49 protein-coding genes (1 of these 49 only partly in view) are annotated in these 56,949 nt (G+C 70.8%); 18 read left to right on the forward strand and 31 right to left on the reverse strand.

The features are described from left to right. From G412_RS0121655 to G412_RS0121685, 7 genes are all read right to left on the reverse strand, one after another. Positions 1 to 248, reverse strand: the 5' end (the start) of a protein-coding gene (locus G412_RS0121655; RefSeq protein ID WP_028813909.1) for a M14 family metallopeptidase. Its footprint begins 2,722 nt before the window's first position; 248 of the gene's 2,970 nt are visible here — the first part of the coding sequence; its start codon is at positions 246 to 248; its stop codon lies off the left edge, out of view. Between the two features lie 172 nt (positions 249 to 420). Beyond that, on the reverse strand, positions 421 to 1,410 hold the full coding sequence (gene whiA / locus G412_RS0121660; RefSeq protein WP_028813910.1) for a DNA-binding protein WhiA: 990 nt from the start codon (positions 1,408 to 1,410) through the stop codon (positions 421 to 423). Then, a complete protein-coding gene (locus G412_RS0121665; RefSeq protein ID WP_028813911.1) occupies positions 1,401 to 2,435 on the reverse strand; it encodes a gluconeogenesis factor YvcK family protein in 1,035 nt (344 codons plus the stop codon). The genes whiA and G412_RS0121665 overlap by 10 nt, the downstream gene beginning before the upstream one ends. Continuing rightward, a complete protein-coding gene (gene rapZ / locus G412_RS0121670; protein WP_028813912.1) occupies positions 2,432 to 3,403 on the reverse strand; it encodes an RNase adapter RapZ in 972 nt (323 codons plus the stop codon). Before rapZ ends, G412_RS0121665 begins: the two co-directional genes overlap by 4 nt. Then, positions 3,400 to 5,439: an excinuclease ABC subunit UvrC gene (gene uvrC / locus G412_RS0121675; RefSeq protein ID WP_051338532.1), complete on the reverse strand. Its 2,040-nt coding sequence runs from the start codon at positions 5,437 to 5,439 to the stop codon at positions 3,400 to 3,402. The genes rapZ and uvrC overlap by 4 nt, the downstream gene beginning before the upstream one ends. A 138-nt stretch (positions 5,440 to 5,577) precedes the next feature. Then, positions 5,578 to 6,423: a hypothetical protein gene (locus G412_RS0121680; protein WP_028813914.1), complete on the reverse strand. Its 846-nt coding sequence runs from the start codon at positions 6,421 to 6,423 to the stop codon at positions 5,578 to 5,580. A 5-nt stretch (positions 6,424 to 6,428) separates the two neighbouring features. After that, on the reverse strand, positions 6,429 to 7,025 hold the full coding sequence (locus tag G412_RS0121685) for a papain-like cysteine protease family protein (protein WP_028813915.1): 597 nt from the start codon (positions 7,023 to 7,025) through the stop codon (positions 6,429 to 6,431). Between the two features lie 225 nt (positions 7,026 to 7,250). On the opposite strand from G412_RS0121685, the gene G412_RS0121690 reads away from it, so the two are divergent. Next, the gene (locus tag G412_RS0121690; protein WP_244283169.1) at positions 7,251 to 8,243 is read left to right on the forward strand and encodes a hypothetical protein; all 993 of its coding nucleotides are present in this window, start codon (positions 7,251 to 7,253) and stop codon (positions 8,241 to 8,243) included. Between the two features lie 23 nt (positions 8,244 to 8,266). On the opposite strand, the gene G412_RS35500 is transcribed toward G412_RS0121690, so the two are convergent. Beyond that, positions 8,267 to 8,716, reverse strand: a complete 450-nt coding sequence (locus G412_RS35500) for a Rieske (2Fe-2S) protein (RefSeq protein WP_051338533.1) — start codon at positions 8,714 to 8,716, stop codon at positions 8,267 to 8,269. Positions 8,717 to 8,834: 118 nt separating this feature from the next. On the opposite strand from G412_RS35500, the gene G412_RS0121700 reads away from it, so the two are divergent. Further along, entirely contained in the window at positions 8,835 to 9,746 is a 912-nt protein-coding gene (locus G412_RS0121700) for a carbohydrate kinase family protein (RefSeq protein ID WP_028813917.1), read from the forward strand. Between the two features lie 121 nt (positions 9,747 to 9,867). Here the strand turns inward: G412_RS0121700 and uvrA are convergent, their stop codons facing one another. Further along, positions 9,868 to 12,873: an excinuclease ABC subunit UvrA gene (uvrA, locus tag G412_RS0121705; protein WP_028813918.1), complete on the reverse strand. Its 3,006-nt coding sequence runs from the start codon at positions 12,871 to 12,873 to the stop codon at positions 9,868 to 9,870. A gap of 187 nt (positions 12,874 to 13,060) precedes the next feature. Here uvrA and G412_RS0121710 point away from each other — a divergent pair, with 187 nt between their 5' ends. The 3 genes from G412_RS0121710 (at position 13,061) to G412_RS0121720 (ending at position 15,811) form a co-directional block, all read left to right on the forward strand. Continuing rightward, on the forward strand, positions 13,061 to 13,747 hold the full coding sequence (locus G412_RS0121710; protein ID WP_028813919.1) for a maleylpyruvate isomerase family mycothiol-dependent enzyme: 687 nt from the start codon (positions 13,061 to 13,063) through the stop codon (positions 13,745 to 13,747). Between the two features lie 9 nt (positions 13,748 to 13,756). Beyond that, positions 13,757 to 14,413 (forward strand): MBL fold metallo-hydrolase, encoded by a 657-nt coding sequence (locus tag G412_RS0121715; RefSeq protein WP_028813920.1) that lies wholly within the window; start codon positions 13,757 to 13,759, stop codon positions 14,411 to 14,413. Positions 14,414 to 14,533: 120 nt separating this feature from the next. Further along, a complete protein-coding gene (locus G412_RS0121720; protein ID WP_028813921.1) occupies positions 14,534 to 15,811 on the forward strand; it encodes an MFS transporter in 1,278 nt (425 codons plus the stop codon). Between the two features lie 77 nt (positions 15,812 to 15,888). Here the strand turns inward: G412_RS0121720 and G412_RS0121725 are convergent, their stop codons facing one another. The 5 genes from G412_RS0121725 to G412_RS35505 form a co-directional block, all read right to left on the reverse strand. Further along, complete coding sequence (locus tag G412_RS0121725; RefSeq protein WP_028813922.1) at positions 15,889 to 16,899, reverse strand: TerC family protein; 1,011 nt, start codon at positions 16,897 to 16,899, stop codon at positions 15,889 to 15,891. A 226-nt stretch (positions 16,900 to 17,125) separates the two neighbouring features. Further along, complete coding sequence (locus G412_RS0121730; protein ID WP_028813923.1) at positions 17,126 to 19,117, reverse strand: TerD family protein; 1,992 nt, start codon at positions 19,115 to 19,117, stop codon at positions 17,126 to 17,128. A gap of 100 nt (positions 19,118 to 19,217) precedes the next feature. Next, a complete protein-coding gene (locus G412_RS0121735; protein WP_028813924.1) occupies positions 19,218 to 19,784 on the reverse strand; it encodes a TerD family protein in 567 nt (188 codons plus the stop codon). A 197-nt stretch (positions 19,785 to 19,981) separates the two neighbouring features. After that, positions 19,982 to 22,111 carry an excinuclease ABC subunit UvrB gene (gene uvrB, locus G412_RS0121740; RefSeq protein ID WP_028813925.1) on the reverse strand — a complete coding sequence of 710 codons (2,130 nt, stop codon included), beginning with the start codon at positions 22,109 to 22,111 and terminating at the stop codon, positions 19,982 to 19,984. 50 nt (positions 22,112 to 22,161) lie between these two features. Next, a complete protein-coding gene (locus G412_RS35505; RefSeq protein WP_051338534.1) occupies positions 22,162 to 22,962 on the reverse strand; it encodes an MHYT domain-containing protein in 801 nt (266 codons plus the stop codon). A gap of 255 nt (positions 22,963 to 23,217) precedes the next feature. On the opposite strand from G412_RS35505, the gene G412_RS0121750 reads away from it, so the two are divergent. The 4 genes from G412_RS0121750 (at position 23,218) to G412_RS35510 (ending at position 26,497) form a co-directional block, all read left to right on the forward strand. Beyond that, positions 23,218 to 24,093, forward strand: coding sequence for a glycerophosphodiester phosphodiesterase (locus G412_RS0121750; protein ID WP_028813926.1), 876 nt, complete (start codon positions 23,218 to 23,220; stop codon positions 24,091 to 24,093). A gap of 53 nt (positions 24,094 to 24,146) precedes the next feature. Beyond that, a complete protein-coding gene (locus tag G412_RS0121755) occupies positions 24,147 to 24,701 on the forward strand; it encodes a methylated-DNA--[protein]-cysteine S-methyltransferase (protein ID WP_028813927.1) in 555 nt (184 codons plus the stop codon). A gap of 75 nt (positions 24,702 to 24,776) precedes the next feature. Next, on the forward strand, positions 24,777 to 25,133 hold the full coding sequence (locus G412_RS0121760; protein ID WP_028813928.1) for a hypothetical protein: 357 nt from the start codon (positions 24,777 to 24,779) through the stop codon (positions 25,131 to 25,133). A 68-nt stretch (positions 25,134 to 25,201) separates the two neighbouring features. Then, positions 25,202 to 26,497: an MFS transporter gene (locus G412_RS35510; RefSeq protein ID WP_051338541.1), complete on the forward strand. Its 1,296-nt coding sequence runs from the start codon at positions 25,202 to 25,204 to the stop codon at positions 26,495 to 26,497. Here G412_RS35510 and G412_RS0121770 read toward each other — a convergent pair. Together G412_RS0121770 and G412_RS0121775 are read right to left on the reverse strand one after the other, a co-directional pair. Continuing rightward, positions 26,487 to 26,849, reverse strand: coding sequence for a cupin domain-containing protein (locus tag G412_RS0121770; RefSeq protein WP_028813929.1), 363 nt, complete (start codon positions 26,847 to 26,849; stop codon positions 26,487 to 26,489). The two genes, G412_RS35510 and G412_RS0121770, sit on opposite strands and share 11 nt — an antisense overlap. Before the next feature lie 125 nt (positions 26,850 to 26,974). After that, a complete protein-coding gene (locus G412_RS0121775) occupies positions 26,975 to 27,400 on the reverse strand; it encodes a VOC family protein (RefSeq protein WP_028813930.1) in 426 nt (141 codons plus the stop codon). A gap of 89 nt (positions 27,401 to 27,489) precedes the next feature. Between G412_RS0121775 and G412_RS0121780 the strand changes: the two genes are divergently transcribed. Further along, the gene (locus G412_RS0121780) at positions 27,490 to 28,407 is read left to right on the forward strand and encodes a pseudouridine-5'-phosphate glycosidase (RefSeq protein ID WP_028813931.1); all 918 of its coding nucleotides are present in this window, start codon (positions 27,490 to 27,492) and stop codon (positions 28,405 to 28,407) included. Further along, complete coding sequence (locus G412_RS0121785; protein WP_078607248.1) at positions 28,404 to 29,381, forward strand: carbohydrate kinase family protein; 978 nt, start codon at positions 28,404 to 28,406, stop codon at positions 29,379 to 29,381. The genes G412_RS0121780 and G412_RS0121785 overlap by 4 nt, the downstream gene beginning before the upstream one ends. A 25-nt stretch (positions 29,382 to 29,406) precedes the next feature. On the opposite strand, the gene G412_RS0121790 is transcribed toward G412_RS0121785, so the two are convergent. From G412_RS0121790 to G412_RS0121800, 3 genes are all read right to left on the reverse strand, one after another. After that, positions 29,407 to 30,063: a nucleoside/nucleotide kinase family protein gene (locus tag G412_RS0121790; protein WP_028813933.1), complete on the reverse strand. Its 657-nt coding sequence runs from the start codon at positions 30,061 to 30,063 to the stop codon at positions 29,407 to 29,409. A 7-nt stretch (positions 30,064 to 30,070) separates the two neighbouring features. Beyond that, entirely contained in the window at positions 30,071 to 30,286 is a 216-nt protein-coding gene (locus G412_RS35515) for a hypothetical protein (RefSeq protein WP_037649510.1), read from the reverse strand. 79 nt (positions 30,287 to 30,365) lie between these two features. Beyond that, positions 30,366 to 30,803, reverse strand: a complete 438-nt coding sequence (locus G412_RS0121800) for a cupin domain-containing protein (protein ID WP_037649539.1) — start codon at positions 30,801 to 30,803, stop codon at positions 30,366 to 30,368. Positions 30,804 to 31,130: 327 nt separating this feature from the next. On the opposite strand from G412_RS0121800, the gene G412_RS0121805 reads away from it, so the two are divergent. Beyond that, positions 31,131 to 31,787, forward strand: coding sequence for a DUF2293 domain-containing protein (locus G412_RS0121805; RefSeq protein ID WP_028813935.1), 657 nt, complete (start codon positions 31,131 to 31,133; stop codon positions 31,785 to 31,787). A 42-nt stretch (positions 31,788 to 31,829) separates the two neighbouring features. Here G412_RS0121805 and G412_RS0121810 read toward each other — a convergent pair whose 3' ends face one another. Together G412_RS0121810 and G412_RS0121815 are read right to left on the reverse strand one after the other, a co-directional pair. Beyond that, positions 31,830 to 33,170: an amidohydrolase gene (locus G412_RS0121810; RefSeq protein ID WP_028813936.1), complete on the reverse strand. Its 1,341-nt coding sequence runs from the start codon at positions 33,168 to 33,170 to the stop codon at positions 31,830 to 31,832. Between the two features lie 9 nt (positions 33,171 to 33,179). Continuing rightward, the gene (locus tag G412_RS0121815; protein WP_051338535.1) at positions 33,180 to 34,394 is read right to left on the reverse strand and encodes a cytochrome P450 family protein; all 1,215 of its coding nucleotides are present in this window, start codon (positions 34,392 to 34,394) and stop codon (positions 33,180 to 33,182) included. A 290-nt stretch (positions 34,395 to 34,684) separates the two neighbouring features. On the opposite strand from G412_RS0121815, the gene G412_RS0121820 reads away from it, so the two are divergent. Continuing rightward, on the forward strand, positions 34,685 to 36,790 hold the full coding sequence (locus G412_RS0121820) for a TerD family protein (RefSeq protein WP_028813938.1): 2,106 nt from the start codon (positions 34,685 to 34,687) through the stop codon (positions 36,788 to 36,790). 129 nt (positions 36,791 to 36,919) lie between these two features. Here the strand turns inward: G412_RS0121820 and G412_RS35520 are convergent, their stop codons facing one another. Further along, entirely contained in the window at positions 36,920 to 38,113 is a 1,194-nt protein-coding gene (locus tag G412_RS35520; protein ID WP_051338536.1) for an SWIM zinc finger family protein, read from the reverse strand. After that, on the reverse strand, positions 38,110 to 40,998 hold the full coding sequence (locus tag G412_RS0121830; RefSeq protein WP_028813939.1) for a DEAD/DEAH box helicase: 2,889 nt from the start codon (positions 40,996 to 40,998) through the stop codon (positions 38,110 to 38,112). Before G412_RS0121830 ends, G412_RS35520 begins: the two co-directional genes overlap by 4 nt. A gap of 253 nt (positions 40,999 to 41,251) precedes the next feature. On the opposite strand from G412_RS0121830, the gene G412_RS35525 reads away from it, so the two are divergent. Beyond that, a complete protein-coding gene (locus G412_RS35525; RefSeq protein WP_037649515.1) occupies positions 41,252 to 41,476 on the forward strand; it encodes a hypothetical protein in 225 nt (74 codons plus the stop codon). A gap of 258 nt (positions 41,477 to 41,734) precedes the next feature. Beyond that, positions 41,735 to 41,992, forward strand: coding sequence for a DUF6343 family protein (locus tag G412_RS0121840; protein WP_028813940.1), 258 nt, complete (start codon positions 41,735 to 41,737; stop codon positions 41,990 to 41,992). Positions 41,993 to 42,007: 15 nt separating this feature from the next. On the opposite strand, the gene G412_RS0121845 is transcribed toward G412_RS0121840, so the two are convergent. The 4 genes from G412_RS0121845 to rpsA form a co-directional block, all read right to left on the reverse strand. Next, the gene (locus G412_RS0121845) at positions 42,008 to 42,376 is read right to left on the reverse strand and encodes a tetratricopeptide repeat protein (RefSeq protein WP_028813941.1); all 369 of its coding nucleotides are present in this window, start codon (positions 42,374 to 42,376) and stop codon (positions 42,008 to 42,010) included. A 181-nt stretch (positions 42,377 to 42,557) separates the two neighbouring features. Further along, positions 42,558 to 43,166 carry a dephospho-CoA kinase gene (gene coaE, locus G412_RS0121850; RefSeq protein WP_028813942.1) on the reverse strand — a complete coding sequence of 203 codons (609 nt, stop codon included), beginning with the start codon at positions 43,164 to 43,166 and terminating at the stop codon, positions 42,558 to 42,560. 33 nt (positions 43,167 to 43,199) lie between these two features. After that, positions 43,200 to 44,081, reverse strand: a complete 882-nt coding sequence (locus G412_RS0121855; protein ID WP_425274500.1) for a PAC2 family protein — start codon at positions 44,079 to 44,081, stop codon at positions 43,200 to 43,202. Positions 44,082 to 44,303: 222 nt separating this feature from the next. After that, positions 44,304 to 45,818 (reverse strand): 30S ribosomal protein S1, encoded by a 1,515-nt coding sequence (gene rpsA, locus G412_RS0121860; RefSeq protein ID WP_028813944.1) that lies wholly within the window; start codon positions 45,816 to 45,818, stop codon positions 44,304 to 44,306. A 361-nt stretch (positions 45,819 to 46,179) separates the two neighbouring features. Here rpsA and G412_RS0121865 point away from each other — a divergent pair, with 361 nt between their 5' ends. Both G412_RS0121865 and G412_RS0121870 read left to right on the forward strand, forming a co-directional pair. After that, positions 46,180 to 47,046, forward strand: coding sequence for a class I SAM-dependent methyltransferase (locus tag G412_RS0121865; protein WP_244283175.1), 867 nt, complete (start codon positions 46,180 to 46,182; stop codon positions 47,044 to 47,046). Between the two features lie 4 nt (positions 47,047 to 47,050). Continuing rightward, complete coding sequence (locus G412_RS0121870; protein ID WP_028813946.1) at positions 47,051 to 49,735, forward strand: ATP-dependent RNA helicase; 2,685 nt, start codon at positions 47,051 to 47,053, stop codon at positions 49,733 to 49,735. Between the two features lie 84 nt (positions 49,736 to 49,819). Here G412_RS0121870 and pgfA read toward each other — a convergent pair whose 3' ends face one another. The 3 genes from pgfA to G412_RS0121885 form a co-directional block, all read right to left on the reverse strand. Beyond that, the gene (pgfA, locus tag G412_RS0121875) at positions 49,820 to 50,815 is read right to left on the reverse strand and encodes a cell envelope lipid trafficking protein PgfA (protein WP_028813947.1); all 996 of its coding nucleotides are present in this window, start codon (positions 50,813 to 50,815) and stop codon (positions 49,820 to 49,822) included. 13 nt (positions 50,816 to 50,828) lie between these two features. Further along, positions 50,829 to 50,966 carry an SPW_0924 family protein gene (locus G412_RS39255; protein ID WP_106964148.1) on the reverse strand — a complete coding sequence of 46 codons (138 nt, stop codon included), beginning with the start codon at positions 50,964 to 50,966 and terminating at the stop codon, positions 50,829 to 50,831. Positions 50,967 to 51,124: 158 nt separating this feature from the next. Then, on the reverse strand, positions 51,125 to 52,960 hold the full coding sequence (locus G412_RS0121885) for a lytic transglycosylase domain-containing protein (RefSeq protein WP_028813948.1): 1,836 nt from the start codon (positions 52,958 to 52,960) through the stop codon (positions 51,125 to 51,127). Positions 52,961 to 53,148: 188 nt separating this feature from the next. On the opposite strand from G412_RS0121885, the gene G412_RS0121890 reads away from it, so the two are divergent. After that, positions 53,149 to 54,045 carry a DUF4184 family protein gene (locus G412_RS0121890; RefSeq protein ID WP_028813949.1) on the forward strand — a complete coding sequence of 299 codons (897 nt, stop codon included), beginning with the start codon at positions 53,149 to 53,151 and terminating at the stop codon, positions 54,043 to 54,045. A 90-nt stretch (positions 54,046 to 54,135) separates the two neighbouring features. Here G412_RS0121890 and polA read toward each other — a convergent pair whose 3' ends face one another. Beyond that, complete coding sequence (gene polA / locus G412_RS0121895) at positions 54,136 to 56,796, reverse strand: DNA polymerase I (protein WP_051338542.1); 2,661 nt, start codon at positions 56,794 to 56,796, stop codon at positions 54,136 to 54,138. Positions 56,797 to 56,949: the final 153 nt, after the last annotated feature.

Here is a 56,949-nt window from a genome sequence, read left to right on the forward strand (position 1 = left end):
TCGACGCGCGCCGTGCCCTTCTCCGGTGCGCGTTCGCCCATCTCGTGGGCGTCCTGGCCGGCGGCCAGGAGCAGGGGTATCTGCTCCTTGGTGACGTCGGCGTTGAACACCTTGACGGCGTCGGCGCCCGCGTCGGCCCCGGCCGCGCCGGTGGCGCCCGTCCCGTCGGCCTGCGCGACCGGTGCCACCGTCACACCGCCGATGAGCAATGCGCCCGCTGCGAGGGTCGATCTCGCTCTGCGTCTCATGAGCCCCCCTTGCTGTTGCCTGCCACGTCAGTAGACAGACGACAGGCTCATGACAGTTCATGATCATGTCAATAGTGCCTGCGGGGTACGCGAAACCGCCGCCGTGCCCCAGGGGACACCGGCGGCGGCGAGCCGTACGCAGACGTGCGGAGAGCTGCTGAAGGGTGCCGGATCAGCCGACCAGGCCGTCGGCCATCTCCTCGGTGATCGTGGACTCCGTACCGGGGATACCCAGGTCCTGAGCCCGCTTGTCCGCCATGGCCAGCAGACGGCGGATGCGGCCCGCAACGGCGTCCTTCGTGAGCGGCGGGTCGGCCAGCGCGCCCAGCTCCTCCAGGGATGCCTGCTTGTGGTCCATGCGCAGCCGTCCGGCGGCGGCGAGGTGCTCGGGCACCTCTTCGCCGAGGATCTCCAGTGCACGGCCCACCCGGGCACCCGCCGCGACGGCCGCGCGCGCCGAGCGGCGCAGGTTGGCGTCGTCGAAGTTGGCCAGCCGGTTGGCGGTGGCGCGGACCTCGCGGCGCATCCGCCGCTCCTCCCAGGCCAGCACCGACTCGTGCGCGCCGAGACGGGTCAGCAGGGCCCCGATCGCGTCCCCGTCCCGTACGACGACACGGTCCACGCCGCGCACCTCGCGCGCCTTGGCACCGATGGAGAGCCTGCGGGCGGCGCCGACGAGGGCGAGGGCGGCCTCGGGTCCGGGGCAGGTGACTTCCAGCGAGGACGAGCGGCCCGGCTCGGTGAGCGAGCCGTGCGCGAGGAACGCGCCGCGCCAGGCGGCCTCGGCGTCACACGTGGCGCCGGAGACGACCTGCGGGGGCAGCCCGCGGATGGGGCGGCCGCGGCCGTCGACCAGCCCGGTCTGGCGCGCCAGCTGGTCGCCGCCCGCCACCACCCGTACGAGGTAACGGGAGCCACGTCGCAGACCGCTCGGGGCCATCACCACCAGCTCGGAGTGGTGCCCGAAGATCTCCAGGATGTCCTTCTTGAGCCTGCGCGCCGCGAAGCTCACGTCCAGCTCCGCCTCGATCACAATCCGGCCGCTCACCAGGTGCAGCCCGCCCGCGAACCGAAGAATCGCCGAGACCTCCGCCTTCCTGCAGCAGGTCCGGGTGACGGGGAGCCGGGAGATTTCGTCCTTCACCGCTGCCGTCATCGCCATGGGCCGATCCTTCCATGCATCCGAAAAATACGGTCGTACGCGGCGGCCAACAGCTCCGGGTCGTGCTTCGGGGAGCCGTCGGGCGCGGCGACCGGCGCCAGCTCGACCGCGGCCCCGAGCCGCTTGGCGGCATCGGCGAGGGACTCGCGATCGGGCACGGCAGCCTCGTCGGCCAACACCACGTCCAGGGCGAGTTTAGGGGCGTGTCGTCCCAAAACCTCCAAATGACGCTGCGGAGAGAAGCCATCGGTTTCTCCGGGTTGCGGTGCGAGGTTGAGCGACAGGACCCGGCGGGCCTTCGTCTGTGTGAGCGCGTCGAGCAGCTCGGGCACCAGGAGGTGCGGAATCACCGACGAGAACCACGAGCCGGGACCGAGCACCACCCAGTCCGCGTCGAGCACGGCGGCGACGGCCTCGGGGACGGCCGGCGGGCCCTGCGGGACGAGGTGTACGGACTGCACCTCGCCGGGGGTGAGCGCCACGGTCGCCTGGCCGCGCACCGTGTCCACGTCGTCCGGGCGCAGGGGATCGTGCCCCCGTACGAGCGCCTGGAGCTCCAGCGGCACGGCGGACATGGGCAGCACCCGGCCGTGCGCGCCGAGGAGCCTGCCGACCAGGTCCAGGGCCTGGACGTGGTCGCCGAGCTGCTCCCACAGGGCGACGATCAGCAGATTGCCGACGGCGTGGTCGTGCAGGTCGCCGCGGCTGGAGAAGCGGTGCTGGATGACGCGCGACCAGGTCTGGCCCCAGTCGTCGTCCCCGCACAGCGCGGCGAGAGCCTTGCGCAGGTCACCCGGCGGCAGTACGCCCAGTTCGTCGCGCAGCCGCCCGCTGGAGCCGCCGTCGTCGGCGACGGTGACCACCGCGGTCAGGTCGCCGGTGATGCGGCGCAGCGCCGTGAGCGATGCCGAGAGGCCCATCCCGCCGCCGAGCGCGACGACCTTGGGCTGGGCGCCGCGCTTGCGCTGCGGCCGCGCGGCGTCATTGCCACGCAGCCGCCGCAGACGGAAGTTGCGTCCGGTCACTCGCGCCCCATGTCCCGGTGGACGAGGACGGTCTCGACGCCTTCGGAGGAGAGGCGGGCCGCCAGCTTCTCCGACATGGCGACGCTGCGGTGCTTGCCGCCCGTACAGCCGACGGCGATGGTGACGTAGCGCTTGCCCTCGCGGCGGTAGCCGGCGGCGATGAGCTGGAGCAGCTCGGTGTACTGGTCGAGGAACTCCTTGGCGCCCGGCTGGTTGAAGACGTAACCGGAGACCTCTTCGTTGAGGCCGGTGAAGGGGCGCAGCTCCGGGACCCAGTGGGGGTTCGGCAGGAAGCGGCAGTCGACGACGAGGTCGGCATCCACCGGAAGGCCGTACTTGTAGCCGAACGACATGACCGTGGCACGCAGCTGCGGCTCGTCGTCGCCCGCGAACTGGGCGTCCATCTTGGCGCGCAGCTCGTGGACGTTGAGGCTGGAGGTGTCGATGACCAGGTCGGCGTCGCCGCGCAGCTCGCGCAGCAGGTCGCGCTCGGCCGCGATGCCGTCCGTGATCCGGCCGTCGCCCTGGAGCGGGTGGGGGCGGCGTACGGATTCGAAACGGCGTACCAGGGCGTCGTCCGAGGACTCCAGGAAGACGATCCGCCGGGTGACCTCCTTGGCGTCCAGGTCGGCCAGGGACTCGCGGAGGTTGTCGAAGAAGCGCCGGCCCCGGACGTCGACGACGACGGCGATCCGGGCGACGTTGCCCTGCGAGCGGGCGCCGAGCTCCACCATGGTGGGGATCAGGGCGGGCGGCAGGTTGTCGACGACGAACCAGCCGAGGTCTTCGAGGCACTTCGCGGCGGTGCTGCGGCCCGCTCCCGACATGCCCGAGATGATCACCAGCTCGGGGATGGCCGGCTCGGCCGCCTCACCGTTGTGGCCGTTGTGACCGTTCTGACCGGTTTCACCGGTTTCCCCGGTCGTGCCCGTACTCACGTGTGCTCCGTCTCCGTCGTGCTCAGTCATTCCTGCTGCCCCCGTTCCGGCGGGGAGACCGCGGGTGCTCCCGCGATTTCCTCGTCGTCTTCAATGATCTCTCCTGTCGCCGTGTTCACGGCGGGTGCGGCAGGCGCCGCCTGTGCGAGGAACCCGGCGACGGTCTCGGCCGTCTTGCGGCCTATCCCCGGCACCTCGCAGATCTGGTCGATTGTGGCGGACCGGAGCTTCTTCACCGAACCGAAGTGCTTGATCAGGGCGTGCTTGCGGGTCTCGCCGAGGCCGGGGACCTCGTCGAGCGGGCCTGCCCGGAACCGCTTGGCGCGCTTGGTGCGCTGGTAGCGGATGGCGAAGTCGTGAGCCGTGTCACGGACCCGCTGGAGGAGGTAGAGCCCCTCGCTGCTGCGGGGCAGGACGACCGGGTCGTCCTCGCCGGGCACCCAGACCTCTTCGAGGCGCTTGGCGAGCCCGCAGACGGCCACGTCGTCGATGCCGAGCTCGTCGAGGGCACGCTGGGCGGCGGCCACCTGGGGCTGCCCGCCGTCGACGACGACGAGCTGCGGCGGGTACGCGAAACGCTTGGGCCTGCCGTCGTCCTCCACGTTCGGCTCCGGCTCGGCGGGTACCTCCGTGGCCCCGTTCTCCTGGATCCACTCCCCCGTCTTCTCCTTCTCCTGGAGATAGCGCCTGAAGCGGCGGGTGAGCACCTCGTGCATGGAGCGGACGTCGTCCTGGCCCTCGAAGGTCTTGATCTGGAAGCGGCGGTACTCGCTCTTGCGCGGCAGGCCGTCCTCGAAGACGACCATGGAGGCCACCACGTCGTCGCCCTGGAGGTGGGAGACGTCGAAGCACTCGATGCGCAGCGGGGCGGAGTCCAGGCCGAGCGCTTGCGCGATCTCCTCCAGGGCGCGGGAGCGGGTGGTCAGGTCGGACGCGCGCCTGGTCTTGTGCAGGACGAGGGCCTGCTGGGCGTTGCGCTGGACCGTCGCCATGAGGTCCTTCTTGTCGCCACGCTGCGGGATGCGCAGCGACACGTTCGAGCCGCGCCGCTCCGCGAGCCACTGGGACACCGCCGGGGAGTCCTCGGGCATGGCCGGGACGAGGACCTCCTTGGGCACGGCGTCGCCCTGCTCCTCGCCGTACAACTGCTGGAGCGCGTGCTCGACGAGGCCGGCGGTGTCGACGGCCTCGACCTTGTCGGTGACCCAGCCGCGCTGGCCGCGGACCCGTCCGCCGCGTACGTGGAAGATCTGTACGGCCGCTTCCAGCTCGTCCTCGGCGACGGCGATCAGGTCGGCGTCGGTGGCGTCGTTGAACACCACCGCGTTCTTCTCCAGGGCGCGGCGCAGCGCCCCTATGTCATCGCGCAGCCGGGCGGCCTTCTCGTACTCCATGTCCTCGGCGGCCTCGTGCATCTGCTGCTCGATGCGCTTGAGGTACTGGCCGGTGCGGCCGGCCATGAAGTCGCAGAACTCCTCTGCCAGTTCGCGGTGCTCCTCGGGGGTGACGCGGCCCACGCAGGGCGCCGAGCACTTGCCGATGTAGCCGAGGAGGCAGGGGCGGCCGGTCCGGGCGGCGTTCTTGAAGACACCGGCCGAGCAGGTGCGTACAGGGAAGACGCGGAGCATGAGGTCGACGGTCTCGCGGATCGCCCAGGCGTGTCCGTACGGACCGAAGTAGCGCACGCCCTTCTTCTTGGGGCCGCGCATGACCTGGACCCTGGGGAACTCCTCGTTGAGGGTCACGGCGAGGGACGGATAGCTCTTGTCGTCGCGGTACTTGACGTTGAAGCGGGGGTCGAACTCCTTGATCCAGGAGTACTCCAGCTGGAGCGCCTCCACCTCGGTGGAGACGACCGTCCACTCGACGGACGCGGCCGTGGTGACCATGGTGCGGGTGCGCGGGTGGAGATTGGCCAGGTCCTGGAAGTACGAGGACAGGCGCGGGCGCAGGCTTTTCGCCTTCCCGACGTAGATCACCCGGCGGTGCTCGTCGCGGAATTTGTAGACCCCCGGCGAGTCGGGGATCTGTCCCGGCTTGGGGCGGTAGCTGGAGGGGTCGGCCATGTCAGACACCCTACTTGCGGACAGTGACAACGCGGTGCGGGAGCGGGTCTCCTCAATCGCCGGAGGGGCTCATACGGAGCCCGTCCGGCGATCGGGGAGCGGGGTCCGGGGCAGGGCCCCCGCAGGATGGCCCGGCCCTTACCCGTCCTGGGCCGTGCGGCGGCGCAGGAAGATCACCGTGGAGGCGAGAACCAGGACGGCGAGTCCGGCCACGCCCGCAGCCGGCGACGGCCCGGAGGCGGCTGGGCCGGCGGAGGCGGCTGCGCCCGCGGAGCCGGCTGCGACCGGTGCCGCCGCGGGCGCCGCCCCGTAACCGCCCGCCTTGCCCTTCTTCGCGTACGCCGAGCCGGGGAGCTTGTCGCCGTACGCCTTGCGGACGCGTTCCTGGTAGGCGGCGAGCGTGGTGCCGGCGGCGCCCACCGCCCGTAGCGCGTCCTCGTCCAGGGGCAGCACGCGCGCGCGCCGCTGCACGAACCAGGCGTCGAGCTGCGGCTCGCGGAAAACGGTGCCTCCCGGAAGCGTCCGGGCGCCCTTCGCGGCGTAACGCGCCTCGTCGTCACCGGTGGCGATGTTCACCACCTGCCAGGAACGGCTCCTGCCGTTCGCGGGAACCATCCACAGGGACGCCTTCCGGCCGTCCGAGGAGACGGCCGTTCCCGCGAGGTACTCCAGTTTCGCCACCGGGGCGCCCTCGCGGCCCGCGACGAAGTCGGGCGAGAGCGTGTAGACGGGCACTGTGGCGCCGCTGATACGGGGGTCGGCCGCCGCCGTGGTGACGGCGTCCTCGCGGGCGAAGAAGCGGGCCAGGGTGGAGCGGGTGGCGGGTGCGGCGGCCGCCCGGTGCGCGGCGGCCCGGTGCTCGGCGGAGGGGGCGGCGGGAGCGGGGGGCACCGGGTTCCCGGCGGCGCCGGCCGACGGGGCGAGGCCCAGGAGGAACGTCGCGGCTGTCGCGGCGACGGCGGCCCGCGTGACGTGTCGGGTCATCGCGCTCACGCCCCTATCCGGTAGAGCGAGTGGGTCCAGGAGAAGGAGTTGTTGTTGACGTACCAGTTGTGGGACGCCCAGTTGTAGCGGTCGCTGGTGGCCCACGGGTCGCCCCAGTAGACCCAGCTGTTGGCGGTGTCGTAGCCGTAGATGACGTGCATGTGACCGCCGCCGCTCTGCCACTGGATGCGGGTTTCGACGGGCCGGTCGGCGTTGACCTCGGTCTGTACGGTCGGGTAGCGGAGCCAGCCGCTGACGTACGAGCCGGGGTTGATGCCCGCCCAGTCGAGGCCGTTCTGGACGTTGCCGAGGGTGGCCTGGTTGTTGGGGCACTCGGTGCCCTGCTGGCGGCCGAAAGCGGCGTTGCAGAACTGATTCTGGGTGTAGTTCCTGCCGAACCAGGCGGCGATGGTGTTGCCGCCGGCGGCCCAGCACCAGTTGGTCTTCTGCTGGGCCTGCATGGTGATGTTCAGACGCTTGGCGGCCAGTGCCGCTCGTGCGTCGTCGGTGGCGGCCGCGGCGGTGGCCGGGGTGGCGGGGATGCTGAGCAGGACGGCGGCGGTCACGACGGCCGGGGAGAGCCGTCTCCTTCGGTTGCGCATCGCGTTCCTCCCGAGGCGGGGGGTGAGTGGAGGAGCGCGTCCGGACGCTGTTGAGGAGCATCAGGGAGTTGTCGGGGGCAGGTCAACACGCTTCAATGCGGGTGACACAGCGCTGTGAACGGTGTGGCCCGTGAGTGAACGTTCTCCATCCGCCCACCTGGCCACCGGCCCCGCCGGCGCACCGTCGCACCCGCCCCGTCGTGAACGTTCACTGGAGGATTCCCGATGCCGCAGATCACAGAGAAGGGGGCAGGAGGCCGCGCAGCGGGGCGGCGGGCGCGCGGAGGTCCGGACGACACCGCGGCAGCCGGTCTGGAGCAGGCCCTGCACACCGGCCCCTTCCACCTGGCGCTGCGTGCCGCGCTCGCCGCGCGCGGGCTGCCGTTGCAGCGTGTGCAGCACCATCTGGCCGGCCGCGGGATCAAGGTCGGTGTCACGAGCCTCAGTTACTGGCAGCAGGGCGCACGGCGCCCGCAGCGCGCCGAGTCACTGCGCGCCGTACGCGCCCTGGAGGAGTTGCTGCGGCTGCCCGGCGATTCACTGATCCGGCTGCTCGGCGCCGGGGCCGTGCCCAGTGACATCGAGCGCCCCGCCACGCGCTCGTACCGCGCCCTCGTCGAGGCCTCCGACGCCCTGGAGGGGCTGCTCGCCGAGCTGGAGTTCCCGGCCGACGGCGGGCTGCACACCGTGGGCCACCACGAGCGCGTACGGATAGGAGCGGGGCGGGAGCTGGTCGGCCGCGACTCGCAGCACGTCGTACGGGCCCACCGCGACGGCATCGACCGCTACCTGGCCATCCACCACGGCGACCCCGGCTGCGACCCCGCTCGGGTGGTGGTGCGGGCGCGGGAGAACTGCCGGACGGGGCGGGTGCGGTGGGACGCGGACTCGGGGGTCGTCGTGGCCGAGCTGCTCTTCGACACGCGTTTGCGGGCCGGTGAGACGTACCTCTTCGGTTACGCCGTGGACGACGGCACCGCAGGCCCCAGCAGCGAGTACGTGCGCGGCTTCAGCTTCACCGGTGGCCAGTACGTGCTCCAGGTGCGCTTCGACGAGCAGGCGCTGCCCGTACGGTGCCGGCGCTTCGCGCAGACCTCGGCGGGCGCGGCGCGCGGCGCCCGCAGGGACCTCACGCTGAGCGGGCGGCACGGGACCGTGCACCTGGTGGAGCAGGGGGTGCGGGCCGGGATTCTCGGGATCGACTGGGACTGGGAGTGAAGTGATGGTCCTTGCGGAGTGGGTCAGGCGTCCGGGTCGCTCGTGGCCGCGCCCGCGGCACCCGTGATGAGCTTGCCGCCCTCGACCCTGACCGGTATCGCGGGCAGCGGCACGGTCGCCGGGCCCTGGAGCGCCTCCCCCGTCGTCACGTCGAAGCGGCTGCCGTGGCAGGGGCAGTTGCCCTCGCCCTTCTCGATCTTGTCCAGGACACAGCCGGCGTGCGTGCACTGCGCGCTGAACGCCTTGTACTTCCCCTCGGCCTGGCAGCTCACGAGGATCCGCTGCTCGCGGTAGAGCTTGGCGCCGCCGACCGGAACCTCGTCCGCCGCGCCGAGGTCCACGGGCGTGGACGGCAGCGGCTTGGCGTGGCCGAGCTTCGACTCGGTGGAGCACGCCGCCACGCCCAGTCCCGCCGCGCCGGCGAGGACGGCGCCCTTCAGCACGGTGCGGCGGGGGGCTGACTGGCCGGACATGCGTTCTCCACTGGTCAGGGGGTGTGACATACGTATGACAGACCCGACGATACCGGCGGACATCGGAGGCTCTTGCGCGGGCTGTCCCGGCGGGCGGCGATGGGTTACGTTCGGGCCCGTGATCGTCGTCGCCGGAGAGTCCCTGATCGACCTGGTGCCGCAGGGGACGGGCGCGCTGGCGCCCCTGTCGCCGCGGCTCGGCGGCGGGCCGTACAACACCGCTGTGGCCCTGGGGCGGCTGGGCGCCCGTACATCCTTCTGCTCCCGCGTCTCGACCGACGGCTTCGGCGAAGCTCTCGTCGACGGGCTGCGGGCGGCCGGGGTGGGGACCTCGCTGGTGCAGCGCGGTCCCGAGCCGACGACGCTGGCGGTGGCGGCGCTGGGCGCCGACGGATCGGCCGGTTACGGCTTCTACGCGCAGGGCAGCGCGGACCGCCTCTTCGAGCTCCCGGCGGCGCCGCTCCCTTCCGGTGTACGGGCACTGGCGCTCGGCACCTGTTCGCTGGTCCTGGAACCGGGAGCGAGCGCGTACGAGGCGCTGCTGCGGCGGGAAGCGGGGCGCGGGCTGTTCACCCTGCTCGACCCGAACATCAGGGCCGGTCTGATCCCGGACCCGGACGCCTACCGCGCCCGCTTCAGGAGCTGGCTGCCGTACGTCTCCCTGCTGAAGCTGTCGCAGGAGGACGCGGCGTGGCTGGGCGGGTCGGTGCGGGAGTGGCTCGCGGCGGGACCCGCGGCGGTGGTGCTGACGCGGGGCGCGGAGGGGATGACGGTACGGACGCGGGGCGGGGCGGTGGTGGACGCCGCGGCGGTACGGGTCGAGGTGGCCGACACGATCGGTGCGGGCGACACGGTGAACGCGGCCCTGCTGCACCGGCTTTCCGCGCACGGAGCGCTGTCGGCACCGGCGGTGGCGGCGCTCGGCACGGGAGCCTGGACGGACATCCTCGCCTTCGCGTCCCGCGCGGCGGCGATCACATGCTCCCGCCCGGGCGCGGACCCGCCGTACGCGACGGAACTGGCGCCGTAACGCGGACGTGTCCGGCGGACACCTTTCCCGCGCCCGCCCCTGCCTGCCGCCTGCCGCCCGCCCCTGCCGCGCGAACGGCCCCTCACCCGGGCGGGCAAGGGGCCGCACTGGAACGCGGACGTCAGGCCTTGCGGGAGCGTGCCGCCTTCGCCGGAGCGGTCGCGCCGGGAGCCTTCTTCGCGGTGGCCGCCCTGGCCGTCGCGGTCTTCCGCGCAGGCGCCGACTTCGCCGCCGCCACCGCCTTCTTCACCGGCGCCTTCTTCTTCACCGGAGTCGCATCGCTCACCCGGTCGCCCAGGATGTCCCTGAGGAACTTGCCCGTGTGGCTCGTCGGCACGGCGGCCACCTGCTCCGGCGTGCCCTCGGCGACCACCAGGCCACCGCCGTTGCCGCCCTCGGGACCCATGTCGATCACCCAGTCGGCCGTCTTGATGACGTCCATGTTGTGTTCGATGACGATCACCGAGTTGCCCTTGTCGACCAGCCCGGACAGCACCTTGATGAGCTTCGAGATGTCCTCGAAGTGCAGACCCGTGGTCGGCTCGTCCAGGACGTACACCGTGCGTCCCGTGGAACGCTTCTGGAGCTCGGAAGCGAGCTTCACGCGCTGCGCCTCACCACCCGACAGCGTCGGCGCGGACTGGCCGAGGCGGACGTACCCGAGCCCCACCTCGGTGAGGGTCCTGAGGTGACGGGAGATCGTCGGGACGGCCTCGAAGAAGTCCAGGGCCTCCTCGATCGGCATGTCCAGCACCTCGGCGATGGACTTGCCCTTGTAGTGGACCTCCAGGGTCTCCCGGTTGTAGCGCGCACCGTGGCAGACCTCGCACGGGACGTACACGTCCGGCAGGAAGTTCATCTCGATCTTGATGGTGCCGTCGCCCGAGCAGTTCTCGCAGCGGCCGCCCTTGACGTTGAAGGAGAAGCGGCCCGGCAGATAGCCGCGCACCTTCGCCTCCATCGTCTCCGCGAACAGCTTGCGCACGTTGTCGAAGACACCGGTGTACGTCGCCGGGTTGGACCGGGGCGTGCGGCCGATCGGCGACTGGTCGACGTGGACGACCTTGTCGACGAGGTCGTCGCCCTCCACGCGCGTGTGGCGCCCCGGCACCGTACGGGCGCCGTTCAGTTCGCGCGCCAGGTGCGTGTAGAGGATGTCGTTGACCAGCGTCGACTTCCCGGAACCGGAGACGCCGGTGACGGCCGTCAGCACGCCGAGCGGGAACGACACGTCGACGTCGCGCAGGTTGTTCTCACGGGCGCCGTGGACGGTGAGCTGCCGCGCCGGGTCCGCGGGGCGGCGGATGTCCGGCATGGCGATGGCCCGCTTGCCCGCGAGGTACTGACCGGTGACGGACGCCTTGTTGTCCAGCAGCTCCTTCAGGGAGCCGCTGTGGACGACCTTGCCGCCGTGCTCGCCCGCGCCCGGGCCGATGTCGACGATCCAGTCGGCCACCTTGATGGTGTCCTCGTCGTGCTCGACGACGATCAGCGTGTTGCCCATGTCGCGCAGGCGCACCAGCGTCTCGATGAGGCGGTGGTTGTCGCGCTGGTGCAGGCCGATGGACGGCTCGTCCAGGACGTACAGCACACCGACCAGACCGGAGCCGATCTGGGTGGCGAGCCGGATGCGCTGCGCCTCGCCGCCGGACAGCGTGCCGGCCGCGCGGTTGAGCGACAGGTAGTCGAGGCCCACGTCGACCAGGAACCTCAGCCGCTCGTTGACCTCCTTGAGCACGCGCTCGGCGATCTTCTTGTCACGGGCGTTCAGCGTCAGCCGGCCCAGGAACTCCGCGCAGTCGCTGATCGACATGGCGGCGACCTCGGCGATGGACTTCTCCATGACCGTGACCGCGAGGACCAGGGGCTTCAGGCGCGTGCCGTTGCAGGTGGGGCAGTGCACCTCGCGCATGTAGCCCTCGAAGCGTTCCCTGCTGGAGTCGCTCTCGGCCTCGGAGTGCCGTCGCTTGACGAACGGCACCGCGCCCTCGAAGGACGTGGTGTACGCGCGCTCGCGGCCGTACCTGTTGCGGTAGCGGACCTCGATCTGGGTCTTGTGGCCGTGCAGCAGGGCCTTCTTGGCGCGCTGCGGCAGCCCCGCCCACGGGATGTCCGTACGGAAGCCGAGGGCGTCGGCGAGCGCGCCGACGAGGCGCGCGAAGTAGTCCTTGGTGTGCCCGTGGGACCAGGGGTTGATCGCGCCCTCGTCGAGGGACTTGTCCTCGTCCGGGACGATCAGGTCGGGGTCGACCTCCATGCGCGTGCCGATGCCGGTGCAGTCCGGGCAGGCGCCGAAGGGCGAGTTGAAGGAGAAGGACCGGGGCTCCAGCTCCTCGAACGACAGGTCGTCGTACGTGCAGTAGAGGTGCTCGGAGTACATCCGCTCACGGTCCGGGTCGTCCGCGGGGAGGTCGACGAAGTCGAGGATGACCATGCCGCCGGCCAGCCCGAGGGCGGTCTCCACCGAGTCGGTGAGCCGGCGCTTGGCGCTGTCCTTCACCGTCAGGCGGTCGATGACCACCTCGATGGTGTGCTTCTCCTGCTTCTTGAGCTTGGGCGGCTCGCTCAGCTGGATCGTCTCGCCGTCCACCCGGGCGCGGCTGTAGCCCTTGGTCTGGAGGTCGGCGAAGAGGTCGACGAACTCGCCCTTGCGCTCGCGGACCAACGGCGACAGAACCTGGAAGCGGCTGCCCTCGGGCAGTTCGAGCACCTTGTCGACGATGGCCTGCGGCGACTGGCGGGCGATCGGCCGGCCGCACTCGGGACAGTGCGGCTTGCCGATACGGGCGAACAGCAGGCGGAGGTAGTCGTAGACCTCGGTGATGGTGCCGACCGTCGAGCGCGGGTTGCGCGAGGTCGACTTCTGGTCGATGGACACCGCGGGCGACAGGCCCTCGATGAAGTCCACATCGGGCTTGTCCATCTGGCCCAGGAACTGGCGGGCGTAGGAGGAGAGCGACTCGACGTACCGGCGCTGCCCCTCGGCGAAGATCGTGTCGAACGCGAGGGACGACTTGCCCGACCCCGAGAGCCCGGTGAACACGATGAGGGAGTCACGCGGGAGGTCGAGCGAGACGTTCTTGAGGTTGTGCTCGCGAGCGCCACGAACGATGAGACGGTCGGCCACGCCGGTCCGCACCTTTCTTGAGAGAGGCAGAGAGGACTGAGCCCCCCGGTTCTCAGACTATGGGGGTAACCACAGCGATGTTGTAAGGATTCCTGATGCCTCCGACGAGCGTATAGCACGCGCATTCGAATTATGGCCTCACCCAGTCGGCTTCACCCGATCGTGTGGCCGGACTATCGTCGGAGTCATGAATGATCACGTGCGCGACCTGGCCTCTGTACGCGAAGCGACCGACCGGCTCCTCGCCGCGACCGGCAAGCTGGACAACGCCGACGTGACGCAACCGTCACGGCTGCCCGGCTGGACGCGCGGTCATGTCCTGGCCCACCTGGCCCGTAACGCGGACGCTCTCGTGAACGTCCTGTCCGGCCGGCCCATGTACGCCAGCGCCGAGGTGCGCGAAGCCGACATCGCGCGCGACGCCCCGCGCCCCCTCGCCGTACACCTGGAGGACGTGCGCGACAGCGCGGCCCGCTTCGACGAGACGGCCGCCGCCCCCGCCGACTGGTCCCGTACGGTCGCCCTGCGGGGCGGCGTCACGGACTCGGCCTCGCGCATCCCCTTCCGCCGCCTCGTCGAGGTCGAGCTGCACCACGTGGACCTGGGCATCGGTTACGAGCTGGAGGACCTGCCGGAGGAGTTCACGGGACGCGAGATCGCGTTCCTCGCGGACCGCTTCGCGGGGAACGCCGACGTACCCGCGATCGTACTGACGGCCGCCGACGGACGGCAGTGGCGTACGGGAAGCACCGGAGGCGATCCCGTGACCGTCACCGGCAGCGCTCCCGACCTGCTGGGCTGGCTCGCGGGCCGGCGCGACGGGGCCGCTCTCGACACCGCCGGCGCCCCGCTGCCCGCGCTGCCGCCGCTATAGGCTGACTCCATGACGTACAGCGGAGCGGTGAAGGTCGGCGGCCGGGCGAACGTGCACGAGCTCACGGACCTGATGATCTCCAAGGTCGCGGTCGGGTCCATGAACAACAACGCGTATCTGCTGCGCTGTCGCGACACCGGGGAACAGCTTCTGATCGACGCGGCCGCCGAGCCGCAGACTCTCCTGCGGCTGATCGGTGACGACGGCATCGCGTCCGTCGTCACCACCCACCGCCACGGCGACCACTGGCAGGCCCTCGCCGAGGTCGTGGCAGCGACCGGGGCGCGCACGTACGCGGGCCGGTACGACGCGGAGGGCATCCCCGTCCCGACCGACGTGCTGCTGGACGACGGCGACACCGTCCGCGTCGGACGCGTCGAGCTCACCGCCCGCCACCTCGTCGGCCACACTCCGGGCTCCATCGTCCTGGTCTACGACGACCCGCACGGGCACCCGCACGTCTTCACCGGGGACTGCCTCTTCCCCGGAGGCGTGGGCAACACGTGGCAGGACCCGCAGGCCTTCGCGAGCCTCATCAATGACGTCGAGGAGAAGCTCTTCGGCCGGCTCCCCGACGAGACGTGGGTCTACCCCGGACACGGCAACGACACCACCCTCGGCAACGAGCGCCCGCACCTGGCCGAGTGGCGCGAGCGCGGCTGGTAGAGGGGTCTGCCCCCTGAGAGTGATGTGCCGCTCTAGCCGGTACGACTACTTCGATGCAGCCCGTAACCGCGCTTCACGCTGGGTAGTTGTGGGCGCATGCGCGAAGAACGACCTCCCTCCATGACCCGCCTCGCCACCGCGTCGCTCGCCGGAACAGCCATCGAGTTCTACGACTTCTTTGTCTACGGAACGGCCGCCGCGCTCGTTCTCGGACCGCTCTTCTTCCCGACCTTTTCGCCACTCGCGGGAACGCTCGCAGCGTTCGGCACCTTCGCAGTCGGTTTCATTTCACGACCGCTCGGATCTGTCGTCTTCGGGCACATCGGCGACCGTTACGGACGCCGTCCTGTCCTGTTCGCCTCACTGTCGCTCACGGGAATCGCGACCGTCGCCGTCGGTTGCGTACCGACGTACGGGTCGATCGGAGTCGCGGCGCCCGTACTCCTTCTGGTGCTGCGCTTTCTGCAGGGTCTGGGGCTCGGCGGCGAGTGGGGCGGTGCGGTGCTGCTGACCGCCGAACACGCCCCCGCGAACCGCCGCGGACTGTGGGCGAGTTTCCCCCAGATCGGTCCCTCCGTCGGTTTCCTCCTGGCCAACGGCGTCATGCTGGCCCTCTCCGCCTCGCTGACCGACGCGCAGTTCGCCGCGTGGGGATGGCGCGTGCCGTTCTGGGCGGCCGGCCTGCTGGCCGCGGCCGGACTCCTGCTGCGTACGTCCCTGTCCGAGACCCCGCAGTTCAAGGAGCTCGCCGAGAGCGGCGAGCGCGCGAGCGTCCCGCTCACCGAGGTCGTACGCGACCACTGGCGGCTCGTCCTGCTCACGGCCGGCGCGCTCGCCGTCGGATACGCCGTGTTCTACGCCGTGACGACGTGGTCCCTGTCGTACGCGACCGAGCACCTGGGCGTCAGCCGCACAGTGATGCTCACCTGCATCATGGCCGCCGTGGCGATCAAGGGCGCGGCCACTCCGTTCGCCGCGATGCTCAGTGACCGTTACGGGCGCAAGCCGCTGTGTCTGGCGGGCTGCGCGGCGGCGGCGCTGTGGATGTTCCCCATGGTCGCGCTGCTGCATACCGCCGAGCCGCTGCTGATGTTCCTGGGCTTCCTCGGTGCGCAACTGGCGTTCATCACCATGTTCGCGGTAGTTGCCGCGTACCTGCCGGAACTGTACGAGCCCAGGGTGCGCTGCACGGGCGCGGCCGTCGGCTACAACCTCGCGGGCGTGCTCGGCGGCGCGCTGACCCCCCTCGTCGCGACGGCGGTGGCGCACGGTGAAGGGCCGCCGTGGGGTGTCGCCCTCTATCTCACCGCCATCGCACTGCTCAGCCTGGGCTGCTTCGCACTGCTGCCGGAGACCAGGCCGGTGGCCGACCCGGTGGCGGAACCCGCCGCTGCCTGACGCCGGGCCCGCACCACGAGAACCGGCCGGTGCGAGCGGTGTTGCCCGCTCGCACCGGCGGTGAGTCCGCTACGCGGTCACGAGCCGACGCTCTCCTTGTCGTCGTCGGCCTTGGCAGCCTCTGCCGCCTCGGCCTCCGCGCGCTGCTCCGTCTTCTTGTTGGCGATGAGGCTCGTGATCGTGGTGACGATCAGGACGCCGCAGATGACCGTCAGCGAGAAGGGGATGGAGATCTCGGGGACGTGCACCCCGGACTCGTGCAGGGCGTGCAGCACCAGCTTGACGCCGATGAAGCCCAGGATGACCGACAGGCCGTAACTCAGGTGGACCAGCTTCTTGAGCAGTCCGCCGATGAGGAAGTACAGCTGCCGCAGACCCATGAGGGCGAAGGCGTTGGCGGTGAAGACGATGTACGGGTCCTGGGTGAGGCCGAAGATCGCCGGGATCGAGTCCAGCGCGAACAGCACATCGGTGGTGCCGATGGCGAGCATGACGACCATCAGGGGCGTCATGATGCGCTTGCCGTTGTTCCGGATGAAGAGCTTCGTGCCGTGGTACTTGTCGGCGACGCCGAAGCGGTTCTCGATCGACTTGAGGAGACGGTTCTCCTCGTACGCCTCTTCCTCCTCCTCGGCCCGCGCCTCCTGGATGAGCTTCCAGGCGGTGTAGATCAGGAACGCGCCGAAGATGTAGAAGACCCACGAGAAGTTGGCGATGACCGCGGCGCCGGCCGCGATGAAGATCGCCCGCAGCACCAGCGCTATCAGCACACCGATGAGCAGCACACGCTGCTGGAGGTGGGACGGCACCGAGAACTTCGCCATGATCAGGACGAAGACAAAGAGATTGTCCACGCTGAGCGATTTCTCGGTGATGAAGCCGGCGAAGAACTCACCGGATGCCTGCGCGGTGCCGAATATCAGCAGTCCCAGGCCGAAGAGCACGGCCAGGACGATCCAGACGACCGTCCAGATTCCGGCTTCCTTGATCGACACGTCATGCGGCTTGCGGCCGATGAGGAAGTCGACTGCGATCAGGGCGATGAGACCGAAAATGGTCACAGCCCACAGGGTCATAGATACGTCCACTGCGCCTCCGGCAGATAGCTACGGCATCTCACTCAGCGTCGTCGCTGCCGGAGGTCTCTTCCACCCGAGCGCGTTCCGCGCGACTCGGGCCGACGCCCCGGGACCGATGGCGGTCCGTATTGACGGGTACGTCGCAGCCGGGAGTACTCCCCTCCGCTCCACGCAGAGTACAGGAAGAACCAAGAAAAGGTAAAGGAATGGGTAAAGAGTCTCTCAAAAGCGCTGGTCAGCGGGGTAGTGACCGCCTCGCCGTCGCCACCTGAGCGAGCACCTGCCGTACCACCTGACTCCCCGGCGGCGGCAGCAACGGCTCGTACGTCCACGTATGACCGACCCACGGGTCGATCAGGTGGTCGTCGGGCACCGGTGTGACGCGCAGCAGCGCCCGCCACAGCGGGTCGAGCACCGGACCGTAGGCGCTCGCGTCCTCGCGGTCCGCGACCATCATCAGGTGCACGCCGACCGCCGGGCCCTCGTCGGCCAGGTAGCGGAGCTGGGTGACGGCGCGGTCGTCGAAACCGTGCGGGAAGTCGTTGACGATCAAGAGCTGCTCGGCCGTGTCCAGGTCGGGCGGCAGCGAGTCCGTCACCCCGCCGCGGACGGCCATCTGCACCAGCTCCACCCGCTGCGTGAGCTTGGCCAGCACCGCCGCCACGCCCTGGGCACCGGCGGCGGGCGGCGCGTCGAGCACGCCGGCCTCGGTCAGCGGGGCGAGTGCGGGCGCGCCGGTGCCCGCCGGGTCGATGACATGGACGGTGAACTCGCCCGCGGGGTAAACGGCCAGAAGGCGTGCGGCGTGCGCCGCGGCGGTCTCCATGGCCGCCCTGCGGAGCTGGTCGGACTCCATCAGCAACGCGGTCTCGGAACCGGAGCGGCCGCTGTCGATCCACAGACCGCGCTCCAGCGGCAGGCGCACCAGCATGGGGATGCGCAGGTCCGGGCGTTCGGGCAGGTGCAGGTCACCGACGCGCAGGGCCATCGGGATCTCCATGGGCACCCGGTAGCCGTGCCAGACCGGGTTGTCCCAGGAGGCGAAGGCGGGCGGCAGGGCGGGCTCCACGACGTCGGTCTCGGCGGCGAGCTGGGCCAGGTCGCGCTCCAGTACGTCGCGGGCCTGGCCGACGAGCTTGTCGTGCTTGGCACGGGCCGTCGCGCGGGCGGTGTCGCCCGCGGTGCCGATCCGGCTGCGGGGGTCGGAGAGTGCCTTGTCGAGCTCCTGGTCCATCCGGGACTCGGCGAAGTCGACCGCGCTGCGGTACGCCGCGACCGTACGGGCCAGGTCTTCGAACATGCCCCACACCTGGTTGTACAGCCGCTCCTCCATGGACCAGCCGGAAGCGTCACCGGCGACGGGCTGCGGGTACTGGCCCGGCGGGGTGGGTGGGGCGGCGGGCGGCGGTGGCGGCGGCGCGGTGTTCCGGCGGCGCGGGTGCGCGTAGTCGATGGGGCCGCCCTGAGTGGACTGTGGGCCCTGAGTGGTCTGTGGGGCACCGCTTTGCGGGCCGCCCGCCGCCGTGGGCACGGGTGGCACGGGCGCGGGGGCGGCCGCGGGGGGCGGCGTGGCGTCGGGCGGTGTCTCGCGTCCGCCGTTCGTCGCGTGGGACGTCGTACGCCGCACCCGGTCGTCGCCCGGGCCGCGGGGCGGTGGCGGCGCGACGGAACGGGCCATGCCGCTGCTGACGGCGTCCTGGATGGCGGCGGCCAGTTCGCGGGCCTGCGCAAGCCCCTGGTCGCCGAGCATCTCGGCGAGACCGCCCGCGTAACCCTGACCGACGGCGCGTACCTTCCACTTGCCCTGCCTGCGGTAGAGCTCCAGGGCGACGACGGCGGACTCGGTGTCCAGGCCGGTCACGGTGTAGTTGACGACCTCGGAGCCGTCGAGTCCGGTGACGGAGACGAAGGGGGCCGCGACGGCGCCGAAGCGGGCGGGGCCGCCCACGCCCAGGGGGAGGGCGAGCAGGACGTTGACGCGGTGCACGGTCTCGGGCAGCGCCTCGAGATCCACGGCAAGCCGGTGGTCGGCCGCGGCCTGCTTGGACACTTCGAGGCCGGGGAGGTTCGGCGAGCCGGGGTGGGCGACCCACTCCGTGCCGCGTACCGTTCCCTGTTCGTCGCCGAGGGTGGCACCGGCCACGACCGGCTTGCCGGCCGACACCCGGATCTCCAAACGGGCCTGGGGCAAGGGGTGGTTCTGCCCCCGGACCAGCTCGGCCGTCATCGCCTGTCTCCCCCGTGTGTATGTGGTGCAGCTCCCGGCGGCCGCGATGCCTCCGGGAGCTGCGCGTACTTTTCGGCAGTCGCCTGTTGGCAGTCGCCTGTTACAGGTGCGGCAGGATCGACGGCATCAGGTCCTGGAAGGTACGGCCGTTGGCAGGGGTGCCGATGGCCGTCATCTGCCAGCCGGCGCCGGCGCGGTGCACCTTGGCCATGATCTGGGCGGTGTACTGGCCGCCGCCGTCGAGCGTGTAGCGGGCCATCTCCTCGCCGTTGGTCTCGTCGACGATGCGGCAGAACGCGTTCTGCACTTCCTGGAAGGTCTGGCCGGTGAAGGAGTTCACCGTGAAGACGATCTGGTCGATGTGCACCGGCACGCGCTGGAGGTCGACGAGGATCGCCTCGTCGTCCCCGCCCTGGCCGGCGCCGCCGACCAGGTTGTCACCGGTGTGCTTGACGGAGCCGTCGTCGCTGACGAGGTGACGGAAGAAGACGACGTCGACCGGCTGCTTGTCCGCGAACAGGACCGCCGAGGCGTCGAGGTCGACCTCCCGGGTGCGCGAGCCGAACAGACCGCGCCGCGGCGCCGCCTGCCAGCCGAGCCCCATCCGGACGGCCGTCAGCGTGCCGCCGCCCTTCTTCTCCAGGCTGATGGCCTGACCCTTGGTCAGATTGACGCCAGGTCCCCCGGGCGCGCTGCCCTTGGATACATCCACCACGCGCTGTCCCCTCTCCTTGCATACCCCGCGGCCCGCCCGTGTGCGTGCGGCTGCCCAGAACCCTACGCAGTCGCGTCCGGGCCGCCACAGTCGCGTCGGACTTTGTGTCGGTCTTGCAACACACCAGGTTCCGGGCGGCTGCCGCCCCGTCAGGCCTGCCCCGCCTCCCTCATCTGCCTCAGTTCCTTCTTCAGCTCCCCCACCTCGTCGCGCAGCCGCGCGGCCACCTCGAACTGCAGCTCCGCGGCCGCGCCACGCATCTGCTCCGTCATCTCCTCGATGAGCGCGGCCAGTTCGGCGGCGGGGCGGTCGGTGAGCACATCGCCCTTCTTGCCCGCCCTTGCCCCCTTGGCCGCCTTCCCGCCGAGTACGGGCACCGGGGCCTTGGCGCCCTTGCCCTCCTTCGCCTGCCGGAAGCCGGTGCCGAGGAGCTGTTCGGTGTCGACCTGCTCGCGCGCGATCGAGGCGACGATGTCGTTGATCTTCTTGCGCAGCGGCTGCGGATCGACTCCGTGCGCCGTGTTGTACGCGATCTGCTTCTCCCGGCGACGGTTCGTCTCGTCGATGGCCTTCTCCATCGCCGGGGTGATCTTGTCGGCGTACATGTGGACCTGACCGGAGACATTGCGCGCCGCGCGGCCGATGGTCTGGATCAAGGACGTGCCCGACCGCAGGAAGCCCTGCTTGTCGGCGTCGAGGATCGCCACGAGCGACACCTCGGGCAGGTCGAGGCCCTCGCGCAGCAGGTTGATGCCGACCAGGACGTCGTACTCGCCGGAGCGCAGCTCACGCAGCAGCTCGACGCGGCGCAGCGTGTCGACGTCGCTGTGCAGATAGCGGACCTGGATGCCCAGTTCGAGGAAGTACTCGGTGAGGTCCTCGGACATCTTCTTGGTGAGGGTGGTGACCAGGACGCGCTCGTCCCGCTCGGTGCGCTTCCTGATCTCGTGCACCAGGTCGTCGATCTGGCCCTCGGTGGGCTTGACGACGACCTCGGGGTCGATGAGGCCGGTGGGGCGGATGATCTGCTCCACGAAGCCGTCGGAGCGCGAGAGTTCGTACGCGCCGGGGGTGGCGGAGAGATAGACCGCCTGGCCGATGCGCTGCTGGAACTCCTCCCACTTCAGGGGGCGGTTGTCGAGGGCGGACGGCAGCCGGAAGCCGTGGTCGACGAGGGTCCGCTTGCGGGACGCGTCGCCCTCGTACATCGCGCCGATCTGCGGGACGGTGACGTGCGACTCGTCGATGACCAGCAGGAAGTCCTCGGGGAAGTAGTCGAGGAGGGTGTGCGGCGCGGTGCCGGGGGCGCGGTCGTCCATGTGCATCGAGTAGTTCTCGATGCCGGAGCAGCTTCCGATCTGGCGCATCATCTCGAGGTCGTAGGTGGTGCGCATGCGCAGACGCTGGGCCTCCAGCATCTTGCCCTGCTTCTCCATCTCGGCGAGCCGGTCCTCCAGCTCCTTCTCGATGCCCCTGATCGCCTTCTCCATGCGCTCGGGTCCGGCGACGTAGTGGCTGGCGGGGAAGACGTAGAGCTGCTGGTCCTCGCTGATGATCTCGCCGGTGAGCGGGTGGAGGGTGGAGAGCGCCTCGATCTCGTCGCCGAACATCTCGATACGGACGGCCAGCTCCTCGTAGACCGGGAAGATCTCGATGGTGTCGCCGCGGACCCGGAAGGTGCCGCGCGCGAAGGCCACGTCGTTGCGCGTGTACTGGATGTCGACGAAGCGGCGCAGCAACTGGTCGCGGTCGATCTCCTCGCCGACCTTCAGCGGCACCATGCGGTCCACGTACTCCTGCGGCGTACCGAGGCCGTAGATGCAGGAGACGGAGGCGACCACGACGACGTCGCGGCGGGTGAGCAGCGAGTTCGTCGCGGAGTGGCGCAGCCGCTCGACCTCCTCGTTGATCGAGGAGTCCTTTTCGATGTACGTGTCCGACTGCGGGACGTACGCCTCGGGCTGGTAGTAGTCGTAGTACGAGACGAAGTACTCGACGGCGTTGTTCGGCAGGAGCTCGCGGAACTCGTTCGCAAGCTGGGCCGCCAGGGTCTTGTTCGGCGCCATGACGAGCGTGGGCCGCTGGAGCTTCTCGATCATCCAGGCGGTGGTCGCCGACTTGCCGGTGCCGGTCGCGCCGAGCAGGACGACATCCTTCTCACCTGCGCGAATACGCCGCTCCAGCTCGGCGATGGCCGCCGGCTGGTCACCGCTGGGCTGGTAGGAACTGACGACCTCGAAGGGCGCCACCGTACGTTCGATGCTTGAAACGGGCCGCATGCATCAACCGTACGACCCGGCACTGACACTCATGTGGTGATCGCGCCGGGTCACCGGCGCCGGGAGGTTCTCGGGGCCGGGCGCGGGACACTGGGTCCGCCGTGGCGCTGCCGGTCGGACCGGCCCCTGACCAGCAGCGGATCGAACAGCACGACCACGCCCGCCAGGAACAGAAAGACCGCCGGGCCGATCAGCATCGGCATCAGGGCGGAAGTGGACGTCCCGCCGCCGGCGGCGGTCCCGGCGCCGTGGAGATGGACGCTGAGCGCCGCCATGCCGGTGTAGTGCATGCCGCTCACCGCGACGCCCATGACCAGGCTCGCGCCCAGAGTGGGCCAGAATCCGCGGATCGACACGGCCGCCCAGAGCGCGACGGTCGCGGCGACCACCGCGATCACCACGGAGAGGGCGACGGTGAACGTGTCGTACTGGAGCTGGCCTCGCAGTCGCATTCCGGCCATACCGAGGTAGTGCATGGTGGCGATCCCCAGACCGGTTATCGTGCCGCCCGTGACGAGGGCCATCGGGGTCACTCGCTGGTGTCCCACGATGAAGACGCCGATGCCGACCATGACGACGGCGACTCCGAGGCTGGCGTACGTCAGGGTCACGTCGTAGCCGACCGGGGTCTCTTTCACCGCGAAACCCATCATGGCGATGAAGTGCATGGTCCAGATTCCCGAGCCGATGGCGGTCGCGCCGAGGGCCAGCCAGCCGGTCTTCCAGGCATGCGCGTTCATGAGTGACCTCGCGGTGCAGCGCAGTCCGAGCGCGCCGCCGAGACAGGCCATGACGTACGCCGCGACCGGGGTGACGAGGCCGTAGCTGAATCCGTCGACAGTGCCCTGCATGCGTTTTTGCGCCCTTCAGCTTCCGTCGCCGGGTGGGGAGGGCCCCACTGGTGGTATGGAGGCCTGTTTTTGGCGAGCGTAGGCGGAGCCCGGTGATCAGTACACGCTTTCCCGGCAATTCAGCGCACGGGGCAATTGACACGTGACGCGGCCGGGTCGGTTTCGTTCACTTCGTGGCCATCCTTCGCCTGTCCATCGTTGACTATTCGCTGTCACTCTCGGACCGTCCGTGATCACACCATGCGAGGAGTCCTTGTGTACGCACGCACCGCCACGGCCGCCGCGCTCCTGGGCGCCGCCGCACTGCTGCTGCCCGCCCCGGCCACCCAGGCCGCCGGTCCCGCCGGCGCCCACGACGAGCCCGCCGTCATCGCCCACCGGGGCGCGTCCGCATACGCGCCCGAGAACACGCTGGCGGCGATCGACCTGGCCGACCGGATGGGCTTCGACTGGGTGGAGAACGACGTACAGCGCACCAAGGACGGCGAACTGGTCGTCGTCCACGACGACAGCCTCGCCAGGACCACGAACGTCGAGCAGCTCTTCCCCGGCCGCGCACCGTGGAAGATCAAGGACTTCACCGCGGCGGAGATCGCCACGCTGGACGCGGGCAGCTGGTTCGGACCGGAGTTCACCGGCGCGCGCGTGCCGACCCTGAGGCAGTACGTGAACCGGGTCGAGCGCAACCACCAGAAGCTGCTCCTGGAGATCAAGAAGCCCGAGCTCTACCCGGGCATCGAAAAGGACACCCTGCGCGTACTGCGCCAGGAGGGCTGGCTGAACCGCCACCACGTCAAGCACAGGCTCGTCATCCAGAGCTTCGGTGCCGACAGCGTGAAGGCCGTGCACGAGCAGCGGCCCGACCTCACGACCGGCTTCCTCGGGATGCCGGCGGTCGCCGACCTGCCCACATACGCGCGATTCACGGACCAGATCAATCCGACGCACACCTCGCTCACGGCCGACTACGTCGCTGCGGTCCACAAGCTGAAGGGCGCGCACGGCAAGCAGCTCCAGGTCAGCACCTGGACGGTGAACACCGCGGCGGCCGCGACGCGGGTGAACGACTTCGGCGTGGACGGGATCATCACCAACAACCCCGACATCGTCCGGGACGCCGTCGGCGGGTAGCGCCGGGGCTGTTGCCCGGACCGTTGTCAGTGGCCGGTCGTACCGTGGTGCGCATGGACAGCGACGGGCAGTTCGTGGAGTGGACGGTCACCGGCAGCGGCGACAGCGGCATCGGGCTGCTGCTTCTCGCCGCCACCGACACGGGCCTGGTGTGCGTGGCCTTCCACGCCGTTCCCGCGGTACGGGACAAGACGCTCGCCCGGCTGCGGACGCGGCTGGGCACCGAGGTGACCGAGGCGCCCGGCTCCGTACGGCTGGCCGAGCCCATACGGCAGTTCGCGGCGTACTTCGCCGGCGACCTGCGCGCCTTCGCTCTGCCGCTGGACTGGTCGCTCAGCGCCGGGTTCAACCGGCAGGTCCTGCGTGAGCTGGCGACCGGCGTTCCGTACGGCGCGGTCGTCGGGTACGGCGATCTGGCGGAGCGGGTCGGACAGCCCGGCGCGGCGCAGGCGGTCGGGGCGGCGATGGGGTCGAATCCACTGCCCCTGGTGGTGCCCTGCCACCGGGTGGTGGAAAGCGACGGCGGACTCGGCGGGTTCGGCGGCGGTCTGGAGACCAAGCGGGCGCTGCTGGCGCTCGAAGGGGTGCTGCCGCGGCCGCTGTTCTGAGCCCGGCCCGTGCCTGACGGACGCGGGTGTGCCCTCTCGGTTTCGTACGTGCGTAAGGACTGGCACACTGCGGCGGTGACTACCACCTCTGCTGCGCGCGAGCTCGGACCCGGCTCCTTCGCCGACCGTCTGCCGATCGGTGAGAGCCTGCCGATACCCGACGACTCCCTCGTGACCTTGGGAATCTTCCCGCTGGAGGGAGAGACGCTGGTCAAGCCGCTCCAGTCGCCCGTCCTGACCGTGCCGCCGCGCGACCGCTCGGCCGAAACCGGGCCGATGCTCCAGCGCGGGCAGAGCGCGGTCATGTCCACCGGCGGCATGACCGCACCAGTCCACAGCAGCAAGCGGAGTGAGGGCGGCGAGCGGCGTCGGACGAACCGCCGAATCGCCGCAGCGCTCGCCGCCGACGGGGGAAAGGCGTACGCGCTGTGACTACGACCGACGAGCCGGCCGGCAATCCGGCCGGCAATCCGGCCGGCAAGGCATCCGCGGCAGCGGCCGTGCCCGGACCCGACGCGCTGCGCGCCCTCCAGCGGCGTACCTCCGTCGTGCTCGTCGTGAGCCAGATCCTCGGCGGGCTCGGTGTGGCCATCGGCATCGCCCTCGCACCCGTTCTGGCGGTCCAAGTCAGCGGTACCGAGGCGGTGTCGGGACTGGCGCCGACCGCCTCCGTCGCCGGCACGGCCCTGCTGTCCATCCCGCTGGCTTCCCTGATGACCTCGCGCGGCCGGCGTCCGGGACTCGTCCTCGCCTACCTGATCGGCGCTCTCGGCGCGGCACTCGTGGTCGCCGCCGCCGTCATCGGGAACTTCCCGCTGCTCCTGCTCGGCATGGCCGGATTCGGTGCCGCGTCCTCGGCCAACCTGCAGGCGCGTTTCGCCGCGGCCGATCTGGCCGAACCGGACCGGCGCGCCCGGGCGATCTCGACGGTCGTCTGGGCCACGACGATCGGCGCGGTCCTCGGTCCCAACATGGCGGCCCCGGCGGGCCGCGCCTTCAGCGGTACCTCCATACCCGTGACGGCGGGCCCGTTCCTGTGGGCCGCCGGGATCTTCCTCGTCACCGGCCTGGTCGTCGCCGTACTGCTGCGCCCGGACCCGCTCCTCACCGCGCGGGCCCTGGCCCCGGCGGAATCGCAGTCCGCGCAGGGCCGCTCACTGCGCGCCGGAGTCGCGGCGGTCGCCGCCTCGCCGCGGGCCGGGCTCGCCCTGGTGACCGTGGCCGTCAGCCACACCGTCATGGTCTCGATCATGGTGATGACCCCCGTGGACCTGGGCCATCACGGAGCCGATCTGGAACTGGTCGGTCTCGTCATCAGCGGTCACATCGCCGGCATGTACGCGTTCTCGCCGGTCATGGGCTGGCTGTCCGACCGGGTCGGCCGGCTCGCGGTCATCGGCCTCGCGGCCGGGCTGCTCGGCCTCGCCGCCCTGCTGGCCGGTACGGCGGGTCCCAGCCACGCCCAGACCGCCGCCGGCCTGTTCGTACTAGGCCTCGGCTGGTCCGCGGGCCTGGTCTCGGGCTCCGCGCTGCTCACCGACTCGGTGCCGCAGCCCGCCCGCGCCGCCGTCCAGGGCCTGTCGGACCTGACCATGAACTCGGCGGCGGGCATCGGTGGCGCTGCCGCCGGCCTGATCGTCGCGCAGGCCGGCTATGGCTGGCTCAACGCGATCGGCGCCTGCCTGCTGCTGCCGATGGCCGCGCTCGTCCTGATGGCCACACGGGACCGCCCCGCCGAGCCGGCGGGAGAACCTGCCGAGCCCGCGGGAGAAACCGAACCGGCCGCTAAAGGCTGATGTGGTAGGCCTTGCGCAGCGTCTCGTGCACGGTCCAGGTCGTACGGTCGCCCTCGCGCAGCACACACGCGTCACCGGGACCGATCTCCAGGGTGTCGCCGCCCTCCACCTCGACCGTGGCACGCCCGCTGACCACCACGAAGAGTTCGTTGGCCTCGGTGTCGGTGACCACACCGGGCGTGATCTCCCAGATCCCGCGCACCTGCTTGCCGTCGGGGGACTCCCACAGCACCTTGCCCGTCACCACCGGTTCGCCGGACACGATCTGGTCCGGGTCGAGCGGCTCCGGTTCCAGGTCCGCGTCCGGGATGTGCACGGAGAACGAGGCGGGGACTTGATCGATAGTCGTCATGGCGCGTCACCTTAGCGGGAGGTGCCCGAAGAGCCTCACCGAGGCCCGTTGTCAGTGGTGACCGTTACTTTGGGATCGCAGGTGGCTGCTACGGGTGCGGGGCGGGACAAGGCGTCTGGTTCAGGTCACTCGTCGTAGTGGCGGGCCTCGATGACGTTCCCGTCGGGATCGCGGAAGTAGAAGGAGCGAGGGGCGGCACCGCGGGCTCCGAAACTGTTGTGGGAGTACGGCGAGACGGCGACACCGCTGTCCTCCAGGCGCCCGTGCAGGGCTTCGAAGGCCTGTTTGTCCATGGCGAGGCAGACATGGTTGACCGGCTGACCGGCCGTGCCCTCGGCGCCCAGGATGGCGTTCATGGACCCGGCCATGGTGAGCGGGACGAGGTCGAGCAGGGACCCGGCACAGACACGCACGGAGGGGAAGGACGCTTTGCCCTCCGCGTACTCGGCGGCTCGTACGCCCGTCAGGCCGACGGTCTTCTCGTAGAACTCCAGTGAGGAGAGGGGGTCGTTGACCCACAGTACGACGTGATCGAGCTGTGTTTCTGTCATCCCCACAGGCTGCGGCGTGATCGCCGCCGGGTGCAAGGGGCGCGCCGTGTGACGTTTGAGGGCCCGGCCGACGCGCCAGGAATGGGGGCATGCCTGACACCGCACTGTTGATGTCCGAAGAGGTACGGGAGGCGCTGGAGCGGCGCGGCCCCGTCGTGGCCCTCGAGTCGACGATCATCGCGCACGGTCTGCCGCGTCCACGCAATCTGCGGGTCGCGGAGGAGCTGGAGGAGGAGGTACGTACGGTCGGAGCCGTTCCCGCCACGGTCGCCGTCCTCGACGGCAGAGCACATATCGGGCTGGACAAGGCGCAGTTGGAGCGGGTCGCCAACGACGACTCGGTGCGCAAGCTGGGGCACCGCGATCTCGCGCCGGCGCTGGCGGCAGGCGCGAGCGGGGCGACGACCGTGTCGGCGACGGCGTTCCTGGCCGCCCGTGCCGGTCTGCGGGTCTTCGCCACGGGCGGGCTCGGCGGCGTACACCGGGAGTGGACCGAGACGCAGGACGAGTCGGCGGACCTGGCGCTGCTGGCCCAGACGCGGATCACGGTGGTGTGCGCGGGGGTCAAGTCGATCCTCGACGTACCGGCGACCTTGCAGCGGCTGGAGACACTCGGCGTCGGGGTCCTCGGGTACGGCACGGGGCACTTTCCGGGGTTCTACCTGAGCAGTTCGGGAGAACCGGTGGACTGGACGGTGCGGACGCCGGGTGAAGTGGCGGCCGTGATGCGTGCCCAGGACGCGCTGGGCGGGCCGGAAGCGGCGCTGGTCGTCGCCAACCCCGTGCCGGAGGCCGAGCAGCTCGACCCGGCGCTGCACGACCGGGTGCTGGCCGAAGCGCTGGAGGAGTGCGGGCAGCGCGGGATCACGGGCCAAGGCGTCACGCCGTTCCTGCTGGACTACCTGGCCCGCAAGACGGACGGGGCTTCGCTGGAGGCCAACTTGGCGGCGGTGCGCGGCAACGTACGACTGGCGGCGCGGATCTCGGCCGCGTGGGCCCAGGCATGAGCGAGGACCCGAGAGGAGGGGTGGGAGAGTTCGCTGGACGCGACGGAGGAGGCGCGCATGCGGGTGGAAACGGCGGCTCGGGCGGCGCGCTGCTGGTGGTCGGCGATGTGGTCACCGATGTCGTGGCCCGCCATCGCACGCCGCTGGTGCGGGCGACCGACACGGCGGCGGAGATCCGGACGCTGCCGGGCGGAGCCGGCGCCAACGTGGCCTGCTGGGCGGCGTACACGGGACTGGCGGACGTACGGCTTCTGGCGCGGGCCGGTACGGATGCGGGCGCCTGGCACGAGGAGCGGCTGCGGAGTGCGGGTGTGCGTCCGCAGGTGGTGCTCGACGAGGAGGCGGCGACCGCCACCGTGATTTCCCTGGTCGACGCCGCCGCCGAGCGCACGTTCCTCACCGACAGCGGCGCCGCCCTGCGCCTCTCCCCCGCCGACTGGTCCGCGTCCCTCCTGGACGGAGTCGCCCACCTCCATCTCTCCGGCTACCTCTTCTTCGCCGATACGAGCCGGGAAACGGCCCGCCTGGCGCTGCGGGCCGCGCGGGAGCGGGCGGTGACGGTGAGCGTGGATCCGGCGTCGGCGGGGTTCATCACCGCGCTGGGGGTGGACCGTTTCCTGGAGGCCGTGTCCGGGGCGGATGTGCTGCTGCCCAATGAGGACGAGGCCCGGCTGCTCACCGGGCTGCCGGAGCCGGCGGACGCGGCGGCCAAGCTGAGCCGCCACTTTCCGCTCGTCGCCACCACCCTGGGCGCGGGAGGAGCGCTGCTCGCCGCCGCCGGCAGCGTGCACGGCCGGATTCCGGCTGTTCCGGCGAAGCCGGTGGACACGACGGGTGCGGGCGACGCGTTCGCGGGTGCGTTCCTCGCGGCGCGCCTTGCCGGTGCGGATGATGCGCGGGCCGCCGCGGTGGGATGCGGGGCGGGGGCGCGTGCGGTGACCGTGATGGGCGGGCGGCCGCCGCCACGGCGGTAACGGTGGGGTGGAAGCGGGCCGGAACCTAGCTGTGGTGACCGGGCGGACCCTTCCACGCCGGATGCCGTGGATCATCGGCCCGTACGAGCACATCGGCGGCCTCCCCCGGCTCCGCCTCCCGCTCGTAACGGGCCAGGGCAGGCAGCGTCCACTTCGCCCCCGCCTCCGTCCTGCGCTCCAACGCCCCTGCTGACAAGCGCACATGCACCGTCAGGTCGAACGGGAACCAGTGCCGCAGGAGCATCGGGCCGTGCAGCAACAGCACACCGCCGGGCGGCAGCTGGACGTACGGACTGCGCGTCGCCCGGTCGGTGGCCGGATCCCACAGGTCGGGCAGCACGCGTCCGGTACCACCGGGCTCCAGTGGGCCGAAGACCTCGCGCCACAGGGCACCGATGTCGAACCAGCCGTCGTAGTACGAGTCGGCGTCCTCCTTGCCGAACTCGTAGCGCAGCGACGCGGGCCGCAGGAACCCCTCCGCAGCGACGACCAGGACCGTTCGGCCACGTAGCCTCAGCGCTTCGGCGAGCCGCTCCGCGACCTCACCGGTACGGGCGGCAGGTGCGCCGTCGACAGCGACTTTGAGCCACGGCGACGACGGTTGCCCGTCGGCCTCCGGGCCGCCGAGATGGTCCGCGAGGGCGGCGGTGAGCCGTTCCCAGGTGATCGCTTCGAACCGCACGGTCACCTCATGAGGGCGAGCCGGACGAGCCGGGTTCCGATCGCCCGGCGAGCGCCGCACCGCGCTCCGCGATCAGGTCCTGGCAGGCGTGCAGCCCGGGCCTCGGCGTGACACCGGAGGAGCGGACGGCGAAGACGGCCTGGACCGACCGCCCCTCGACGACGAGTTCGTCGACTTTTTCGCGTACGGCGGCGGGCAGCGCGGCCCAGAGATCCGAAGTCATGAGACCGACCCTAGCCGCACCCGGAGGCACAGCCCGCGACGAACCTCGTCACCCCGCGCTGCCGACCGCGTCGCGCTCCTTACTCCCCCGCCTCACAGGCGGGCGCATCGGCGTCCACTGAGAGCGGGCTGCCGGCTGGCAGCATGTAGGTCACGTACAGCACGACCGGCTCGCTCCCGAGGTTGCGCCCTATGTGCCGGTGCTTGGCTCCGGACGGTTCGATGAAGGACTGGCCGGCGGTCGTCGTCTCGACGGAGCAGTCGTCGAGCGTCCGCGACAACGTGCCTTTCTGTACGACGGCGATGAGCTGACCGGGGTGGTGGTGCCAGCCGGTCGAGCCGCCGGGAGCGATGGTTATGGTGCGTACGACCACATCGGTGACCCCTTTGGCCTCCACCTTCATGGTCCCGGAGGACGTACCGGTGGCCAGCACCGTGCCGCTCACTCCGCTGCCGGGCGTCGCGAGCGCGGCGGACGGCACCATCCCGAGCGCCGCCACACATCCGCCGAGAACCATGCCCTTGCGCCCCCATCTCTGCTCACCGTTCCGCACGAGCGGCAGCGACCGCAGTGACCGCAGCGAGTGCGACAACCGCGGCAACTTCAAGAACCCCATGGGTACCCCTCCCCCAACTTGCCTACCGGACACCAGACTTGAACAGGTACCCCGTCGCCTCAGCCGCCGAAACGGCCTCACCGTACCCGAGTCCCACCCCACGCCCCAGGGGTTGCGCACGACGGTTGCCCGCTGCGCTCAGCGGCCCGACAGGGTCTGATCCGCGTGCAGCTCGCGGCGGCTCGGAGCGTGCGCTGACCACTGCCGGCGGCTGGGTACGCTCCCCGCATGGACCTGGTGGCGATCGAACCAGAACCACGGCAGCGACGGCACTGCGCCGAGTGCCGACAGGGCCCCCTGCGCTTCCACCTCCTCGAGTTCAACGCGGTCATCTGCCTCGACTGTGCCGACCTGGCCCACCTGGTCTACCTCCCGCGAGGCAACGCGGCCCTGACGCGCAGAGCCCGCGAGGCAAGCTCGCTCTGGGCGGTGGTCATCCGCCACAACCGACGCCGCAAGCGTTACGAACGCCAGGGCCTCCTCGTCGAGTCACCGGCCCTGGCCCGCGCCGAGGCGGCCTGTCTGGCCGACGCCGACGCCCGGGCCCGCCGCCGCGAACGCGACGCGGCCCGCCGCGCGGCCGAGGACGTACGCTTCACCGCCGCCCTGACCGCCGAGATCCTCCGCCTCTTCCCGTCCTGTCCAGCGCCCCGGGCCCAAGCCATCGCCGCCCATACCTCACAACGCGGCAGCGGCAGGGTGGGCCGCAGCGCGGCGGGCCGTTCACTGGCCGAGGAGGCGGTGACGGCGGCGGTACGGGCTGCCGTACGCCACGAGGACACGGCGTACGACGCACTGCTCATGAGCGGAGTGCCGCGGCACAAGGCCCGCGCCCAAGTGCGGGCAGTCATCGACGTGTTACTTGAGACCTGGCGACGGCCCTAGGGGGTGCCCCCGACTCAACATCCTCACCTTTCACCGGCACACTCAACCGTTGTAGACCTGGATCCGCCGCCCACCGCGCCGCTTGATCAGGTCAGGCAGCAAGGAGTCCAGTTCACTGACGATCGCCGGCACGTCCAGGCTCAGAAGTCGCCTGTTCCGCATGAGGATCCGGCCGTCGACGACTGTGGTCAGCACGTCGCTGGAGCGCGCGCTGTGCACCAGGGTGGCGGCGATGTCGTGGACAGGCCGCGTATGCGGTCCGGTGAGGTCCACCAGGATCAAGTCCGCCCGGAATCCGGGCGCAAGCGCCCCTGCCTTACCTGGCAGTCCCACGGCCAGGGCACTCTGGCGGGTCGCGTGATCGAGCGCCTGCCGGGCGGTCATCCACGTGGGGTCCTGCTCGACGGACTTTTGCACCAGCGCGGTGAGGGTCATGCTTTCCCACACATCGAGAGTGTTGTTCGAGGCCGCCCCGTCGGTCGCCAGGCCGACGGGAATCCCGATGGAGCTCAGCGCCCGGACAGGAGTGGTGCCCCAGCCGAACTTCAGGTACCCCCTCGGGGCTGTGGCGACGGCGATCCGCCCACCGCCTTCCTGGAGCACCGCCAGGTCCTCCTCCCTGATCCCCGTGCCGTGCGCGATGAGCAGGTCGACGTCCAGCAGTCCGGCGCGCTGGAGCACCTGGATCGGCGTACGCCCGTACCGCTCCAGGCTGCTGTCCGTCTGCGCCTTGTTCTCGGCCGCGTGGAGGTGTACGGGCAGCCCGTGCTCGCGCGCGAGCCGGGCGGTGGCCGCCAGATCGGTGTCGTCCACGGTGTACGGGGCGTGCGGGGCCAGGGATGTGGTGATCCGCCCTCCGGCCGCGCCCCGCAGCCGCAGCGCGAAGTCCAGTGAACGTTCGCGTCCTTCGGGGCCCTGGCTGGAGAAGTAGGCCCAGCCCAGGTTGGCCCGCAGGCCGCTCTCGGTGACGGCGGCGGCCACCCGGTCCATCGAGAAGTAGTGGTCGGCGAAGGATGTGACCCCACCCCGGATCATCTCGGCGCAGGCCAGCAGCGCCCCGAGCTCCACCACACGGTCGGTGAGGTTGCTTTCGATGGGCCAGATCCAGTCGTTGAACCACTCCTCGACCGCGAGGTCCTCCGCGATGCCCCTCAGCGCCACCATCGGTGTGTGGGTATGGCAGTTGATGAAGCCGGGCATCGCCAGCTGACCGCTCGCGTCGATGCGCTCGACGGACGGCACATGGGCCGCCTCCGGGGCGGACGTGACGGACTGGATGACGCCGTCGCGTACGACGATGCCGGCGTTCTCGGCGAACCCGATCTCGCCGTGTTCGCTGTGCACCAGGGCGGTGCAGCCCGTAATGACAAGATCGGCGGTCATCCTGGCTCCTCAGTAGCGCACGGGAAGGGTGAGAAGTCCTCGGGCGCGTGTCGAGGGCCTCCATCGCAGCTCGCTGTACGGCACGTCGAGCGCCAGTCGCGGAAAACGCTCCAGCAGCGCGCCGAGGGCGATCTCGGTCTCGAGCCGGGCGAGGGGCGCGCCCAGGCAGTAGTGGATGCCGTGGCCGAGTGCGAGGTGACCTGCCGTGTCACGGTCGAGGTCGAGCCGGTCGGGTTCGGGGAAGCGGAGGGGGTCGCGGTCGGCGGCCGCAAGAGACAGCAGCACCGTTTCCCCGGCCGGCACGGTGACACCGCCGATGAGGAGGTCCTCGACGGGGAACCGGCGGATGGCCAGCAGCGCGGGCCCGTCGTACCGTACGAGCTCCTCGACCGCGGACGGGATCCTGGCCGGGTCGGCGCGGAGCTTCGCGAGTTGTCCGGGGTGGCGGAGCAGGGCGAGAGTGGCGTTTGCGATGAGCTGGACGGTGTTCTCGTACCCGGCGAAGAGGATGAGGAAGGCGAGCGACATCAATTCGTCCTCGCTCAGCCGGTCGTCGCCGTCGTTCTCGTCCCGTACGGCGATCAGCGCGGACAGCAGGTCGTCGCCGGGCTCGGCGCGCTTGTGCGCGATCAGCCGTCCGAAGAACCCGAGCATGCCGCCGATGGCTTCCTTCGCCCGCCCCGGCCGCGCGGGGTCGGGCGCGACCAGCGCGTCCGTCCAGTCCCGGAAGTCCGGCCGGTCCCGCGGGGGCACGCTCAGCAGCTCGCAGATGACGGCGATGGGCAGCGGTGCGGCGTAGGCGGCGACGAGATCGGCCCGCCCGTCGGCGGCGATGTCGTCCAGCAGCGCGTCGGCGGTACGCCGGACGGGCTCCCGGAGCCTTTCGATCCGCCCGGCGGTGAACGCCTGCGTCACGAGGCGCCGGATGCGGGTGTGATCGGGCGGGTCCATGTTGAGCAGGTTGGCGTCGAGCGCGGGCGGCAGCGCGAATCCCTGGTAACCGCCGGGCAGGGCACGGCGCTTGTCCAGCGACAGCCGCGGATCGGCGAGCGCCTGACGTACGTCGTCGTAACGGGTGACGATCCAGGCGGGCCGCCCGTCCGGCCCGGCGATCCGGTGCACGGGCCCGGCCTCACGGAGGCGCGCGTACAGGCCGTACGGATCGGCCATGACCTCACTCGTCGGATCGCTGAGGAACGAAGTGCCGGACGCCGCAATTGCCATGGCCCCACCCTAGACGGACCCTTACGCACGCCACGGCGTCCCCTCGCACAGCCGGGGAGAGTTCGGCGGGCGCGCGACGGGGGCAGCACAGATCCGGTCTTCCGCCGGGCTTCCGCTCTACTCTGCCGGAGTCTCGTCGAGACAGTTCGTGCAGACATATGCCATAGGAACACGGTTGGCCGATACGCTCTCATTCCGCTTCCGTGGGCATCCCCGGAAGTGTTCAGGGAGGGCTGTCCAGGCTCCGCCGCGCAGCCCTTGCACCGCCTGGGGGGCTTCGCGTGCAAGAGATGATCAAGGGTTCGAATGTCAGTCTGGCAGCGCTCAGCGAGGACACCGGATCCGTCACTGTCAGCCTGGGATGGAGCAGCCCCAACGGGGACGGGGACGCCGACGTGTCTGTGTTGCTGCTGGATGCGGACGGGAAGGTACGCAGCAATGCCGACTTCTTCTTCTACAACAACCCGGCCGCCGACAACGGCAGCGTGCAGCTGCTCGGCCAGACGCCGACCAGCAACGGCAATGAGGACCGCATCCAGCTCGACCTCACCGCGTTACCGTCCGACGTCGACCGGGTAGTAGTCGCGGCCAGCCGTCATCAGCGCGCGGGGTTCGGTCAGTTGGAGAACCTGCGCATCACTCTCACCGATGCGGGCGGCGAGCGACTCGTCGGATTCTCCATTTCTGAGACCGGGGTGGAGAGCGCCTTCGTCTTCGGCGAGATCTACCGGCGCAACGACGAGTGGAAGTTCCGGGCAGTCGGGCAGGGTTACGAAACCGGGCTGGCCGGACTGGCCACCGACTACGGCATCGAGATCGACGATGACGACGAAGAGGACATGGAGGCTGCTGCGCAGCAGGGCCTGCAGGACGTCTCCGGCGAAGCGCCGGCCTCGGCGGCGGTCCCGGTGCCGAGCCCGGCGGCGTCGGTCGCCGACATTCCGGTGGCTATGGTTTCGGTGGCTGAGGATCCGGTGGCTGAGGATCCGGTGGTCGAGGTCGCGGTCGTTGCGGTTCCGGTGGTCGTCCCGGCTCAGGGTGGCCCTGTGCCCGCTGCTCCCGCGCGCCGACTGCGTACCGCCAGGAAGAAGGTCACGCTTCCCAAGGCCCCCAGGAAGTCGCTGGCGGAGAACGACTCCTGGCGAACCGCCCGGCTGTTCCCCGGTTCGTCCCTCAAGAACGACAGGGAACGCGAGGTCCGGGCGACCTCGATCCTGCTGTCGGTGATGGCCCACGTGCCGGAGTTCGGCCGCAGGCTCACCGCCGGTTTCGGCGCGCCGTCCGGTTACATCGAAACGTTCACCGAAGTCACGCTGCCGAACGGGGACAACCCCAGGCGCCCGGACGGCATTATCCGTATCGAGCGCGCGGGCAGGCTCTGGACGGCCCTGGTGGAGACCAAGACCAACGGCAATCCGCTCAAGGCCCAGCAGGTGCAGGACTACATGGACATCGCCGCCCGGCGCGGATACGAAGCCGTGATCACGCTCTCCAACGATGTGGCGCTCGAAGGCAGTCCTCTCGTCGACGTCAAGGTCGACGGCCGGCGGAAGCACAAGGTCGCCCTGTGGCACCTCTCCTGGGCCGAAGTCACCCACCAGGCGCAGATGCTGCTCCGCCATGAAGGCGTACGTAACGAGATCCGCGCCTGGATGCTCCAGGAACTCCTCCAGTACCTCCAGCACGAGAACTCCGGTTGTCACGGCTTCCAGAACATGGGACCTGCCTGGGTACCGGTACGGAACGGCATCGACCAGGAGACCCTCTGCCCGGGCGACCAGCGAGCCGTGCTCGTCGTCGAGAGCTGGGAACGGCTCATCCGGCAGGTCTGCCTGAGGCTGGGAGGCGAGCTGGGCGAGAAGGTCATGCCGGTCCAGCGCGCCAAGCGGGGCACCGACCCGCAGTCCAGGCGTACGGAGCTCGCGGAGCGCTTCTGCGAAGACGGGCGGCTGCACGCCGAAATCCGTATCGACGGCGTGGCCGGAGCACTCGCCATCACCGCCGACCTGCGGCTGGGCAAACTACGGACCTCCATCGACATCGTGGCCCCCGACCACGTGTATCCCCTCAGCAGGGTCAAGCGCCTGCTGAAGCAGCTCGTGGAGGCGCCGGCCGACCTCCATGTCCAGGCGCTTCTCGACGGTCAGGGCGCAGGCCCGCGCGGCACGCTGGAGAAACTCCGGCCCGAACCCGGCGACCTCGTCCCGAGGAACGCCGGTGGGCAGATTTCCGGCTTCCGGCTGTCTCTCTCCAAGAGTGTGGGCAGCACTCGTGGGAACGCCGAGTCCGGATTCATCCGCAGCGTCGACGACGCGGTGGACCGCTTCTACTCAAGTGTGATCGTGCACTTGGAGTCTCGGGCCGGTCGCCGGCCGTCGGAGGTCGCGTCGGCCTGAGGAGCCGGCACGGTCATGACCGGCGGAGACTGGCACGGTGGCCGGGCCCTAAGCGCGCGCCCGGCCGCGGCACGACGGTTGGCGGGAGGCGGTCGCGGCGGAACACGACCACCTCGCCGGCCTGTGACGTCAGGCGTCCAGCAGTGCCGTCAGTGCACCTACCGGGTCTTCGTCCGGAGGGCCCGTTGGCCACCAGTCGTCTGTGCCGGGATCCGATTCGTAGGGGTACCAGCGGTCGTCGTGGCCCAGGCGGAGCTGGATGCCGCGGGTCGCGTCGCTGAGGCGGTTGCGGTGGGGGCGCAGGCGGGGGAGGTCGGCGGCGGCCAGGGCGGGGCGGGCCCGGTCGAAGGGGCCTGCCGGGGGGTCCCAGGGGGTTTCGAGGACGGAGAGGCCGGTGAGGCCGCCCTGTTGCCAGGCGGCCACCGCGCGGGCCAGGTCGGTGGGGGTGCGGCCGGTCGCGCGGGCCAGGGCGGCGTACAGGGTGCGGGTGGCCGCTGTCAGGCCGGATCCGGGCTGGGCGGCGGCCAGGCGGACCGCGTCCTGCCGGAGGGTGAGCGTGGCGATGGGGTCGGTGCCGGTGGTCAGGAGCGTGTGGGCGCGGGCCGCCGCGTCCGTGACGAGGAGGTCGAGGGAGAGGGGGTCCGGGGCGCCCCGTGTGCCCGGGTACGCGCCTGAGGCGTGGCCCGGGTGCGGAGGTACGGGCAGTGGGCCGGGGAGGGGTGGCAGCGTACGCGGGGTCAGGGCGGTGGTGGCCGGCACGCCCGGGAAGGGCGGGGGTGCGGGCTTTTCGCGGGCGGAGTGGGCGGCGTTGCGGCGGGCGAGTTCGTCGAGCAGGTCGCGCTCGGCCCGGCCTCGCATGAGGAGCAGGACGAAGGGGTCCGCGTCGAGGAGGCGGGCGGTCTCGTAGCAGAGGGCTGCCGCGTGCTTGCAGGGGTGGCCGCGGTCCGGGCACGAGCAGGACGGGACCAGGTCACCGGGGGCCGGCAGCAGGTCGACGCCCACCTCGGCCGCCGAATCGACCAGGGAGTGCGGCATGTCCTTGTCGAGCAGGGCCGCCATGTGGGACGGGCTGGCCGCCGCCATGGCCAGGAAACGGTCCCAGTCGTCGTCGGAGAGAGTGCGCAGACGGATCTCCGTACGGTACGGCCGCGGGCGGCTGCCTCGTACGTACGTGATGATCCGGCCCGGCGTCACGCTGATCGCGCCGACGTTGCCCTCACTGGCGTACGTATGGCCACGGGCCAGCCGGGCCGGGTCGAGTGAGAGGGCTTCCAGGGCCTCGACCCAGGCGTTGCCCCACCAACTGCTGCTGGTCGCGCTCATGCCGGCCTCCGCAGTGAGACCAGGTCGGCCAGTTCCCGGTCGGTGAGTTCTGTCAGGGCCGCTTCTCCGCCGCCCAGGATCGCGTCCGCCAACGCCCGCTTGGAAGCGATCAGTTCGGCGATACGGTCCTCGACCGTGCCCTCCGCGACCAGGCGGTGCACCTGCACCGGCTGTGTCTGGCCGATGCGGTAGGCGCGGTCGGTCGCCTGGTCCTCGACCGCCGGGTTCCACCAGCGGTCGTAGTGGATGACGTGGGCGGCGCGGGTGAGGTTCAGGCCGGTGCCGGCCGCTTTGAGGGAGAGCAGGAAGACGGGGACCTCGGCGGACTGGAAGCGGTCCACCATTTCTTCGCGCTGCGCGATGGGCGTGCCGCCGTGCAGGAGCTGGGACGGCACCGCGCGGGCCGTCAGGTGGCCGGCGAGCAGACGGGCCATGGTCACGTACTGCGTGAAGACCAGGACCGAGCCGTCCTCCGAAAGGATCGTGTCGAGAAGCTCGTCGAGGAGCTCCAGCTTGCCGGAACGGCCGGTGAGGCGCCGCGTGTCCTCCTTCAGATACTGCGCGGGGTGGTTGCAGATCTGCTTGAGGGAGGAGAGGAGCTTCATGACGAGGCCCCGGCGCGCGATGCCCTCCGATCCCTCGATGGCCGCCATGGATTCCCGTACGGACGCTTCGTAGAGGGAGGCCTGTTCGCGGGTGAGCGAGACGGGGTGGTCGGTCTCCGTCTTGGGCGGCAGCTCCGGCACGATGCCCGGATCGGACTTCTTGCGGCGCAGGAGGAAGGGGCGTACGAGACGGGCCAGGCGCTCGGACGCCTCGTCGTCCTCGCCGCTCTCGACCAGCCGCGCGTGGCGGGCGCGGAAGGACTTCAGCGGGCCGAGCAGGCCCGGCGTCGTCCAGTCCAGGAGCGCCCACAGCTCGGAGAGGTTGTTCTCCACGGGCGTTCCGGTCAGGGCGATGCGCGCGGGGGCCGGGATGGTGCGCAGCGCCTTCGCCGTGGAGGAGTACGGGTTCTTGACGTGCTGCGCCTCGTCGGCGACGACCATCCCCCAGGTGTGGGCGGCCAGTTCGGGTGCGCTGGTGCGCATCGTGCCGTACGTCGTCAGGACGAAGCCGCCGTCGGGCTCGCCGGCGTCGTCGAGGGTACGGGCCGCGCCGTGGAAGCGGCGGGCGGGGACGCCGGGCGCGAAGCGGGTGATCTCGCGCTGCCAGTTGCCGAGGAGGGACGCGGGGCAGACGACGAGGGTGGGGGCGGTGCGGGCGCGGCGGAGGTGGAGGGCGATGACCGTGATCGTCTTGCCGAGGCCCATGTCGTCGGCGAGGCAGCCGCCGAGGCCGAGGGAGGTCATCTGGTCCAGCCAGGCGAGCCCGCGCAGCTGGTAGTCGCGCAGGGTGGCGTCGAGGCCGGGCGGCTGGGCGACGAGCGCGCCCGCACCGGTGCCGGCCGTGAGGCGGTCCCGGAGTGCGGCCAGGGCGCCCACCGGAACGGCTTCGACCTGCTCGCCGTCGACCTCCGCACTGCCGGTGAGGGCCACCGCCAGTGCGTCCACCGGTTGCAGCAGGCCCAGTTCACGCTTGCGCGCCTTGCGTACGAGCGCCGGGTCGACCACCACCCACTGGTCCCGGAGCCGGACGATCGGGCGGTGCGCCTCGGCGAGTGCGTCCATGTCCGCCTCGCTGAGCGGCTCGCCACCGACCGCCAGCTGCCAGCTGAACGCGAAGAGTTCCTGGGCGTCGAAGAAGGGGGTGCCGTCGGTCGCGGACCCGGGCGCGGAGCGTACGACCGCGGTCGCCGTGAGCGTACGGGCCAGCTCTCTGGGCCAGTGGACCGCGACACCCGCCGCACCGAGCCTGGCAGCCGCCGGGCCAAGCAGCTCGTACAACTCGTCCTCGGACAGAGGCAGTACGTCGGGGACCGGGCGTTCGAGCAGACGGCCGAGCGGTTCCCAGACGCGCGCCGCGCGGCGCAGCGCGAGCACCGCGTCGATGCGGGCGCGCGGGCCGAAGCCCTCGCTGCCGCCGCCCGACCACAGGGCGGCGGCGTCGATGACGTGTGTGGGGTCGGCCAGGCTGTGGACCTGGACCAGGGCGGTGCCGGCTCGGCGCTCCGCGCCACCCTCCCCGCTCTCGCGCGACTGTTCAGTATCTGCTGTCTCTGCCGTTTCTGCCGTTTCTGCCGTTTCTTCGTCCCGCGTCGCGTTCGCCGCGCTGTCGAAGAGCTCGAACTGGGACAGGTCGAGGCGCAGCGATACGCGGACCCCCGCGTCCATCCCGGCCGCGACCTCCGCCGCCCACTCCCGCAGGCCCGGAAGGTGTTGCGCGGTGCGTGCCGCGAAGGGCGCGCCCACCGCGTACGCCGCTGACGGTGTGCGGGGCAGTGTGTCCACGACCGCGTCGAGGAACGCCCGCACCAGGGCCTCGGGGGCGGGCAGCTCGAGGGGCGTACGTTCCGGCAGCGGAACGGCGTGCGCCTCGGGGGGCATGGCCGCGGCGATGGCGCGTACCTGCGCGATGTCGTCGGCGTCGAGCGGCCCGGCCCGCCAGGCGTCGTGGTCCCCGGCGGTGAGCCCGGGCAGCAGCCGGCCCCGCGCGGCCAGATGCAGGGCGTGCAGCGCCGCCGCGCCCCAGCAGCGGGTGGCGGGGTGGGCGGCGGGGTCATGGCGGGCTCGGGCCAGCAGTGGCAGGGCTTCGGAGAGGGGTAGGAGGACGGCCGGCACAGTGTGGCGGCGTACGGCGGTTGTGCCGACGCCCTGGCGCCGTACGACCGTCATCTCGGTGGAGGCGTCGGGCAGTGCGCCGCCGTCGGGATCCCAGAGGGCGATGCGGCCTTCACGCGGCAGCTCGGCAGGAAGAAAAACCGCGGCGCGACATCCCGTGCCCGTCATGGCTTCACCCCCGTCCCCGCTGGTCGCATGGTCGTACTCGTGCGCTCGTGGCGCCTGTGTCTCTGTCCACGTGCGAGTCTACGGGCGGGGTCTGACACTGGTCCTGGCGCTGGTCTGGCAGTGGTCCTGGCACTGGTCTCGGGTGACGCCGCGCAGGCGGGGGCGGCGGCGTACGCATGAACATCACGGCATGAGGCACCCGGCCCGGACCGGCACAGTCACCGAGGAAAACCGAGGAAAGAGGAGAACCGCCGTGGGCGAACACCACGACAAGCCCCGCACCGCCGCCGACGAGCTCGCGGAGGAGATCAAGCAGTCCGGGCCTCACACCGCGAAGCGCGACCCCGCCCGTGGAGAAGACGACGGCGAGGGCGGCGACGCCACGTCGCCCAATGTGGGCGCCCAGGAGTCCGCTCACCGCCACGACGAGGACCCGGATGGCGAGGACGTGGAAAGGCACGGGGACGGGGACACGTAACAGAGCCGACGCCAGGCTGACGAGGAACGTCACGCCGCGCTGCCACCCCGCGCCGAACGCCCGGCGTCCCCCCGCGCCGGATTTGCGGGGGACGCCGGTTCCGTGGCCGGTCGGGCCCCGGTTACGCGCGACGACGTACATGAACCAGTCCCCGAAAACCGATCTTGTCGAAGCTCTCCGACGCCGATCAGTCCGTGCCGCGTCCCGGAACTCATCGCCGGGTACATGTCCCACGGAAAGAGGCGATTCGTCATGATCATGCGTACTGGGAGTGAACCGAAGACCGCACGCAGTCCCCTGCGGCTGCGGCTCGTGCTGGGCCTGTGGGGCCTGCTCTGGGCCGTCGGCGGAACGCTCGCCTTCGCCGCCACCGGCCGCACCGGCTGGGCCATCGCCTGCGGCATCCTCGCCGTCGTGATCACCGCCGACCTGGTGATGGTCGTACGCCACATCCGTCAGGGCCCGCACTACCAGCCCGGCCGCGACGTCCCGCCGTACGATCCGCCGCGCCGGTGAGCCCCGGCCGTCCGGTCAGTCGTCCGCGTCGAACCTCGCCGCCGCCAGGTACTCCGGCTTCGGATCCAGCGCCGCCGCCAGCCGGAAGTGCCGCTTCGCCCGGTCGGCGCGCAAGGCACGCTCGTACGTGCGCGCAAGGGCGAAATGAGCGAAGGCGTTGTCGGGCTCACGCTCCAGCACGAGCTGGAATTCGAGCTCCGCCGAGCGCAATTGGGCAGCCGCGAAAAAGGCGCGGGCCCGCAGGAGCCGGGCTGCCGTGTTCTCCGGGTGGGCCGCTATGACCGAGTCCAGGAGCTTCACGGCTCCGCGCGGATCCCGCGCGGCCAGCAGATGCTCCGCCGCGCGGTAGTCGATGATGTGGGTCTCCGGGCTGCTTTCGGGCACGCCTGCATCCTTCCGCTCACCTGATTCTTTCCAACGGGCCCGGCAGCATGCCGTATTCCGCCAGAGGTCGACGGTCGAGCCACCGGCCGAGCCGGACGCCGGCCAAGCAGGGCGCCGGTCAAGCAGGGCGCCGGTCAAGCAGGACGCCAGCCAGGCAGGGCGCCACCCAGCAAGCCCGCCGTCACGACGTCGCCGACGCGGCCCGCTCCGACAGTTCCGCCCACACCTTGTGTACCTGCGGCTCCAGGGCCTCCAGCGGCCCGTCGTTGTCGATCACCAGGTCCGCGATGGCCAGCCGCTGCTCCCGCTTCGCCTGCGCCGCCATCCTGGCGCGCGCCTCGTCCTCGGTCATGCCGCGCAACCGCACGAGCCGGTCCAGCTGTGTGCGCGGTGACGCGTCCACCACGACCACCAGGTCGTACAGGGGCGCGAGACCGTTCTCGGTGAGCAGCGGTACGTCGTGGACGACGACGGCGTCCACTCCCGCCGCGGCCTCCAGCTCGGCCGAGCGCGCGCCCACCAGCGGGTGGACGATCGCGTTCAGCGTCGCAAGACGGGCAGCGTCCGCGAAGACGATCGAGCCGAGTTTCGGCCGGTCCAGAGTGCCGTCCGCCGCGAGGATGCCCTCCCCGAAGGCTTCGACGACCGCCGCGAGCCCTGGCGTTCCGGGCTCGACGACCTCCCTCGCGATCTTGTCGGCGTCGATCAGTACGGCTCCGTACGAGACGAGCAGCCGTGACACTTCGCTCTTGCCGGCACCGATTCCGCCGGTCAGGCCCACCTTCAGCATGCGCGGAAGCCTAGACGAGGGGCCCGCAGGGGCCTAGACGTCGCCCTCCCGCTCCGCGAGAAAGCGTTCGAATTCGAGACCGATCTCGTCGGCCGACGGCAGGTCGACCGGTTCAGCGACCAGGTTGCCCCGCGTCGCCGCGCCCGCCACCGCGTCGTACTGGTGCTCAAGGCCCCGTACGAGCGAGACGAGCTCCTCGTCGCCCTCACCAACCTGCCGGTCGATCTCGTCCTGGGTACGCCTGGCCTCCGTACGCAGCGCGTGCGCGACGCCCGGCAGCACCAGGCCGGTCGCCGCCGTGATCGCCTCCAGGACGGTCAGCGCGGCGTCGGGGTACGAGGAACGCGCGACGTAGTGCGGCACGTGCGCCGCGACACCGAGCACGTCGTGCCCCGACTCTTCGAGCCGGAACTCGACGAGCGACTCCGCGCTGCCCGGCACCTGGGCCTCGTCGAAGGGACTGCGGTGGCCCGGCATGAGGTCGGTGCGGTTGCCGTGCGGGGTGATGCCGACGGGGCGGGTGTGCGGGACGCCCATCGGGATGCCGTGGAAGTTCACCGAGAGGCGCACCCCGAGCCGCTCGACGATCTGCCGTACGGCGAGGGCGAACCGCTCCCACTCCACGTCCGGCTCGGGTCCCGAGAGCAGCAGGAAGGGCGCTCCGGTCGCGTCCTGGACGAGCCGGACGTCGATCTCGGGCGCCTCGTACTCCGCCCACTTGTCGCGCCGGAAGGTCAGGAGCGGGCGGCGGGCGCGGTAGTCCACCAGCCTGTCGTGGTCGAAACGTGCCACGACCTGGTGGGGCAGCGTGTCCAGCAGCTTCCCGACGATCTGCTCGCCGGTCTCACCCGCGTCGATGTAACCGTCGAAGTGGTAGAGCATGACCAGTCCGGCCGATTCCTGCGCGAGCGCCATGTCGACGACGGCGAGGCCCTTCGGCTCCCACTCATACAAATCCTGCGGATCAAGCACGATTACCGCTCCTCCTCGTGTTCCTACGGAAGAACGTGCCGTGGGGCGCGGGCATTCCCGGCCCGCGCCCCTTCTGTGATCATGCGATGCGGGCATGAGTAAGGCCCGCACCCCAATGGGGAGCGGGCCTTACTTTCAGCCGGTTACCAGTCGGTGGTCAGAGCGTCAGCTCTGGCCGCCCGCCAGCTTCTCGCGGAGCGCGGCCAGGGCCTCGTCCGACGCCAGAGCGCCGGAGTTGTCCGCCGACTCCGAGGAGTAGGAGCCGCCACCGCTGCCGCCGGAGGCAGCCGGGGCGCCGGCGGCCGGGGCAGCAGCACCCTCGGCAGCGGCGGCCTCGTCGGCCTCGCGGGACTTGATGACCTGGGCCTGGTGCTGCTCGAAGCGCTGCTGCGCCTCGGCGTACTGGGTCTCCCACGCCTCGCGCTGGGTCTCGAAGCCCTCGAGCCAGTCGTTGGTCTCGGGGTCGAAGCCCTCGGGGTAGATGTAGTTGCCCTGGTCGTCGTACGACGCGGCCATGCCGTACAGCGTCGGGTCGAACTCGACCGAGGCCGGGTCGGAACCGAACGACTCGTTGGCCTGCTTCAGCGAGAGGCTGATGCGACGGCGCTCGAGGTCGATGTCGATGACCTTGACGAAGATCTCGTCGTTGACCTGGACGACCTGCTCCGGGATCTCCACGTGGCGCTCGGCCAGCTCGGAGATGTGGACCAGACCCTCGATGCCCTCGTCGACGCGCACGAACGCACCGAACGGAACGAGCTTCGTGACCTTACCGGGAACAACCTGCCCGATCTGGTGCGTACGGGCGAACTGCTGCCACGGGTCTTCCTGCGTCGCCTTGAGCGACAGCGAGACGCGCTCGCGGTCCATGTCGACGTCGAGGACCTCCACGGTGACTTCCTGGCCGACCTCGACAACCTCGGAGGGGTGGTCGATGTGCTTCCAGGAGAGCTCGGAGACGTGCACGAGACCGTCGACGCCACCGAGGTCCACGAACGCACCGAAGTTGACGATCGAGGAAACGACGCCGGAGCGGACCTGGCCCTTCTGCAGGGTCGTGAGGAAGGTCTGACGGACCTCGCTCTGGGTCTGCTCGAGCCAGGCACGGCGGGACAGGACCACGTTGTTGCGGTTCTTGTCCAGCTCAATGATCTTGGCCTCGAGCTCCTTGCCCACGTAGGGCTGGAGGTCGCGGACGCGGCGCATCTCGACGAGCGAGGCCGGCAGGAAGCCACGGAGGCCGATGTCGAGGATGAGACCACCCTTGACCACCTCGATGACGGTGCCGGTGACGATCCCGTCCTCTTCCTTGATCTTCTCGATCGTGCCCCAGGCGCGCTCGTACTGCGCACGCTTCTTGGACAGGATGAGGCGACCTTCCTTGTCCTCCTTCTGGAGAACAAGGGCTTCGATCTCGTCGCCGACCTTGACGACCTCATTGGGGTCGACGTCGTGCTTGATCGAAAGCTCGCGGGAAGGGATGACGCCTTCGGTCTTGTAACCGATGTCGAGCAGGACCTCGTCCCGGTCGACCTTCACGATGACGCCGTCGACGATGTCGCCGTCGTTGAAGTACTTGATCGTCTCGTCGATCGCGGCGAGGAAGGCTTCCTCGTTACCGATGTCGTTGACCGCTACCTGCGGGGTGGTGGAAGCGGTGGTCTCGGTGCTGCTCGTCATGTGGGTAAGGGCTCCGGTACGGACAGTAAGTCGTAGGTACTGCTACGCCGGGAGCCCGTATCGGCACCTGCTGACGCCGGGCAGCCTAGGAGACGGGATTCCGGACAACGGAAAACGCCTCGACAACCGAGGGGACATACAACCGGTGCAAGCGCAGCCTGCTCTGTCTGAGGTGCGCAGGCTCGCAGCGCAACTTGTAGCATACGGGGGCAGCCGGGCAGGGTCAATGCGCGAAGCGCACACCCAGGGCGGAACGTCCCATACCCGGCACAATCAATGTTTGGCGAGGCCACAACGGCCGCACCGCACTCTGCAGCTACAGGTTCGAGCGGAGCCTACGCAGACGAGACAGACGGGCGCAATGAGCCACAGTAAGTACACCAGCAGCCCTGAAGACGCCTTCGAGGCCCTCGACACCTACGTGCCGGACGACCCGGAAGAGGGGGAGGCGACCCGCCGCGAGACCGGCGAGGCGGAGAGCAGCAGGGCCAGCCGGGGCTGGTGGGACCGTAACGCGGACGAGTACCAGAGCGAGCACGGCGCGTTCCTCGGTGACGACCGTTTCGTGTGGGGCCCGGAGGGACTGGACGAGGCGGAGGCCGGCCTGCTGGGCCCGGCGGCGTCCCTGAAGGGACTCGACGTTCTGGAGATCGGCGCGGGCGCCGCGCAGTGCTCGCGCTGGCTCGCGGCGCAGGGCGCGCGCCCCGTGGCCCTGGACCTCTCCCACCGCCAGCTTCAGCACGCCTTGCGGATCGGCGGCGACGTGCCTCTGGTGCAGGCGGACGCGGGAACGCTGCCTTTCCGGGACGCGTCCTTCGACCTGGCGTGCTCGGCCTACGGCGCGGTGCCGTTCGTCGCCGATCCGGCGGAGGTCTTCCGCGAGGTACGGCGTGTCCTGCGGCCCGGCGGACGCTGGGTCTTCTCCGTCACCCACCCGATCCGCTGGGCCTTCCCCGACGAGCCGGGTCCCGAGGGCCTGTCGGTCGCCGCCTCCTACTTCGACCGCACCCCCTACGTCGAGCAGGACGAACAGGGACGCGCGGTCTACGTGGAGCACCACAGAACGATCGGCGACCGCGTACGGGACGTGGTGGCCGGGGGTTTCCGCCTGATCGACCTCGTCGAGCCGGAGTGGCCCGCCTGGAACACGGAGGAGTGGGGCGGCTGGTCCCCGTTGCGCGGAAACCTGATCCCGGGAACGGCGATTTTCGTCTGCGTACGAGACTAGGGGCGTGATCCGCACCGACGCCCTCGGGCAGCTTCCCGTACGCACCGCGGTGCCCGCCCTGGAGCGCGCCCTGGACGCGCACGGGAGCGCGGTGCTGTGCGCGCCGCCGGGGACGGGCAAGACGACGCTGGTGCCGCTGGTCCTGGCAGGGCTGCTCGACGCGGACCGGCCCGTGCGGAAGGTCGTCGTCGCGGAGCCGCGGCGGATCGCGGCACGGGCCGCCGCGCGGCGCATGGCGTGGCTGCTGGGCGAGCGTGCCGGCGGGCGCGTGGGCTTCACGGTGCGCGGAGAACGCGTGGTGGGGCGCGACACGGTGGTGGAGGTGGTGACCACCGGTGTACTGCTCCAGCGCCTCCAGCGCGACCAGGAACTCGCCGGGGTCGATGTCGTCGTCCTCGACGAGTGTCACGAGCGGCACCTCGACGCGGACACCGTCGCCGCGTTCCTCCTCGACGTACGGGCCGCCCTGCGGCCGGAGCTGCGGCTCCTCGCCGCCTCCGCGACGACGGACGCGCAGGGCTGGGCGCGGCTGCTGGGCGACGCGCCGGTGATCGAGGCCCAGGGCGTCTCGCATCCCGTGGAGACGGTGTGGGCGCCGCCGGCGCGTCCGGTGCGGCCGCCGCACGGCATGCGCGTCGATCCGGCGCTGCTGACGCATGTGGCCGCAGTGGTGCGCAGGGCCCTCGCCGAGCGGGACGGCGATGTGCTGTGCTTCCTCCCCGGCGTGGGCGAGATCGCGCGGGTCGCCGGCCGGCTGTCCGGGGTGGGCGCCGAGGTGCTCCAGGTGCACGGGCGCGCGCCGGCGGCGGTGCAGGACGCGGTGCTTGCCGGCTCCGCCGGTACGCGCAGGGTGGTGCTGGCGACCTCGGTGGCCGAGTCGAGCCTGACGGTGCCGGGTGTACGGGTCGTCGTGGACGCGGGGCTCGCGCGTGAGCCCCGTACGGACCATGCGCGGGGGCTGAGCGCGCTCACGACCGTACGGGCCTCACAGGCCGCGTCACGGCAGCGCGCGGGGCGTGCCGGGCGGGAGGCGCCGGGCACGGTCTACCGGTGCTGGGACCAGGCCGACGACGTACGGCTGCCACGCTTCCCCTCCCCCGAGATCAAGGTCGCGGACCTGACGGCGTTCGCTCTCCAGGCGGCGTGCTGGGGCGACCCCGGCGCGAGCGGGCTCGCCCTGCTGGATGCGCCGCCGGGCGGGGCGATGGCGGCGGCCCGTACGGTGCTGACCGCGATCGGGGCCGTGGACGAATCCGGCCGGGCGACCGACAGGGGCGTACGGATGGCCCGCCTCGGCCTGCACCCCCGGCTCGCGCGGGCGCTCCTCGACGGGGCGCGGGAGGTCGGCGTACGCCGTGCGGCGGAGGTGGTCGCGCTGCTGAGCGAGGAGCCCCCGAGGGAGTACGGCGACGACCTGGCCGCGGCCTGGCGGGGGGCCCGTCGCGGGAACGACGCGTACGGGGCGCGCTGGCGCCAGGAGGTGAGGCGACTGGCTTCGGCGGCGGAAGGTTCGGGCGCGGAGCCCCGCAGTGGGCAGAGCGCCGGTCACCCCGCCGGAGCCGGCGACGCCGCAGGGCCGGGCGCAGGCGTGGCGGGAAGCGGTGGCGCCGGAGCGAGCCCCACGGGACCGGTCGGCAGGGGAGCCGCGAGCGCGGGGGCCGCGAGCGCAGGCAGCCAGAGCAGCCGGGCAGTCGGTGCCACGGGCGCCGGGAGCGACGACGCTGTTGCCGGACTCGTGGCCGCGCTCGCGTTCCCCGAGCGGGTCGCCAGGGCCCGTGGTGAGGGCGCCTTCCTCATGGCTTCCGGGACCGGGGCCGAGCTCGGTGACGGGTCGCGGCTGCGCAGTGCGCCGTGGCTGGCGGTCGCCGTCGCCGACCGTTCGGTCCATGCCGCCTCCGCGCGCGTGCGCCTCGCCGCCGTCATCGACGAGGACACCGCGAAGCTGGCCGCCGAGCATCTGCTCGTGTCCGGCGAAGAGGTGCGCTGGGAGGACGGGGATGTCGTCGCGCGCCATGTGCGGCACCTCGGCGCGGTCGAACTGGCCGTACGGGCGCTCAAGAAGCCGGATACGGAACGCGTACGGGAAGCGCTCCTCGACGGGCTGCGGCGCGAGGGGCCGGGGCTGCTGCGCTGGACGCGCGACGCGCAGGCTTTGCGGGAGCGCCTCGCCTTCCTGCACCGGGTGCTGGGCGCCCCGTGGCCGGACGTTTCCGACGCGGCCCTGACGGAACGTACCGACGAGTGGCTGGAGCCGGAGCTGTCACGGGCTCGGCGAAGGGCCGACCTGGGCCGGATCGAGGCGGGCCAGGCGCTGAACCGGCTGCTGCCGTGGGCGTCCGGCGACGCGGCGCGGCTGGACGAGCTGGCGCCGGAACGGATCGAGGTGCCGAGCGGGTCGCGGGTCCGGGTGGAGTACGGCGGGGAGCAGCCCGTACTGGCGGTGAAGCTCCAGGAGATGTTCGGGCTGGCCGAGACGCCGCGGGTGGCGGGGGTGCCGGTGCTGGTGCACCTGCTGTCGCCGGCCGGGCGTCCGGCGGCCGTCACCGCGGATCTCGCATCGTTCTGGCGGGACGGGTACCGCGCGGTGCGGGCGGAGTTGCGGGGCCGCTATCCGAAGCATCCGTGGCCGGAGGATCCGGCGGCGGCTGTTGCTACGAAGTACACGAAGGCTCGGCTCGGGCGGGGCTGAGTCCGGGGGGCGTCTCGGGACCCGTCATGTGCCGACCGGTCATGTGCTGACCGGTCATGTGCTGACCGGTCATGTGCTGACCGGTCATGTGCCGACCGGTTCCGGCCGCAGAGTGGTGTTTTCGGCCGAGTCCCCCGGTCTGCGATCGCGCGCCTCCAGGTACAGGGCGAGCGCGAAGAGGGAGCCGCCGAGGAGCAGGAAGCCCCAGGGGAGGTACGACGTGAGCATGAGTACGGCGACGCGGTTGGTCCTGACGAGTTCGACGGTGGAGTCGATGTAGTCCTCGCGCATCTTCACGTGACCGGCGAAAGCGGTGACCTTGTCGCGGCCGCCCAGCAGGCTGCCGCCGCGCAGCTCTTCCTGGTGGATCTCCTCGCCGTTCACGGGAGCACCCGTAACGGGGTCCACCCAGAACATCCGCCGGGTGGTGTACCAGCGCGTCGTACCGGTCTGCTGCTCCAGCTTCGTCGCGTCGATCCCCGGCATGGGCATCTTCTTCGGGTACTTGACCTTGGTCCAGGGGATGGTCTGCTCGAAGTAGTAGACGTCCATTCCACGGAACGTCCGCTCGCCTTTGTAGTGGATCGGGGCGGAGGTGCGGGTCTGCGCGTCGAAGTACTCGTAGTCGCGCTTCTCGGTGAGGAAGGGCCACTTGAATTCGATGCCTTCGCGCCGGACCCGGTCGCCGTCGACCATCTCGCCGGTGGCGTGCACCGGGGCCTGGCTGTGGGCGTCGAAGATGTAGCGCTCGGGAATGGCCGAAACCATCTTGCCGTCCGGGCCCTGTACGTACGACAGCGAGTCCCACACGACCACGTCGCGGCCGGCGCTCCGCTCGATCTTCTCTGACTCCTCGACGTTGCCCTTGAGGGTCTGGACGATGGTGACCTTCTCGACCTCCTTCGCCTTCATGGAGCTGTACTCGAGAAGCGTCGCGGGTTTCGCCTCCAGCACCATCTCCTGGTACTGGCCGGCCGGGATCTTGGCGAGACGCGGGAAGGCGTACCAGCGAAGCAGCGGTGCCAGGGCGACGAGGAAGACCGCGAAGGCGAGCAGGACCAGGCTGGCTTTACGGCGCACGGCGCGAGCCCCTCTACTTCTTCGGCCCGGGAACGGTCGTCAGCAGGGGCTTGGGCGAGGTCTCCCCCTGCGGGGCGCCGACGGCCGTGACGGTGAGGACGAGCGCGAGGGCGGCGGCCAGCCCGATGGCGGCGGCGACGAGAGCACGCATGCTCGGTCTCCCGGAATCTGATACTGCGTCAGTCGGATGGGCGGTGGCACCGTAGCAATGGAGCCGCGAGATGAGAACACGTCGTACCGACATGCCGCTGCCCCGTCCGGGACGGCGTCCGGGCGGGGCAGCGGCGGCAGAGCCGAGGAGCGGGAGTCTTACTCGGTGGGTGTGCTGGAGGGAGTCGTCGACGGGTCGGCCGTCGGGTCTGTCGTCGGTGCGGTGGTGGCCGCCGTGACGGTCAGTTCGACGGTGAGGACGACTCCGTCGGCGGTCGTGAGACGCAGCTTGTACGTTCCCGCGTTGCCGTCGGTGAAGATCTCGGGAAGCTTCAAAAGGCCGTTGGCGTCGGTCTTGAGAGCGGTCAGAGTACGGACCGTCTTGCCGTCGGCGTCCTTGAAGTACGGGCCCTTGTCGTTCTCCGCGGGCCGGCCGGCATCGTCCGTGACCATCGTCGCGCTCACTGCGACGCCTGCCGCGGCCTTGCCCTTGTACGTCGCCTTCACCTCGACCGCGTCGGTGAAGGAGCCGCCGGCCTGGGCCTTGAGCTCCTTGTCGGACGTACGGGCCAACGCGTCGGACTGCGGCGCGGGCGCGGGCTTGGCCGCGACACTGGCGGCGAAGTCCACGGCGGGAGCTGTGGTGCCGAGCGCCTTGGCGCGCACCATGAACTTTCCGGGCCGGCCGCCCGCGCTGAGGGTGGGCGCGGTGGCGATGCCGTCGGTACCGGTGGTGACGACGATGCGGGTCTCGGCGCCCGGGAAGCGCGCCGCCGTGTCGCCGATGATCTGGAACTGGACCTTGGCGCGCGCGACCACCTTGCCCGCGGAAGTCTTGGCCCGTACCCGCAGCCGGTCGGTGAACTTCTCGCCCTCGGTGGCGGTCACGCTCGCGCTGCCGACACGCTCCAGGGCGGTGACGGGCGCCGGGGCCGGGGGCTGTGGGGAGGGCGGAGGCGTGGTGGGCGGCTTGGCGCCCGGAGGCGTGGTGCCCGGAGGTGTGGTGGGCGGCTTGACCGGCGGGGTGGCCGGGGGCTTGACGCCGTCGCCGCCCGGCCTTCCGGGTGTGGAGGGGTTGCCGGGCCGGGGGGTCTCCGGGGTCGAGGGCGGGGTCGTAACCGGAGCGTCGGGGCGGCCGTTGCCGCTGCCGCGCCCGTTGCCGTGGCTGTCGGGTTCGCCGCTGCCCGGCAGGAATCCCGTACCGTCAGGCACTTCGTGGTTGCCGCGCCGGTAGTAGTCGAACCACGACATGACCGTACGCAGGTACTCCCGCGAACGGTTGTAGCCGAGGATCGCCTGGTCGAGATCGCCCTGCGCCGAAAGGTCACGGTCGTGGGCGCAGAGGTAGCGGCCGGCGGCGAGCGCCGCGTCGTAGATGTTGTTCGGGTTCTTCCGGCCGTCGGCGTTGCCGTCCTGGCCCCAGACCGCCCAGGTGGACGGGATGAACTGCATCGGGCCGACCGCGCGGTCGTGCGTCGTGTCGCCGTCGTACGCACCGTTGTCGGTGTCGGAGATGTTGGCGAAGCCGACGCCGTTGAGCTGCGGGCCGAGGATCGGTGTCAGCGTCGTGCCGTTGGCGTCGACACGGCCGCCGCGCGCCTGGCCCGACTCGACCTTGCCGATGGCGGCGAGCAGTTGCCACGGGAGGCGGCAGCCGGGTTTGGTCTCCCTGATGGTCTCTTCCGCCCGCTTGTACGCGTCCAGGACGGTGGCGGGTATGCCGGCTTCGGCCGGGCCGGCCACCACGGGGAGGTCGATCGAAGTGCCCGGCTTGTTCGGTTTGTTCGGCGTGTTCAGGGGTGGAAGGTCCGTGAAGTACGGCGAGTTGCCCGTCACCGGCGTACCGGGCGGCTCGGTCGCCTCGCCGGCTCTCTCGCCGGCTGGCACCGAAGTGCTGCCCGGCGCCTGAGAGGCGGAGAGCGCTGCCACTACGAGCGCTGCCACCGTGGTGGCTGTCGCCCCCTTGCGCAGCCTGCGACCGAATTGCGCTGCCATACGTCTGGCCCCTCCCGTCAACGGCTGTTCGCGCTCCCCAGCGCGAAGACTCAGGCGACACTACGACAATTCGCAGTGCCGGGACACCGGCGGCTGTCGCCTTATTGCCGCTTGTTCACTGAAATTCAACTCGGAACCATGGGCGGCATACTGATCGTCATTGATCGAAAGAGGACCAAGGGGGACCTTTGCCGTTCACACTCAGCCATGCGGCGGCGGTACTGTCAGGCATTCGACGAGACGGTACCGCGCGCGGACCGCTGCTCGCATCGGCCCTCGTCGCAGGGTCGTTCGCGCCTGACATGACCTACTTCGCGGCCACCGCCGTTCCGGCCGCGATGGCCTTCGGGGACGTCACCCACTCCCTGCCGGGTCTCGTCACCGTCGACGTACTGATCACGGCGGCGCTCGTCGGCCTGTGGCTGCTGATGCGCGAACCTCTGCTCGCCCTGGTGCCGCGGCGCCGGCAGGCCCGCTTCCACGGCTTCGTACGCGGCGAGGACTGGACCGGTATCCAACTCCCCGCACTGGCCTGGCGGTTCTTCCTCTCGGCCGCCATCGGCAGCTGCACGCACGTCTTCTGGGACAGCTTCACGCATCTCGACCGGTGGGGCATGAAGGTCTTCCCGGTCCTCGGCGAGATCGTCGCTGGCTTCCCGATGTACATGTACGCGCAGTACGGCGGCTCGGCGGTGGCCCTCGTGGTGATCGTGTGGTTCACGGTCTCGGCACTGCGGCGCCACCCGGACGGGCCCCCTCCCGGCTCCGTACCGCTGCTGGACGTGCGCGGGCGGTGGGCGGCCTGGGGGCTGCTCGCACTGTGCGTGCTGGCCGGCGTCGTACACCGGTGCGTGCGCTGGTACGCCGCGCAGACCGTGCGGCTGACACCGCTCGACTTCGTCCCGACAGCGTGCTTCGGCGCAGGCGCGGGGCTCGCCGTGGGGCTCGTCCTGTACGCCGTGGTGGTGCGGCTGTGGCTGCGCGGCAGCCCGCGGGAGCCTGCCGCCACAGACGCCGGCCCTCAGTCACCGGACAGGCACGCATCACCTGTCCCGGCCGGAAACGCCGGCCGGCCCGGCGACTGAGGGCACTCCCCCACTCCGCAAGGAGGCAGGGACGCGTCTCCGTTACACGTCTCAGTTACGCGTCTCAGTTACACGTATCCGTTACGCGTATCAGTGCGCGGCGGACTCCCAGTCGGTTCCCACACCCACCGACACATCGAGCGGGGCGCGCAGGCTGACGGCGCCGGCCATCTCGCGGCGGACGATCTCCTCCACCCGCTCGCGCTCCCCCGGGGCCAGCTCCAGGACGATTTCGTCGTGGACCTGGAGCAGCATCCGGGTGTTCAGGCCCGCCTCCGTCAGCGCCCGGTCGACGTTCAGCATGGCGACCTTCACGATGTCGGCGGCCGTGCCCTGGATCGGGGCGTTCAGCGCCATCCGCTCGGCCGCCTCACGGCGCTGGCGGTTGTCGCTGTTGAGGTCCGGCAGGTAGCGGCGGCGGCCGAGCATCGTCGCCGTGTACCCGGTGGCCCGCGCCTCGTCGACGGCACGCCGCAGGTAGTCGCGCACCCCGCCGAACCGCTCGAAGTACGTGTCCATCAGGGCCCGCGCCTCGCCCGCCTCGATGTTGAGCTGCTGCGACAGGCCGAAGGCGGACAGGCCGTAGGCCAGGCCGTACGACATGGCCTTGATCTTGCGCCGCATCTCCGCGTCGACCGCGGACCGCTCCACGCCGAACACCTGGGAGGCGACGGTGGTGTGCAGGTCCTCGCCGGAGGTGAACGCCTCGATCAGGCCCTCGTCCTCCGACAGGTGCGCCATTACCCGCAGCTCGATCTGGCTGTAGTCGGCGGTCATCAGCGACTCGAAGCCCTCGCCGACGACGAATCCGCGACGGATGGCACGGCCCTCGTCCGTGCGCACCGGCACGTTCTGCAGGTTCGGTTCGGTGGAGGACAGGCGTCCGGTCGCCGCGACCGTCTGGCTGAACGTGGTGTGGATCCGGCCGTCACCGGCGATCGTCTTGATCAGACCCTCGACCGTGGACCGCAGCCGGGCCTGCTCACGGTGACGCAGCATGATCACCGGCAGTTCGTGCTCGGTCTGCGCGGCCAGCCAGGCCAGTGCGTCCGCGTCCGTGGTGTAACCGGTCTTGGTCTTCTTCGTCTTGGGGAGGTTCAGCTCACCGAAGAAGACCTCCTGGAGCTGCTTGGGCGAGCCGAGATTGAACTCGTGGCCCACCGACGCGTGCGCCTCCTTGACCGCCTGCTGCACCGCGCCGGCGAACTGCTGCTCCATCGCCTCCAGATGGGCGCGGTCGGCCGAGATGCCGTACCGCTCCATCCGGGCCAGCAGCAGCGACGTGGGCAGCTCCACCTCGTGCAGCAGCTCGGTCGCGCCGACCTCCTTCAGCTTCACGGCGAACGCGTCGCCCAGGTCGAGGACCGCGCGGGCCTGCGCCATCAGGGCGTCGGCCTCGGCCTGCTCGTCCTCCTCCGAGCCGAAGGACAGCTGGCCGTCGGCGGCGGCCGGGGCCAGCTCACGGTGGAGGTACTCGACGGACAGGGCGTCCAGGGCGAAGGACCGGCGGCCGGGCTTGACCAGATAGGCGGCGAGCGCCGTGTCCATCGTGATGCCCTCGATGTGCCAGCCGTGCTCGGGGAAGACCCGCAGCGCGTCCTTGGCGTTGTGCATGACCTTCGGCCGGGCCGGGTCCGCGAGCCAGGCGGCGAAGGCCCGCTCGTCCGACTCGTCCAGCTCGGTCGTGTCGAACCAGGCCGCCTTGCCGTCGGCGGCCGCCAGCGCGACCTCGCTGACATTGCCGACGCCCAGGGCCCAGGTCGCGACGGTCGCCACGCCGAGCGGCTGCCCGCCGTGCTGCTCGAGCCAGGTGGCCAGCCCGCCGGCGCGCAGCACCGTGCCGTCGAGCTGAACACCGGCGTCCGGGGCCGGTGCCTCTTCCTCCTGGGCGCCCGGGTCGACAGCGAGCAGCCGCTCCCGCAGGCTCGGGTTACGGATCTCCAGGACCTCCAAGAACCCCTTCAGCGCGGACCGGTCGTACGGCACGCGCTCCAGGTCCGCCACGGCCTTGGGCAGCTCCACGTCACGCACCAGCTCGGTCAGGTGCCGGTTGAGCTTGACCGACTCCAGGTGGTCGCGCAGGGCCTGCCCGACCTTGCCCTTGACCTCGTCGGCACGCTCGACCAGCTCGGCGAACGAACCGAACTGGTTGATCCACTTCGTGGCGGTCTTCTCGCCGACGCCGGGGATGCCCGGCAGGTTGTCCGACGGGTCGCCGCGCAGGGCGGCGAAGTCCGGGTACTGCGACGGGGTCAGCCCGTACTTCTCCTGCACCTTCTCCGGCGTGAACCGGGTCAGCTCGGAGACACCCTTGGTCGGATAAAGCACGGTCACATGGTCGGAGACCAGCTGGAACGAGTCCCGGTCGCCGGTGACGATCAGCACGTCGAAGCCGGCGGCCTCCGCCTGGGTGGCGAGCGTGGCGATGATGTCGTCGGCCTCGAAGCCGTCCACCGCGAACCGCTGCGCGTTCATGGTGTCCAGCAGCTCGCCGATCAGCTCGACCTGCCCCTTGAACTCGTCGGGGGTCGTCGAGCGGTTTGCCTTGTACTCCGGGAAGTCGGCCGAGCGCCACGTCTTGCGCGACACGTCGAAGGCCACCGCGAAGTGCGTGGGCGCCTCGTCGCGCAGCGTGTTCGCCAGCATCGACGCGAAGCCGTAGATGGCGTTCGTCGGCTGGCCGCTCGCGGTGGTGAAATTCTCCGCGGGCAGCGCGAAGAACGCTCGGTACGCCAGGGAGTGCCCGTCCATGAGGAGCAGGCGGGGACGGTTGTCTGCGGTCTTCTTCGATGCTGTCTCTGACACGCCCACGATCCTAGGCCGCACCACTGACAATCGGGGCCCGCGGCCTCTCACTGTCAGCGCAGCGTGACAGGATCGGAGACGTACGTAACAGAACCGCAC

The sequence above is a fragment of the Streptomyces flavidovirens DSM 40150 genome (assembly GCF_000429085.1).
Lineage (GTDB): Bacteria > Actinomycetota > Actinomycetes > Streptomycetales > Streptomycetaceae > Streptomyces > Streptomyces flavidovirens.

Coding starts and splice junctions, on each gene's coding strand:
- whiA (WP_028813910.1), bottom strand. CDS start 1,410: ATGGCGATGACGGCAGCGGTGAAGGACGAAATCTCCCGGCTCCCCGTC.
- rapZ (WP_028813912.1), bottom strand. CDS start 3,403: ATGACTGAGCACGACGGAGACGGAGCACACGTGAGTACGGGCACGACC.
- uvrC (WP_051338532.1), bottom strand. CDS start 5,439: ATGGCCGACCCCTCCAGCTACCGCCCCAAGCCGGGACAGATCCCCGAC.
- G412_RS0121680 (WP_028813914.1), bottom strand. CDS start 6,423: ATGACCCGACACGTCACGCGGGCCGCCGTCGCCGCGACAGCCGCGACG.
- G412_RS0121685 (WP_028813915.1), bottom strand. CDS start 7,025: ATGCGCAACCGAAGGAGACGGCTCTCCCCGGCCGTCGTGACCGCCGCC.
- G412_RS0121690 (WP_244283169.1), top strand. CDS start 7,251: ATGCCGCAGATCACAGAGAAGGGGGCAGGAGGCCGCGCAGCGGGGCGG.
- G412_RS35500 (WP_051338533.1), bottom strand. CDS start 8,716: ATGTCCGGCCAGTCAGCCCCCCGCCGCACCGTGCTGAAGGGCGCCGTC.
- G412_RS0121710 (WP_028813919.1), top strand. CDS start 13,061: ATGAATGATCACGTGCGCGACCTGGCCTCTGTACGCGAAGCGACCGAC.
- G412_RS0121715 (WP_028813920.1), top strand. CDS start 13,757: ATGACGTACAGCGGAGCGGTGAAGGTCGGCGGCCGGGCGAACGTGCAC.
- G412_RS0121720 (WP_028813921.1), top strand. CDS start 14,534: ATGACCCGCCTCGCCACCGCGTCGCTCGCCGGAACAGCCATCGAGTTC.
- G412_RS0121730 (WP_028813923.1), bottom strand. CDS start 19,117: ATGACGGCCGAGCTGGTCCGGGGGCAGAACCACCCCTTGCCCCAGGCC.
- uvrB (WP_028813925.1), bottom strand. CDS start 22,111: ATGCGGCCCGTTTCAAGCATCGAACGTACGGTGGCGCCCTTCGAGGTC.
- G412_RS35505 (WP_051338534.1), bottom strand. CDS start 22,962: ATGCAGGGCACTGTCGACGGATTCAGCTACGGCCTCGTCACCCCGGTC.
- G412_RS0121755 (WP_028813927.1), top strand. CDS start 24,147: ATGGACAGCGACGGGCAGTTCGTGGAGTGGACGGTCACCGGCAGCGGC.
- G412_RS0121770 (WP_028813929.1), bottom strand. CDS start 26,849: ATGACGACTATCGATCAAGTCCCCGCCTCGTTCTCCGTGCACATCCCG.
- G412_RS0121775 (WP_028813930.1), bottom strand. CDS start 27,400: ATGACAGAAACACAGCTCGATCACGTCGTACTGTGGGTCAACGACCCC.
- G412_RS0121780 (WP_028813931.1), top strand. CDS start 27,490: ATGCCTGACACCGCACTGTTGATGTCCGAAGAGGTACGGGAGGCGCTG.
- G412_RS0121785 (WP_078607248.1), top strand. CDS start 28,404: ATGAGCGAGGACCCGAGAGGAGGGGTGGGAGAGTTCGCTGGACGCGAC.
- G412_RS35515 (WP_037649510.1), bottom strand. CDS start 30,286: ATGACTTCGGATCTCTGGGCCGCGCTGCCCGCCGCCGTACGCGAAAAA.
- G412_RS0121800 (WP_037649539.1), bottom strand. CDS start 30,803: ATGGTTCTCGGCGGATGTGTGGCGGCGCTCGGGATGGTGCCGTCCGCC.
- G412_RS0121805 (WP_028813935.1), top strand. CDS start 31,131: ATGGACCTGGTGGCGATCGAACCAGAACCACGGCAGCGACGGCACTGC.
- G412_RS0121810 (WP_028813936.1), bottom strand. CDS start 33,170: ATGACCGCCGATCTTGTCATTACGGGCTGCACCGCCCTGGTGCACAGC.
- G412_RS0121815 (WP_051338535.1), bottom strand. CDS start 34,394: ATGGCAATTGCGGCGTCCGGCACTTCGTTCCTCAGCGATCCGACGAGT.
- G412_RS0121820 (WP_028813938.1), top strand. CDS start 34,685: ATGATCAAGGGTTCGAATGTCAGTCTGGCAGCGCTCAGCGAGGACACC.
- G412_RS35520 (WP_051338536.1), bottom strand. CDS start 38,113: ATGAGCGCGACCAGCAGCAGTTGGTGGGGCAACGCCTGGGTCGAGGCC.
- G412_RS0121830 (WP_028813939.1), bottom strand. CDS start 40,998: ATGACGGGCACGGGATGTCGCGCCGCGGTTTTTCTTCCTGCCGAGCTG.
- G412_RS0121840 (WP_028813940.1), top strand. CDS start 41,735: ATGCGTACTGGGAGTGAACCGAAGACCGCACGCAGTCCCCTGCGGCTG.
- coaE (WP_028813942.1), bottom strand. CDS start 43,166: ATGCTGAAGGTGGGCCTGACCGGCGGAATCGGTGCCGGCAAGAGCGAA.
- G412_RS0121855 (WP_425274500.1), bottom strand. CDS start 44,081: ATGGCGCTCGCGCAGGAATCGGCCGGACTGGTCATGCTCTACCACTTC.
- rpsA (WP_028813944.1), bottom strand. CDS start 45,818: ATGACGAGCAGCACCGAGACCACCGCTTCCACCACCCCGCAGGTAGCG.
- G412_RS0121865 (WP_244283175.1), top strand. CDS start 46,180: ATGAGCCACAGTAAGTACACCAGCAGCCCTGAAGACGCCTTCGAGGCC.
- G412_RS39255 (WP_106964148.1), bottom strand. CDS start 50,966: ATGCGTGCTCTCGTCGCCGCCGCCATCGGGCTGGCCGCCGCCCTCGCG.
- G412_RS0121885 (WP_028813948.1), bottom strand. CDS start 52,960: ATGGCAGCGCAATTCGGTCGCAGGCTGCGCAAGGGGGCGACAGCCACC.
- polA (WP_051338542.1), bottom strand. CDS start 56,796: ATGGACGGGCACTCCCTGGCGTACCGAGCGTTCTTCGCGCTGCCCGCG.